Origin of the sequence: Pseudonocardia halophobica (assembly GCF_050948485.1) — a bacterium.
Taxonomy (GTDB): Bacteria; Actinomycetota; Actinomycetes; order Mycobacteriales; family Pseudonocardiaceae; genus Pseudonocardia; species Pseudonocardia halophobica.
In genome coordinates this window covers 5,561,464-5,619,134 of the sequence record NZ_CP192046.1, presented here as the reverse complement: position 1 = coordinate 5,619,134, position 57,671 = coordinate 5,561,464, and the positions used below count along the sequence as shown (strand labels likewise).

The window sequence follows — 57,671 nt, the reverse complement described above, 5'->3', positions numbered from 1 at the left end:
CCGGCACGGTGATGCCGAGGTGGGCGTGCGCGTCCTCCGGGCCCCAGACCTCGTCGATCCGGCGGCCGGAGCGCCCGCGGACCTCGATCGGCCACAGCACGCGGTGCGTGTGGAAGCCCGTCGCGAGCACGACCACGTCGGCCTCGACCTCGGTCCCGTCGGCGCCGCGGACCCCGGTCTCCGTCACCTCGGCCACGGCCTCGGTGAGCAGGGTGACGTCCTCCCGCCGCAACGCCGCGAACCAGCCGTTGTCCAGCAGCATCCGCTTGCCGAAGGGCGGGTAGTCCGGCAGCGCCTTCGCGACGAGATCGGGCCGGCCCGCCAGCTCGGCCTCCAGGTACCGGGTGAACACGCGCCGGTGGCCGTCGTTGAGGGCGTTGACCGAGCGCTCGGGGTGCTCCCACGCCGGGTCCTTCTGCAGCCCGGGGTGCACGCGGTCGTTGGTGTTCCAGGCGAGCCGGGTGCGGTACCACAGCCGGTAGAAGGGCACGTTCTCCACGAGGTACCGGGCGCCCCCGGGGACGGGGGAGAAGTAGACCTCATTGGGCGCGACCCACTGCGGCGAGCGCTGGAAGACGGTCAGGTGCGCCACCCGCTCGGCGACCGCGGGCACGACCTGCATCGCGCTCGCGCCCGTGCCGATCACCACGACCCGCTTCCCGGTCAGGTCGAGGTCGGCGGGCCACTCGGCGGTGTGGAAGAGCGGCCCGCGGAAGCGGTCCAGGCCGGGGATCGGCGGGATCTTCGGGCGGTTGAGCTGCCCGGTCGCGGTGATCACGACCTCGGCGGCGAGCTCCTCGCCGGCCGCCGTCCGGACCGTCCAGCGCCCGTCCGCCCAGGTCGCGGCCACGACCTCGGTGCCGAAGCGGATCCGGTCCCGCAGGTCGTGCCGGTCGGCGACCGCGCGCAGGTACTCCCACACCTCGTCGCGCTTGCCGAAGTGGGTGGTCCAGTCGCGCGGCGCGAAGGAGTACGAGTACAGGTGGCTGGGGGTGTCGACGCCCGCGCCGGGGTAGGCGTTCTCCAGCCAGGTGCCGCCGACGTCGGCGTTCTTCTCCAGGACGACGTGCTCGATCCCGGCCTCGGCGAGCCGGATCGACGCGAGCATGCCGGACACGCCGGCGCCGATCACGATCGCCCGTGGGGCGCCCTCCGGGGCCCGGCGCACCGCGACCGGGGCGAAGCCCATGTCCTCGGCGGTCATCTCGGCGTACTCGAGCGGCACGTCCTCGCCGACAGCCACGCTCATGATCTCGGCGAGCGTCTCGCCGGTCGGCGCGGGCACCGCGACCGGCGCCCCGTCGGCCCAGGCGCACACGGCGTCGGCCGCGGCGGCCCGGATCTCGGCCCGGATCTCCGGCGGGAAGCCGCCCGGGTCGTTGTCCTCCATCCCGCGGCTGCGGGTGGGTCGGTAGGGGTCGGCGAGCCAGCGCCGGTCGCCCGTCAGCTGGTACAGCACCGCGACCAGCGACGGGAGGTTCGCCTCCTCCAGGGCCGCGACCAGCGCGGCACGGTCGATCGGCGCGCGCTCCGGCGCGAACGGCACGAACCCCATTGGCGGACCTCCTCGTCGGCGAAAGCCTAACCGCGGTTAGGCAGATGGGGAAGATCGTCCGGCGACAAGGGCCTTGACGGGTGTCGAGGACCACTCCATGCTCCCCACCGACACCTAACCGCGGACAGGGAGACAGCGATGGAGCTGACCGAGGCGATGCGCACGACCGGCACCTGCCGGTACTTCACCCCGGACCCCGTGCCCGACGAGGTGCTCCACCGCGCGTTCGACGCCGCCCGCTTCGGGCCGCAGGGCGGCAACCGGCAGCCGCTGCGCTGGGTCGTGGTCCGCGACCCGGAGCGCAAGCGCGCGCTCGCCGACCTCTACCTGCCGCCGTGGAAGGCCTACCTGGCCGGGGTCGGGATCGGCGACGTCCGCGTCGGGGCCGTGCCCAAGGCCGTCGCCGACGCCGACCACTTCGCCGAGCACCTCGCCGACGCCCCCGCGATCGTGGTGGTCTGCGCCGAGCTCGACGGGCTGCACCCGACCGACCACGAGCTCGGCCGGCTGTCCGTGGTCGGCGGCGCGTCGATCTACCCGACCATGCAGAACTTCTGCCTGGCGCTGCGCGACCAGGGCGTCGCGTCCGCCGTCACCACCCTGCTCTGCCACTCCGAGCCCGAGGTGCGCAAGCTGCTCGACATCCCGGACGGCATCATCACCGCCGCGCACGTCGCGATCGGCTACCCGGCCAAAGGCTTCCCCCGCAAGCTCAGCCGCGGACCGGTCGAGGACACCGTCTTCGCCGACACCTACGGCTCCCCGCTGTTCGCATGAGCCTCGCCGACCAGTACACCCGCCCGCTGGCCCGCGCCACGATCGGCGACCAGCTGCGGCGGCACGCCCGCACCCGGCCCGCGGCGGTCGCCGTCGTCGGGTACACCGCGGACGGGGCCCGGTCCGAGACCACCTACGCCGAGCTGGACCGCCGGGCGAACCGGTACGCGCACCTGCTGCGCGGGCTCGGGATCGGCCGCGGGGACGTGGTCGCGTCGATGGCGCCCAACTCCGTCGACGTCGTGGCCGCGTACTACGGCGCGCTCAAGCTCGGCGCGGCGTTCACCGGGATCAACCCGCTGCACCGCGCCCCGGAGGTCGCGCACCAGCTCGGGCACGCCGAGCCCCGGGTCGTGCTGGCCGCGCCGGCGTTCGCCGAGCTGGTCGGGAGCGTGCTGCCCGCCGGGACGACTCTGGTCGGGTACGGCACCGAGCTGCCCGCGGAGGACACCGAGCCCCGGGCCGAGGTCGACGAGCACGACGTCGCGATGCTCGTCTACACCTCGGGCACCGAGGCCACGCCCAAGGGCGTGCTGATCCCGCACCGCAACTACCTGATCTCGACGGCGCCGGCGTGGAGCTGGGGCCTGCGCACCGGGCCGGACGACACCTGGCTGTTCGTGATGCCCTTCCACACGATCGCCGGGCTCGGCTCGATGACCACGCTGACGCTCATGGGCGCCACGCTGGTGCTGCCCGCGACCACCGACCCGGCCCGCTCGCTGGAGATCATCGCCCGCGAGCGCGTCACGGTGATCGCCCAGACCCCCACCTTCTACCTCGCCCTCGCCGGTCAGGCCGGGTTCGGCGCCGACGCCGTCGGTGCCGTCCGGCGGTGCATGACCTACGGCGGCCAGGTCGCGCCGCACGCGATCTCGGCGTGGGCCGCGGCCGCACCCGGCGTCGTCTGGGGGACGTACTGGGGCCAGTCCGAGCTGTCCCAGCTGGGCACCGTGGGCTGGTTCCGCACGCTCGACGACGTCCCGGACCACGACCCGACCTGGATCGGCACCCCGGTCTCGCACCTGGAGATCCGGGTCGTCGACGCCGAGGGGAACGACGCCGAGGTCGGCGAGCTGCTGTGCCGAACGCCGTCGGTCATGCTCGGCTACCACCGCGACCCCGCGCGGACCGCCGAGGTCATGGCCGACGGCTGGGTGCACACCGGCGACATGGTCCGGGTCGACGCCGCGGGCAACCTCTTCTTCCGCGACCGGCTCAAGGACGTGATCAAGTCCGGTGGGATGAACGTGTCGTCGCAGGAGGTCGAGCGGGTGCTGCACGAGCACCCCGGCGTGCTGCGGGCGGCGGTCGTCGGGAAGCCGGACGAGTACTGGTCCGAGGCCGTCACCGCGTTCCTGATCCCGCAGGAGGGCGTGGCCGTCGACCCGGACGACGTGATCGCCTTCTGCAAGGAGCGGATGGCCGGCTACAAGGTGCCCAAGGCGGTGCACGTGGTGGCCGAGCTGCCCGTCGACCCCCAGGGCAAGATCCTCAAGCGGAAGCTGCGGACGGTGCCCGTGTGAGGAGTGACGGCGTGACGCAGGAGCCGCTGGCGTTGTCCCGCACGGCGCGGACCCGGCTGCGCCGCGAGGAGATCGTGACCACCGCCGCGCGGACCTTCGCCGACCGCGGGTACGCCCACGTCGGCATGCGGGACATCGCCGACGCCGTCGGCATCCGCGGGGCCAGCCTCTACCACCACTTCGCGGCCAAGGAGGAGATCCTCTACGCGGTCTGCCTGACCGTCACGCGCGAGCCGTGCGAGGAGAACCTGCCCCTGCTCGACGCCGCGGGCACGCCCGCCCGCCGGATGGCGATGCTGGTCCGGGCGCACCTGCGGCACCTGTACCGGCGGCGGGTCGAGCACCTCGTCGGGCTGCACGAGATGGCGTCCCTGAGCCCGGAGCACCGCGCGGAGATCGACGGGCACCGCCGCTACTACCAGCGGCGGGTCCGGGACGTGATCACCGCGGGCATGCGGTCCGGCGAGTTCACGGTGCCCGACGCGCAGCTCGCCGCGTTCGGGGTGCTCGACATGCTCAACGGCTTCAGCGGCTGGTTCCGCGAAGACCGCGGCCTCTCCCTCGACGACGTCGTCGAGGGCTACGTCGAACTCGTCGTGGGGCGGATGCTCGGGGGGCGCGGGGACCTCGACTAGAACCGTGGTGGCCGGATCGACACAGCCCGCGCCGCGGCTCGGGCGCGGGCGTGGGGGTTGGCCGGGGCCCACGCGCCCGATCACGGCACCGAGCCGGTCGGCCGCTGATCGCCGCCGTGGACGCCACCTGGCCTCAGGACGAAAGATCCGAGCTGAGAAGGTACCGGCTGCTCGTGCCTCAGGCTCAGTCTTACTTCGCCAGTGTGTGAGGGCCTGGCGATGTTCACTCGCCGAAGACCTCCGCGGCGATGCCATAGCTTTCGAACGCGCGCGCAGCGCCCGCGTAGACGCTGAGCTGAATGAACGCCTCGACGATTTCCTCCTTCGTGACGCCGTTGTTCAGGGCGATGCGGAGCTGTCCACGAAGGGGCTCGCGAACCCCGAGCGTGGCCGCGATTGCGACCGAGATGAGTGCGCGGGTGCGGGTGTCGAGGTGTTCGGTGCGTGGCCATGCTGCACCAAATGTCTGTACGGTTGCGATGCGCTTGAAGTCTGCAGCGTTCGGCGGTTCAGCGTCCGTCGTGCCGAGGAAGCGTTCGAGGCGGAAGCCGAGCATTCGCTCAGCTTCGTCGGCGCGGCGGCGTACTGAGGGTCGTTCTGTTCGATGCTCATCAGACACTCCCGTCGAGCAGCTCTGGTCAAGTCAGGTTGGGATAGAGCGTTGCCACACCGCCGGCGAGGCCCGCGCGGATGGCGTTGCTCTGCTCGTCAGCGAGGATCTCGAACGCGTCGGCCTCGATCCCATCCACGGCGAGCCGCGCGATGTTCGACGGGTCCTCCTTCGGAGCGTCGGTGCTCGCCGTGAGGTCGGTGTCCATCAAGCCCACGTGAAGACCCGCCACGCGGGTGCCCTGTCCAGAGAGTTCCTGACGCAGGCCGTCGGTGAGTGACCATTGCGCGGCCTTGGACGCACTGTATCCCCCGACTGCCGGAACGTTGAACCAGGAGAAGGCGGAGAGCACGTTGAGGACGTAGCTCTCGTCGTGCTCTGCAAATTGCGGTGCGAACGCACGGGTGACGGCGAGTGTGGCGAAGAAGTTCGTCTCGAACTCGTGGCGGATGGAGTCGATATCTCCTTCGAGAAGCGTCGCGCCGGTGGCGACCCCCGCGTTGTTGACGAGGATCGAGACACCATTGATCGCGGCGGCAGCTGCCGCGATCGATGCTGGGTGCGAGGGTGCCCCTTCCACAACACCGCGGTCGAGGCGGCGGGAGCCATGGTGGACGCTGCTGCGTTCGTCGAGCGCCACAAGCGGGAACTGACTGCGAATCTGATCGCCACGGCGGACGCCGCCGGAGCCGCCCCGAGGGCCTCGGACGCCAGCTCGCTGTCCTCTTCGAGGGCGCGCGCCCTCGCTACATCTCTCAACGACGCGCAGCCGTTCGAGGATGCACGCGAACTCGCCGTGACACTGATCAACAATGCGATCGGCGCGGTGCCTTCCGGCTGACAGTTGCCCCTTGCGCGTCGCCATCCGGTAAGCGATGGGGTTTCGCCGAGGGCAGGCCAACGGTGCATCGTCGTTCGTGAGAACGAGGCGACTGCAGTTGTGGCGCTTCGGGACGAACGACGCACCGTACGTGTCGACGGCACCATGACGACCGACGACGGCGACACGGCGACACGGCGACACGGCGACACGGCGACCGACAGTGTCTCGCCGGGCATGGCCTGGTCATGCGCTCGCTTTGTCAGGTTGCGCCGCTTCTCGCCCCTGGGTTGCTCGTGCAAGTCCTTCGGGACGCCCCCACTCCTAGCCCAGAGCGGACGTCTACGCGGTCTTCCCCAAGTCGAGGTGCCTGTCCCCCGGGTCGGCGTGACGCTCGACCACCTCGCCGGCGGTTTCGCGGCGCGGCCGCCCACGGTCACGTAGCTCGCGCCCGATCTCCGCCTTCCGGTCACAGTTCCCTCTCGGTCGGCCCCTACCCTCGATGAACCGGCGGTCTGTGCCGAACGAGAACGTCCGCGTGTCGACGGCCTGTGTCACGGTCCACCCACAACGACGGCGACGCACGAGTCCCGCGGGAACGACGTGGCAAAGGAGCTCACGTGGCACTGAGATTCGGGCCGTTTGGCCGCGGATCGGCGTCCCTGATCCCGGGTGGGCTCAGTCGAGCCGGGGCAGCTCCAGGGCCTGCCGGAGCACCGCGACCCGCTCGGCGGCCTCCCGCTTCGAGATCGTGGCGTCCTCGATGAGCGACGAGCCGTGGAAGGTCCCCGGGAACAGGTGCAGCTCCACCGGGACGCCGGCCGTCTGCAGGGCCAGCGCGTAGGCGATGCCCTCGTCGCGCAGCGGGTCGAACGCCATCACCGAGACGTAGGCCGGCGGCAGGCCGCTCAGGTCGGTCGCCCGCGCCGGAGCCGCGTACGGCGGGACCGCGTCCGTGCCCCGCACGCCCTCGCCGAGGTAGGAGTCCCAGCTCACGACGGCGTTGGGCCGGTTCCAGATCGGGGTGTCGGTGAAGGCGCGCATGCTCGGCGTCTCCAGCCGGTCGTCGACCTCGGGGACGCCCAGGTACTGGAAGGCGATCGCCGGTCCGCCGCGGTCCCGGGCCAGCATCGCGAGCGCGGCGCACAGCCCGCCGCCCGCGCTGATCCCGTGGAGCGCGATCCGGTCGGGGTCGACGCCGAACTCCTCGGCGTGCTCGGCGAACCAGACCAGCCCGGCGTAGCAGTCCTCGAGGCCGGCCGGGAAGGGGTGCTCGGGCGCGAGCCGGTAGTCCACGGTGACCAGCACCGCGCCGACGTCCCGGGCGATCGCGATGTTGCTGGCGTGGCTGCCCTCGAGGTCGCCCATGATGAAGCCGCCGCCGTGCACGTCGAAGATGCCCGCCGGCCCCGCGGGCTCGTCGGGCCGGTAGATCCGCAGCGGCACGTCGGGCGCACCCTCGGGTCCCGCAACCAGGATCTCGGTCACCGTCACGCCCGTCTCGTCCGGCGCGGGCAGCTGGGCGCGAAGACCGGTCAGCACGGCACGTGCGGCCGGCAGGTCGCTGACGTCGAGGACCGGCAGCACCGGGATGGCGGCGGCGAGCTCGGGGTCGAAGTCGTACTCGACGGTCGTCACGGTCGGGCCTCCCACGGCATCGGAGTCGGTGACCCGATCATCGTCGCTGATGCGGTCGCCTGCATCCGCCGGAAGCCTGAACGATCGCTCGTGCGGGTACGGCCGGGAGGACCCGGCGCGTGGTCGTGGGCGCCTCTCAGGCCCGGAGGCGCAGGCCCTTCGGGGTGACGCGGAAGCCGGCCTCGGTGAGCACCTCGGCGAGCTCGGAGCCCAGGGCCCCGCCGCCGTCGGCGCGCTCGACCGCGAGTGTGCCGAGCCATCCCTCGTGCACCGCGCCGGCCAGCGCGTGCGCGGCCGCCGACAGCTCGTCGTACTCAGTCGTGAAGGACAGCAGGGACTTGCCGCCGCGCTCGACGTACAGCGCCGGCGCCCCCTCCACCAGCACCACCAGCGCGCCCGCCTTGCGCCCGGGCCGGTGTTTCGAGTCGCCGACGGTCGCCGGCCACGACAGCGCCGCGCCGTACGGCTGGGCCGGGTCGGCCGCCGCCAGCACCACCCGTGACAACCCCGAGCCGCCGCCTGCGTCGTGGGGTGCGCGGCCCGCGCCGGCGAAGTGCCGCCCGTCGGGGTGGGGGCCGCCGCCCTCCTCCGGGAAGCCCTCGGAGCCGTCCGCGGAGAAGTCCTCGAGTCCGCTCGACCGCCCGTCCGCACCGGGCGCGGAGCCGACCGCTGCGGTGCCCGCCGCCGATCCGCTCGCCGCGGGGCTCCCGTCCGGGCTGGACAGGGCCCGGATCCGGTCGATCGCCCCCGGCACGGCGAACTGCGCCGCCCCCAGACCCTCGACGACGTACCCGCGCCGCACCCGCCCGGAGTCCTCCATCGCCCGCAGCACCTTGTAGACCGCGGCGAAGCCGCCGGTGACCCGCTCGGTGCCCAGTGCACCCCGGGTCAGCACGCCGTGCCGTTCGAGGAACGCCTCGGCCCGGGCGTGCGCCCGACGCGTGGGATCCGGCTCGCGGTCCACCGCGAGCGCCCACCGGCCGCCCACCGAGGGCGGCCCCGTGCGGCTCGGCATCTGCGGGCGGCCCGCGCGCAGCTGGGCATACCGCCCGCGGGAGGCGCTGCGCCGGGTCCGGTGCGCGGGCCCGCCGCGGCCGCCGGAGCCCCGCCCGCCACCGCCCAGCCGGGCCCGCAGCGGGCCCAGCGTGTCGTTGGTGAGCAGCCCCGCCCAGACGAGGTCCCAGATCGCGGTGACCGTGGCGTCGTCGGTCGGAGCCTCCTCGCCCTCCGCCACGAGCGTGCGGCCGGCCTGGTCGGCGAGCTGGCGGAAGAACAGAGCGCCGCCGCCCACCGCCGGCTCGCCGAGCTCGGGCAGCCCGAGGGCGGCGAGCAGCGCCCGGTGCAGCGGCGTGCCGGCGACCTCGAGTTCGGGCTCGGGCAGCAGCAGGTCCGCGACGTCGGCCGGGGCCACCGCCAGCCAGCCGTCGCTGCCGGCCAACGGCCCGCACCCGGTCCAGGTGACCTCGCCGGCCGCGGTGAGCTCGTCGAGCAGGGCGGGGGTGTAGCCCGGCAGCCGGGCGGGCAGGATCAGCGACTCCAGTGCGCTCGCCGGCAGCGGTGCCCCGGCCAGCTGCTCGACCACGCCGAGCACGTCCTCCGCGCCGGGGGCACGGCGCATGCGGCCGCGCCGCTCGCCACCGGCGTGGGTACGCACGCCCTGCCACACGGGCAGGAAACGACCCAGCGCGCGCTGCTCCACGGGCTCGACCTCGGCCCGCAGCCGCGCCAGCGAGGCGCGGCGCAGCCGGCGCAGGACCTCGGCGTCGCAGTACTCGACCGAGCCCTCGCCGCCGCCCGCGGCCTGCGGGCGCAGCTCGCCGCGGACCAGCCGTCCGACGCCGGTCAGCCTGTCGAGCACCCCGGCCACCACAGCGACGCCGAGCCCGAACCGGGTCGCGCACTCCGCGGCCGTGAACGGGCCGTGCGTCCGCGCGTACCGCAGCACGAGGTCGCCGAGCGGGTCCGGGACCGGCTCGGTGAAGGTCTCCGGCACGCCGACGGGCAGCGGCGCGCCCAGCGCGTCCCGGATGCGGCCCGCGTCCTCGATCGCGACGAACCGCTCCTCGCCGGCGATCCGCACCCGGATCGCCCGACGCTGCGCCTCCAGCTCGGCGAACCAGGCGGGCTCGACACCGCGGGCCCGACCGTCCGCCTCGGACAGGTCGCCGACGAAGCGCAGCAGGTCGGCCGCGCCCTCCGCGTCGCGCGCGTGCCGGTCCGCCGTCGTGCGCTGCAGCGACGCCTCGACCTCGGCGAGCACCTCGGGATCGAGGAGCTCGCGGATCGCCTCGGATCCCAGCAGCTCGGCGAGCAGTGTGGAGTCCAGCGAGAGGGCGGCGGCGCGGCGCTCGGCCAGCGGTGCGTCCATCTCGTACAGGAACATGCCGATGTAGCCGAACAGCAGGCTGCGCGCGAAGGGCGAGGGCTGCGGGGTGGCCACCTCGACCACCTTGACCTTCCGCGACTCCACGTCGGACATCAGCTCGCGCAGGCCCGGCAGGTCGTAGACGTCCTGCACGCACTCGCGCATCGCCTCGAGCGTGATCGGGAACTGCTCGAACCTGCCCGCGACGGCCAGCAGCTGCGCCGAACGCTGCCGCTGCTGCCACAGCGGGCTGCGCCGCTTCGGGTCGCGGCGGGGGAGCAGCAGCGCCCGGGCCGCGCACTCGCGGAACCGCGAGGCGAACAGCGACGAGTTGCCCAGCTCGGCCACCACGATCTGCTCGACCTCGCCGGGCTCGAGCAGCACGTCCTCGGCGGTGGGCACGACCTCGCCGCCGCTGTCGTCGAGCGCGTCGGGCAGGCGCAGCACGATCCCGTCGTCCGCCCCGGCCGCGTGCACCTCGACCCCGCGCTTCTCCCGCATCCGGGCCGCGATGGCGAGCGCCCACGGCCCGTTGACCTGCGAACCGAAGGGGGAGTGGACCACGAGCCGCCAGTCGCCCAGCTCGTCCCGGAACCGCTCGACCAGGATCGTGCGGTCGCTCGGCACGTGCCGCGTGGCCTCGCGCTGCTCGTGCAGGTAGGAGAGCAGGTTGTCGGTGGCCCACTCGTCCAGCCCGGCCGCGGCCGCCCGGGTGCGGGCCTCCTCGTCCGCCAGCCCGGCCATCTCGCGGACGAACTTCCCGACCGCCCGGCCCAGCTCCAGCGGCCGCCCGATCGACTCGCCCTTCCAGAAGGGCATGCGCGCCGGCTCGCCGGGCGCGGGCGTGACGATCACGCGGTCGTGCGTGATGTCCTCGACCCGCCAGCTCGACGTGCCGAGCAGGAACGTGTCGCCCACCCGGGACTCGTAGACCATCTCCTCGTCGAGCTCGCCGACGCGCGATCCCGCGCCGTCGGCCCCGCCCGGGGTCATGACGGTGAACAGGCCGCGGTCGGGGATCGTGCCGCCGGAGGTGACCGCCAGGCGTTGCGCGCCGGGCCGGCCGCGCAGCTCGTCGGTGACCCGGTCCCAGGTGATCCGGGCCCGCAGCTCGCCGAACTCCTCGGAGGGGTAGCGCCCGGCCAGCATGTCCAGGACCGAGTGCAGCGCCGAGTCCGGCAGGGCGGCGAAGGGCGCGGCCCGGCGGACGACGGCGGCCAGCTCGTCGAGCTTCCAGGGGTCCATCGCGACCATGGCGACGACCTGCTGGGCCAGCACGTCGAGCGGGTTGCGCGGGTAGCGCATGGACTCGATCGCCCCGCCGGTCATCCGCTCGGCGACGACCGCGCACGAGACGAGGTCCCCGCGGAACTTCGGGAACACCACGCCCTGCGACACCGCGCCGACCTGGTGCCCGGCACGGCCGACGCGCTGCAGCCCGGACGCCACGCTCGGCGGCGCCTCCACCTGCACCACGAGGTCGACCGCGCCCATGTCGATGCCCAGCTCGAGGCTCGAGGTCGCGACCACGCACGGCAGCCGCCCGCTCTTGAGCTCCTCCTCCACGAGCGTGCGCTGCTCGCGGGACATCGACCCGTGGTGCGCCTTGGCCACCACCGGCGGTGCGCCGCCGCCCACCCCGGACTCGCCGATCGCCTCGGCGGGGAAGCGGTCGAGCTCGACGGCCTCCCCGGCCTCCTCGACGGCCAGCTCGTTGAGCTTCGCCGTGAGCCGCTCTGCCAGCCGCCGCGAGTTGGCGAACACGATGGTCGAGCGGTGCTCGCGCACCAGGTCGAGCAGCCGCTTCTCGACCGCGGGCCAGATCGAGGGCCGCTGGGCGCCGCCGGCCGCGGACCCGATGACCTCCTCGTCCGCGCTGCCCGGGGCCGGCCGCTCGTCGAGCGCGGCGAGGTCCGGCACCGGGACCTCGACCCGGACCTCGATCGTCTTCGGGGTCTTCGGCTGGACCACCTCGACCGGCCGGGCGCCGGACAGGAAGGTCGACACCTCGTCGAGCGGGCGCACGGTGGCGGACAGGCCGATCCGCTGGGCGGGCTTCTCGAGCAGCTCGTCGAGCCGCTCGAGGGACAGGGCCAGGTGCGCGCCGCGTTTGGTCGCCGCCACCGCGTGCACCTCGTCGAGGATCACGGTCTCCACCCCGCGCAGCGACTCGCGCGCCGCCGAGGTGAGCAGCAGGAACAACGACTCGGGGGTGGTGACCAGCACGTCCGGCGGGGTGCGGGCGAACTGGCGCCGCTCGTCCGCCGGGGTGTCCCCGGTGCGCATGCCGACCGTGATGTCCGGGACGGGGTCCCCGCGCCGCTGGGCCTCCTGCCGCATGCCGGTGAGCGGCGCGCGCAGGTTGCGCTGCACGTCGACCGCCAGGGCCTTCAGCGGGGACACGTACAGCACCCGGCACCGCCGGGTGCGCTCCTCGGGCACCAGCTCCGACGCCAGCCGGTCCAGCGCCCAGAGGAACGCGGCGAGCGTCTTACCCGACCCGGTCGGCGCCACGACCAGCGCGTTGCGCCCCGCCTGGGCAGCGCTCCACGCGCCCTCCTGGGCGGCCGTGGGCGCGGCGAAGGCGCCCCGGAACCAGTCCCGGGTGGCGGGGGAGAAACCGTCCAGCGAGCTCACGGTCCCCATCATGCGCCCGGGCACCGACAGTTTCGCGTCGGCCGAGCACGAGCCGGACCCCGACGGCGCACAGCGCGATGCCGGGGACGGCGAGCAGGACCGGGACCTCGCCGAACATCAGGAAGGTCCAGAGCATCGTCGTCGGTGGGGTCAGGTAGAGCAGCGCGGACACCCGGGTCGCCCCGCTGCGGCGCAGGACCACCAGGTAGGTGCCGTAGCCGCCGAAGGAGGACAGCACCACCACCCACGCCACCGCGCCCCAGAAGCCCGGTTCGGCGGGCGGCTGCAGATGCCCGGCCAGGCCGGCGACGGCGGTGAACAGGACCGCGCCCGTGGTCGACTGCAGCGCCATCGCGGTGAGCGGGCTCTCCGGCGGCCGCATCCGGCGGTCCAGCACCGTCCCGGCCGACAGCGCCAGCATCCCGCCGACCGGGAGCAGGAAGGCCCAGGCCGGGGCGGTGCCCGGGCCCAGGTCGCCCGCCACCACCAGCGCGACCCCGGCCAGCCCGGCCGCCAGCCCGACCCGTTGCCGGGCGGTCGTGCGCTCGCCGAGGAACCGGCCGGCCGCCGTCGCGACGACCAACGGCTGCAGCGCCGCCATCAGCGCCGCGGTCCCCGCCGGCACCCCGAGCCCCACGCCCGTCACCACGCCGCCGAGGTAGAGGACCTGGGTGAGGGTCCCGAGCAGGACCTGGCGGGCGGGCGCCCCGCGCGGGACCCGGCTGCGGCGTACGGCGACGACCAGCCACAACACCGCCGCCGCGATCACGTACCGCCACGCCAGCAACGTGTCCGCCCCGGTGTAGCCGGTCCCCAGCTCGGCCCCGACGAACCCCGAGCTCCAGAACAGCACGAACGCTGCGCCCGCAACCGCGTCTCGTCTCATGGTTTCGAAGTAACCACACCGGTCGGTATACTCGCAGTGTATGAGCACCCCTGCGGGCGAGAAGCTGATCGCGGCGGCCTCCGCGCTGTTCTACCGGCACGGCATCCGGGCCGTGGGCGTCGACCTCATCGCCGAGACCGCCGGCACCACGAAGAAGACGCTCTACGACCGCTTCGGCTCGAAGGACGCGCTGGTCGCGCTCTACCTCGAGCGGCGCACCGGGGTGTGGCAGGAGTTCCTGCACGAGCACATGCGCGGGCGGCCGGTGGAGGACGTGTTCGACGTCCTGGCCCTCTGGCTGCGCGAGCAGGACCGCGGCTGCGCCTTCGTCAACGCCTACGCGGAGATCGGCGGAACCGGGCACCCGGCCGAGCCGGTGATCCGCGCGGAGAAGGAGTGGATGCGGGCGTACCTGGTCGACCGCGCGCGGGAGGAGGGGCACCCGGAGGAAGTCGGCGCCGCGCTGCACCTGCTCTACGAGGGGGCCACGGTGCTCGCGACGGCGGGCGGCGACCCCGACGCGCCGGCCCGGGCCAGGGCGTCAGCGCTTGCGGTTCTGTACCCACCAGCGGATCAGGAGGGTGAGCGCGGCCAGGAGCATCAGCACGACCACAGCCTGGCCGACCGGTGACGACAGGCCGGTGGGATCGGACATACCGGTCAGGGTAGCCACGCCGGCCGCGCGCCGCCGTAGTCCGCCGGTGAGGGCCAGTGCAGCGGCTCGCCGTCGACGGTGCCCGGGGGCGAGGCGAGCGTGAACGGGCCGAGCTCCTCCAGGTAGGGCGCGGGGTCGACCTCCTCGGCACCCGGTTCGGTGCGGGGCAGGGCCTGCAGGAACGCCGCCGTGCCGGCGAGCGCGAGCCGGACGTGGTGGGTCCCGCCGGACCGACGCTGGGTGGCGAGCGCCAGCAGGGCCCCGGCCGCGCCGAGGTAGCCCGTGGCGTGGTCGAGGACCTGGGCGGGCAGGGCGCCCGGAGCGGTGGGGCTGCCCTCGGTGACGCCGATGCCGCAGGCGGACTGCACGAGGCTGTCGAACCCCCGTCGACCTGCCCACGGGCCCGTGTGCCCCCACGCCGACAAGGTGACGACGACGAGCCCGGGATGCCGCGCGGCCAGCTCCTCGGGGGCCAGCCCGAAGCGGTCCAGCGATCCCGGCCGGTACCCCGTCACGACGACGTCGGCGCCGGCGAGCAGGTCCTCCGCAGGCAGCTCGGCGATCGCCGACCGCTTGCCGGACAGCGTGTCCCAGGCCTGCGCGGGCATTTCCGGGCGGTGGGGCGGGTCGAGGCGCAGCACGTCCGCACCGTGCGCGGCGAGGACGCGCGTGGCGACCGGGCCCGCGATCACGCGTGTCAGGTCGAGCACCCGGACCCGGCGGGCCGGTCGTGGCGGCGCCTCGCCCAGCACGCGTCGCTCCACCAGGGGCAGCGCCCGGGCGGCCCGCCCGGCGTCGGTGGCGGCCCACTCCTCCTCGGTCCGGGTGGCCGCGGCGACCCCGCCCGCCTCGTGCAGCGCGGTCTCCAGCTCGACCTTGCGCCAGCCGGCGATCGCGGCCCGCATCTCCTCGAGACCGGCGTCGGGGGTCAGGTCCAGGACCCGCCGGGCCGCGGCCGCGTGCCAGGCGTAGTTCGCGTGCAGCCGCAGCCAGCCGTCGGCGGTCGGGTGGAAGGCGGAGAGGGGGTCGAACGGGTTGCCCGGACTCGCCCCGTTCCGCCGCAGGTACCGCTCGCTGCGCAGCACGACGCCGGCCTGCCGGGTGTCGATCCCGACGGGCCGGGCCGTGTCGGCCGTGGCCGCGAGCAGGGCCGCCCCGATCGTCGCCGTGCCGAACTCGGTCACGGGGAACCGGCTGCTCAGCGTGGGTACGGGCCCGGTCGTGGTGAGCCGGGGGAGCTCCGCGGGGTCGCCGCCGAGCGCGGCCCAGACCTGCTCGATCACGACGTCATCCTGCCCGGCTCCCGATCAGCCGTGCGACGCCGTCGAGGATCCGGTCCAGCCCGAACCGGAACTGGGCGTCGCGGTCCCCGGCCGGGTCCGGGCCCTCCGCGAAGGCGCCCTTCGCGAACGCCTCGAGCAGGGCGGGGAAGCGCGCGGGGTCGAGGAACCGGGTGAAGAGCGTCTCGTAGGCCGCCTCCGGGGTGTCCGCCGTCTCGGCCTCGTGGAAGGTCAGGTCGCCGAAGGTGTGCGCGTTGAGCATCAGGATCACGTAGAGCTTCTCCGGTTCGGCGAGCGGCGTGGGACGCAGCGCGCGCAGCCCGTACTCCAGCCAGGTCAGCTGGTTCGGCGTGGCCGGCGGGCCCAGCATCGGCACGGTCTGCAGGATCCACGGGTGGGTGCGCATGCGGTGCACCGTCGCCCAGGCCCAGCGCTCCACGCACTCCCGCCAGCCCGCGTCCGGGGCGGGGGCGAGCTCCGCGGGCGGCGGCCCGACGGCGCCGTCCTGCATGTGCAGGAGCAGCTCCTCCTTGCTGCCCACGTGCCGGTAGAGGGACATCGGCGTGAAGCCGAGGGTCTTCGCGACGCGGCTCATCGACACGGCGTCGAGACCCTCGGCGTCGGCGATCTCGATCGCCGCGGCCACGATCCGGGCGAGCGAGAGCCCCTCCCGGCCCGCGGTGCCGGGCCCGGCCTTCCAGACCGCCTCCAGCGGCGACAGCGCGTCCATCGGGCTTGATCCTAAACGATGTTTACAGCATAAACTTAGTGTATGACATACACAGTCGAGGTCGAGGGCCTCCGGAGGTCCTTCGGGACGAAGTCGGTGCTGGACGGGATCGACCTGCACGTGGCGCGGGGGAGCGTCGCCGCGCTGCTCGGTCCGAACGGCGCCGGCAAGACCACCACCGTGAAGATCCTGGCCACGCTGCTGCGCCCCGACGCCGGACGCGTGCGGGTCGCCGGGCGGGACGTGCGGACCGACCCCGTGGCGGTCCGGCGGGCGATCAGCCTCACCGGCCAGCACGCCACGGTCGACGAGGTGCTCACCGGGCGCGAGAACCTCGTGATGATGGGCCGGCTGCGGCACCTCACGAAGGGGGCCGCGCGCGAGCGGGCGACCGCCCTGCTCGAGCGGTTCGACCTGGTGGAGGCGGCCGACCGGCGCGTGTCCACCTACTCCGGCGGCATGGCCCGGCGGCTCGACATCGCCCTCGGGCTGGTCGACGAGCCGGAGGTGCTGTTCCTCGACGAGCCGACGACCGGGCTCGACCCGCGCAGCCGCCGGGACGTCTGGGACTCGGTCGCCGAGCTGGCGGCGTCGGGCGTCACCGTGCTGCTGACCACGCAGTACCTCGAGGAGGCGGACCGGCTGGCCGACCGGGTCGCGGTGCTCGCCGGCGGCCGGATCGCCGCCGAGGGCACGGCCGACGAGCTCAAGTCGCTGATCGGCGGGGAGACCGTCCAGCTCGTGCTGCCGGACGCGGCCGCGCTCGACAGCGCGATGACCGTCGCCGACCTGCGGGGATACGCCGCCCGGGCGGACGCCGAGGCCCTGTCGGTGCACGTCCCGACGGACGGCACGGCCGCCGGCGTGCGGGAGCTGCTGGAGGCGATGGCGGGCGTCCCGGTCGTGCGGGTGGCCGTGCACCGGCCGACGCTCGACGACGTCTTCCTCACCCTCACCGAGACGACCCCCGGGACGGTGCCGGCATGACCGCCTGCTCCGCCGTCCCCGGCCCGCTGCTCGACGTCGGCACCTTCCTCGGCCGCTCGCTGCGGCACTCGGTCCGCAGCATCGACGCGATGATCGTCGCGGTGGTGCTGCCGGTGCTGATCCTGCTGGTGTTCGTGTACGTGTTCGGCGGCGCGATGTCCACCGGCGCGAGCGGCACGGACTACCTGACCTACGTGGTGCCGGGTGTGATCGTGCTCTGCGCGGCACACGGCTCGGCGCAGACGGCCGTCGGGGTCAACCAGGACATGGCGACGGGCGTGGTCGACCGGGTCCGCTCGCTGCCGGTCCTCGGATCCGCCGTCCTGGTGGGGCACGTCCTCGCGAGCGTGGCCCGCAACCTGGTGTCGACGGCGGTGGTCGTCGGTGTGGCGCTGCTGCTCGGCTTCCGGCCGGCCGCGTCGCCGCTCGACTGGCTGGTCGTCGCGGGGCTGCTGGCGCTGCTGATGGCCGGGGTGTCGGCGCTGTCGGCGGCGTTCGGGCTGCTGGTCGCGAGCGCGGAGGCTGCGGGTGCGTTGTCCTTCGTCCTGCTGTTCCTGCCGTACGTCTCGAGCGGCTTCGTGCCGCCGGAGACCATGCCCGCGGTGCTGCGCGGGTTCGCCGAGCACCAGCCGGTCACGCCGCTGATCGACGCGGTCCGCGGGCTGCTGCTGGACGCGCCGGTGGGGACGTCCCCACTGCTGGCGGTGGCCTGGTGGGGCGGGCTGGGCCTGCTCGGGGTGCTGGCGTGCGGTGCGCTGTTCCGCCGTCGCGCGGGCGCGTGATGCGCCGTCGCGCGGGCGCGTGACTACCCTCGGCGGGGTGCGACTGAGCCAGTTCCGGACCCTGATGCACGACGAGTTCGGCGAGATGCGGGCGGGCTCGGTGGCGCGCGACCACGTGTTCGCCGAGCTCGGTGGCCGCAGCGCCGAGCAGGCCATCGAGGCCGGGATCGACCCCAAGCGGGTGTGGCAGGTGATCTGTGAGGCCTACGACGTGCCGGAGGACCGCAGGCTGGGCCGGGACGACTGACCGACCCCCGCGCGCCCTCGTGCCGGGTCGGGGCGGGGGCGCGCCGCTCGGCGCGGCAGGGTAGCCGATCGGCGTGTCGGTCTCGGCCTCGAACACGTGTTCGTATACCGTGGCGTCCACACCCGGCCCCGGTTGTCCACAGCAGGGGCGCGAGTACCGGAACTGTCGGTGGGACCCAATACGGTTCTCCCCGTGGCTCCCCGGAAGTCGTCGAACACAGCGAACACAGGCCCGTCCCGCACCGAGCGAGGTAGTCAGATGAGCACTCCCGACCGCGAGAAGGCGCTCCAGCTCGCCCTCGCCCAGATCGAGAAGAACCACGGCAAGGGTTCGGTGATGCGCCTGGGGGACGACACGCGTCCGCCGATCGGCGTGATCCCCACCGGGTCGATCGCGCTCGACGTGGCGCTCGGCGTCGGCGGCCTCCCGCGCGGCCGGGTCGTGGAGATCTACGGCCCGGAGTCCAGCGGTAAGACCACCGTCGCGCTGCACGCGGTGGCCAACGCGCAGGCCGCCGGGGGCACCGCCGCGTTCATCGACGCGGAGCACGCGCTCGACCCGGAGTACGCCAAGGCGCTCGGCGTGAACACGGACGAGCTGCTGGTCTCGCAGCCGGACACCGGTGAGCAGGCGCTGGAGATCGCGGACATGCTGATCCGCTCCGGCGCGCTGGACGTCATCGTCATCGACTCGGTGGCCGCGCTCGTGCCGCGCGCCGAGATCGAGGGCGAGATGGGTGACAGCCACGTCGGCCTGCAGGCCCGCCTCATGAGCCAGGCGCTGCGCAAGATCACCGGTGCGCTGAGCACGTCCGGCACCACCGCGATCTTCATCAACCAGCTGCGCGAGAAGATCGGCGTGATGTTCGGGTCCCCCGAGACCACGACCGGTGGCAAGGCGCTCAAGTTCTACGCCTCCGTCCGCCTGGACATCCGGCGCATCGAGACCCTGAAGGACGGCACCGACATGGTCGGCAGCCGGACCCGGGTCAAGGTCGTGAAGAACAAGGTGGCGCCGCCGTTCAAGCAGGCGGAGTTCGACGTGCTGTACGGCGTCGGCATCAGCCGCGAGGGCTCGCTGATCGACGTGGGCGTCGAGCAGGGGATCATCCGCAAGTCCGGCGCCTGGTACACGTACGAGGGCGACCAGATGGGGCAGGGCAAGGAGAACGCCCGCAAGTTCCTCAAGGAGAACCCCGACATCGCCGCGGAGATCGAGAAGCGGATCAAGGAGAAGCTCGGGATCGGCGCGGTGCTCGACGCCGACGCCGAGCAGGTCGAGCCGCTGCCCGCGCCCGTCGACTTCTGACCGTGGCGACCTCCGGCGAGGACGGGGGTCGGCCGCTCCGTCCCCTGCGGCCGGCCCGCCGCCGGATGTCGTCCGACGAGCTCGAGCCGGCCTCGCGGGAGGCGGTCCCGGTCGTCTCGTTCGACGATCTCGACCCCGCGGAATTCCGGAGCCCGGCGGCCGAGGACCGGCTGACGGCCGCGGACCTCGTGGCCGGTCCGGGCGATGCCGAGCCGAGTGCCTCTGAGCCGAGTGGCCCAGGGTCGGGCGAGGCTGGGCCGCACGACCGTGGGCCGCAGGACTCCGGGCTGGCCGATCCTCCCCGGACCGATGTCGGTGCCGTCCGACCTGCCGAGGCGCGTGACGGCACCGCCGGACCCTACCCCGATCGGGAACGGCGGATCGGGCTCGTCGACCTCGACGCCCTCGAACCCGGCGCGCCCGTGGCACACGAGGCCGCGGACCTGGGCGAGCTCGATGCGCCGGCGGAGCAGGCCACGGTCCTCTCCCTCGAAGACCTCCGGATCCGGCGGGCCCGGCGCGCGGGCGGTACCGGTCCCGCCGAGGGAGGACGCGGATCCGCGCGGTCGACCGATCGCGAGCCGCGCCGGCGCAGCGACGGGGCGCGTGGGGCCCGGCGGTCGCGGGGCGGCACGACCGCCGACAGCGGGCGCCCCGACGCCAGCCACTCCGACGGCAGCCACCCCTCCGACCGCGGCCCGTCCGGCAGTGACCGGTTCGGCAGCGGTCCCTTCGAGAGCGGCCTGTCCGACGAGGGCCTGTTCGACGAGGGTGCCGGCGAGCGCCGCACGCGTCGCTCGCGCCGCGCCCAGGGCGATTCCGACGCGGGACGCCGGGGACGCCGCCGCGGCTCCACACGCGGAGCCGAGGGCGAGCCGGCCGAGGACACGCGGTCCCCGGAGGAGCAGGAGGCCGCGGCCAAGGAGATCTGCCTGCGCCTGCTCACCGACCGCGCCCGCTCCAAGCACGAGCTCGCCACGAAGCTGCGCCAGAAGGGCGTCGCCGACGAGGTCACGGAGAAGGTCCTCGAGCGGTTCGACGAGGTCGGCCTCATCGACGACCAGGCCTTCGCCGACGCGTGGGTCCGCTCGCGGCACCGTGCGCGCGGCCTCGGGCGGCGGGCGATCGCGCAGGAGCTGCGCCGCAAGGGCGTCGCCAAGGAGGTCGCCGACGAGGCGCTGACCGAGGTCGACGACGCCGCCGAGGAGCAGCGCGCCCGCGAGCTCGTCGACAAGCGGCTGCGGACCCTCACCGTGACCGGTCCCGAGGACCGCCAGAAGGCCGGCCGCCGGCTGCTCGGCATGCTCGCCCGCAAGGGCTACCCGCCGCCGATCGCCTACCGGGTCGTCCGCACCGCCCTCGCCGAGCACGGGGCCGAGGAGGACGAGCTCGGCCCCGCCGACCTCGACTGAGCGCCGCCCAGCAGCCGACGCCCAGCCCAGCAGCCCTCAGCCCAGCAGCCGCATGAGGTCGTCGAGCACCAGGTTCGCGCCGGTGGGGCCCAGCCCGAGGAACCACACGCTGTCGTCGACCTCCTGGGCCCGGCCGCCCTGCACCGCGGGGATGCGGGACCACAGGTCACCGTTGACCACGGCGTCCTTTCCGGTGGTCTGCGGGTCGCCGTAGCTGGAGTAGAAGATCCGGTCGCCCGCGGCCTGGTCGATCCGCTCCTCCGAGATCTCCGTGGCCAGCTCGTCGATGTCCTGCACCGGCGGCCGGGGGAGGCCGACGTCGTGCAGGATCACGCCGATGAAGGACAGGTTCCCGTAGAGCCGGAGCCGGCCGGGCATGAAGCGGACCAGCGAGATCGTCGGCGGGTCGCCGGCCAGCGCGGCGCGCACCTCGTCGGCCCGGCCCTGGTAGGCGTTGAGCAGGTCGACGGCCTTCTGCTCCTCGCCGAGGGCGGCCGCGGCCAGGCGCAGGTTCTCCTTCCACGGGAAGCCGGGCCGGATGCTCAGCACCGTGGGCGCGATGGCCGTGAGCCGGTCGTAGAGCTGGTCCACCCGCAGCTGGCTGCCCAGGATCAGGTCCGGCTTCAACGCCGCGACCGCCTCGAGATTGAGCGGGTCGAGCGTGCCGAGCCGGGTGGCGCCGCCGACCTTCGGCTCCAGGTAGGGCGGGACCTTCCCGTCCGGACTGGCCAGGCCGACGGGGGTCACGCCGAGGGCGAGGACGTCGTCGAGCTCACCGGTGTCCAGCACGACCACGCGGGTCGGCCGGGCCTCGAGCCGGGTGATCCCGCGGGCGTGCGTGACCGTGCGGGGGAACACGCCGGGACCGACGTCGGCGCCCAGGGCGGCGGTGGCGGCGTCGGCGGTGGAGAACCGGGCGCCGCCGGTGGCGACCTCGGTGTTGCCGGAACCGGTCGGCGAGGGCGCGGGCTGCGCGCACGCCGCGACGAGCCCGAGCAGGAGCACCGGCAGCAGCGTGCGGCGCAGGGTGATGCGGGACATGGGACCTCTCCGGGTGCGGGGGAGGTGGTGGGTGGTGGTGTCAGCCGGGAGGCCGGGGGTGTCGGGGGTGTCGAGGGGGGCCGTGCGGTCGGGTCAGCCGGCGCCCAGCCTCGCGGCGAGGAACCGCTGGACGGCCGGCTGGACCTCGAGACCGCGGTGCCCGATGCCGGGCAGCAGCACGAGGTCGACGCCGATCCCGTGCCGTTCGAAGTTGGCCCGCAGGCTCCGCAGGCGGTCGATCCGGGTCGCGCCGCCGGCGTCGATCCCCGGCTCGGCGATCTCGGTGGTGTCGAGGTCGCGGTCGCCGACGACCATCTGCACGGGCACCGTCCGCAGTGTCGGCAGGTCGAGCCGGCGCCCGAAGCGCTCCTCGACGTCCGCGGTGCCGAGCCACCACGGCGTGCCGGGGTCGATCCGCGTGATCCGCCCCGGCGCGCCGACGGACACCGAGGCCAGCCGCTCCGGGTGCAGCAGGGCGAAGCGGTGCGCGAACTGCCCGCCCCCGGAGAAGCCGTGCAGGTGGAAGCGGTCGGTGCGGACGGGGTACCGCAGCGCGATCTCGTCGAGCATTGCGAGCAGGACCAGGTCGTAGCGGGTGCCGCGGAACTCCAGGCGCTTGTAGCCGGAGAGGTCGCCGGGCTCGTCCGCCCCCGCGGGGAACAGCGGCGCCACGACCAGACAGCCGTGCTCCTCGGCGAACCCGCGGTAGGCGTCGCGGTACCGCTCGGCCATCCGCTGGGTCCCGTGCACGACCACGACCAGGGGCAACGGGCCGCGCGCGGCCGGGGCGTAGAGGCAGTACGAGAAGCGCCGGTCGGCCTGTACCGCGAAGAATGGGCTGGGCCCCTTCGCGTCGGTACCCGCCGTCGTCATGTCGTGAACACTACAGTGAGGCTGTCCAAAGATGTAGTGAGCGCTACAGAAGGTGGTGCGATGCCGGACTCGCTCGAGGCCCGGGTGCGGGCGGTGCGGCTCACCGAGGCCGAGCAGCGCGTCGTCGACTACCTGCTCGCACACCCGCGGCAGGCGATCCTCGCGTCCGCCGGTCAGATCGCGGAGGGCGCCGGCACGAGCGACGCCACGGTGGTCCGGACCGCCCGGACCCTCGGCTTCGCGGGCCTGCCGGAGCTGCGGCAGAGCCTCACCGACCGGGTCGTCGGGGCGACGGGGCCGGCGGCGCAGGTCCGGCGGGTCGCCGCGGACTCCTCGGCGGGACTGCTCGAGCGGGTCTTCGAGGAGGCCGCGGAGCGGCTGGCGCGCACGGCCGCAGCCGTCGACGGGGCGGCGTTCGACGCGGCGGTGGCGTTGCTCGCGGAGGCGGGTGAGGTCGTCGGTTACGGGCTCGGCCCGTCGGAACTGGTCGCGCGGGCGCTCGCGCTGCGGCTGACCCGCATCGGCCGGCGGGCCCGGGCCACCGGCGCGGTCGGCTTCCGGCTGGCCGACGACCTGGTGGGTCTCGGACCGGACGCGGTGGTGGTGCTCTATCTCCCGGCCCGCCGCACGGTCGACGCGGAAGTGGTGCTCGACCACGTGCGTGCCGTCGGGGCCCGGTCGGTGCTGGTCACCGACGCGCTGGGCGGAGCCTTCGGGGACCGCGCCGACGTCGTGCTCGACGCCGTGCACGGCCTCGGCGACGTGACGGGGGAGGGGTTGACCGCGGCGGTCCTCACGGACGCGTTGTGCCTGGCGGTCGCCGCCCGGGACGAGCGCTCCGTGGTCGCGGCCGACGAGACCCTGACCCGGCTGCGCGCCGACCTGAGCCGGGACGCCCCGCGCCGGCGGTGAGCGCGGCCGGCCCTACTCCTCCGGCCGGTGCAGCACCTGGACGTCGGCCGAGAGCCCGCCCGTCGCGGCGACCGAGCCGATGTAGGTGAGCAGGGTGTCGATGAAGGCCTGGGCGGCGTGGGTGGGTGCGATGTCGGTGCGGCGGGCCAGCGCGACCGTGCGGTAGAGCGGCGGGGTCAGCACGGTGCGCCGCAGCCGCGGGCGCCCGGCGAACACCAGATCCGGCACCACCGCGACGCCGGTCCCGGCCTCGACCAGTCGGAGCACGGCGTCCATCTCGCCGCCCTCGACGGCGAACTTGGGCGTGACGCCCGCGGCGCGGTAGGCGTCGAGCGTGACCTCGCGCAGGTCATAACCCTGCCGCACCATGACCAGCGAGCGCCGGGACAGCTCGGCGACCGTCATCGACCCGCGGGACGAGGGCGGCCGGCCGGACCGCGGCGAGGCGACCGACAGTCGTTCGCGCAGGAGGGGCAGCGTGTGCAGCGCCGGGTCGACGCCGGAGGGCGGCACGATGACCAGCGCGACGTCGAGGGCGCCGCGGGCGAGGTCGCGCACCAGCGACTGCGACCCGTTCTCGGCCAGCTCCAGGTGGATCTCCGGGTGCCGCTCGTGGAAGAGCCGCAGCACGTCGGCGAGCAGGCCGATGCACATGGACGGCGTGGCGCCGACCCGCACCCGGCCCGTCCGCAGCCCGACGAGCTCGGCGACGGAGGTACGCGCGAGGTCCATGTCGGCGAGCATCCGGCGGGCGAGCGGAAGCACCGCCTCGCCCGCGGGGGTGAGCGTGACGACCTTCCCGCGGTTCACCAGCGGGGCCCCGAGATCGTCCTCCAGGGCCCTGAGCTGCCGCGACAGTGTGGGCTGGGCAACACCGACGACGTCGGCCGCCCGAGTGAAGCTGCGCACGTCGGCGACCGCCACGAAGTACGCAAGCTGCTGAAGTGTCACGTGTATAGCCTACGTGCATAGATCATGCCGACTCCATGCATTGGACGACCCGACGCCTGAGTAGTGCACTGACGACGTGGCGACACAGGTGTCTAACAGGGGCTCGGCGAAGGCCCCCGCAAGTTCCGCGGCGGCGCCCGCCCGGCCCAAGCGGCCGCGCATCCCCGCCGTCCTGCTCAAGTTCGTGATCGCGGTCAGCTCCGTGTTCCTGGTGCTGTACCTCGTGGTGCACATGATCGGCAACCTGCAGATCTTCTGGGGCCAGACGTCGATCAACGAGTACGCGATCTGGCTCCGTACCCTGCTCCAGCCGGTCCTCGGCTGGGAGGGCTTCGTCTGGGTCGTCCGCATCGTGCTGGCGTTCGCGGTGATCGGCCACATCTGGGCGGCGACCCTGCTCGCGCTGCGGGCGAAGCGCGCCCGGCCGGTGAAGTACGCGGCCGGCAACAAGGTGAAGGGCAACTACACGACCCGCACCATGCGCTGGGGCGGCGTGATCGTGCTGCTCTTCATCGTCTACCACATCCTCGACCTGACGGTCGGCACGCTGAACCCCAACGGCGAGCACCTGGCCGTCTACGAGAACGTGACCGCGGACTTCGCCCCGAGCCGCTGGTACGTGACCATCTGGTACGTGATCGCGCTGCTGGCGATCTTCTTCCACCTGCGCCACGGGTTGTGGAGCGCCGTCCAGACCTTCGGCTGGAACAGCAACAAGCGCGAGCCGATCCTGAAGGCGATCGCCACGGGCTTCTCGGGCCTGCTGGTCCTGGGCTTCCTGATCGTCCCGATCTCCGTCACCTTCGGATGGATCTGATATGAGCTACTCCGACTTCTCGGTCGGTGCCCCCGTCGTCGACAAGGCCGCCCCCGACGGTCCGATCGAGACCCGCTGGGAGCGCCGCAAGTTCGGCGTCAAGCTGGTCAACCCGGCCAACAAGCGCAAGGTCAAGATCATCGTCGTGGGCACCGGCCTGGCCGGCGGCGCCGCGGCGGCGACCCTGGGCGAGGCCGGCTACCAGGTCACCTCGTTCTGCTACCAGGACAGCCCGCGGCGGGCGCACTCGATCGCCGCGCAGGGCGGCATCAACGCGGCGAAGAACTACCGCAACGACGGCGACAGCGTCTACCGGCTCTTCTACGACACCGTGAAGGGCGGCGACTTCCGGGCCCGGGAGTCGAACGTCCACCGGCTCGCCGAGATCAGCCGCCAGATCATCGACCAGTGCGTGGCACAGGGCGTGCCGTTCGCCCGCGAGTACGGCGGCCTGCTCGACACCCGCTCGTTCGGCGGCGTCCAGGTCTCCCGCACCTTCTACGCCCGCGGCCAGACGGGCCAGCAGCTCCTGCTGGGCGCCTACCAGGCGCTCGAGCGGCAGGTCAACGCCGGCACCGTGACCATGTACCCGCGGCACGAGATGCTCGAGCTGGTCGTGGTCGAGGGCCGGGCGCGCGGCGTCGTGGTCCGGGACATGGTCACCGGCGAGATCGAGACGCACCTCGCGGACGCGGTGGTGCTCGCGACGGGCGGCTACGGCAACGTCTTCTACCTGTCGACGAACGCCAAGGGCTGCAACGTCACCGCCGCGTGGCGGGCGCACCGCAAGGGCGCGCTGTTCGCCAACCCGTGCTTCACGCAGATCCACCCGACCTGCATCCCGGTCTCCGGCGACCACCAGTCGAAGCTGACCCTGATGTCGGAGTCGCTGCGCAACGACGGCCGGGTGTGGGTGCCGAAGCAGATCGGCGACACCCGCGGCCCGAAGGAGATCCCGCACGAGGAGCGCGACTACTTCCTCGAGCGCAAGTACCCGAGCTTCGGCAACCTGGTCCCGCGCGACATCGCGTCCCGCGCGGCCAAGGAGGTCTGCGACGAGAAGCGCGGGGTCGGCCCGTCGGGCCTGGGTGTCTACCTGGACTTCGACGACGCCATCCAGCGCCTGGGCCGCAAGGCCGTCGAGGCCAAGTACGGCAACCTCTTCGAGATGTACGAGCGGATCACGGGGGAGAACCCCTACGAGGTCCCGATGCGCATCTTCCCGGCCGTGCACTACACGATGGGCGGGCTGTGGGTCGACTACGACCTGCAGAGCACGATCCCGGGCCTGTACGTGGCGGGCGAGGCGAACTTCTCCGACCACGGCGCCAACCGGCTCGGTGCGTCCGCGCTGATGCAGGGCCTGTCCGACGGCTACTTCGTCCTCCCGGTCACGATCGGCGACTACCTGGCGTCGAACAAGCTGCCGGAGGTCGCCCCCGACGCCCCCGAGGTCGTCGAGGCCGAGAAGGCGGTCCAGGACCGGATCGAGACGCTGCTGGCGATCAACGGCACCCGCACCGTCGACTCGTTCCACCGCGAGCTGGGCCACATCATGTGGGACTACTGCGGCATGGAGCGCACCGAGGACGGCCTGCGCAAGGCCCTCGAGCTGATCCCCGAGCTGCGCCGCGAGTTCTGGAACAACGTGAAGATCCCCGGTACCGGGGCGGAGCTCAACCAGAGCCTGGAGAAGGCCGGCCGCGTGGCCGACTTCCTCGAGCTCGGCGAGCTCATGTGCCTGGACGCCCTGCACCGCAGGGAGTCCTGCGGCGGGCACTTCCGCGGCGAGAGCCAGACCGAGGACGGCGAGGCCCAGCGCGACGACGAGAACTTCTCGTACGCCGCCGCCTGGGAGTACACGGGGCGCGGCTCGGCCCCGGTGCTGCACAAGGAAGAGCTCCTGTTCGAGTACGTCCACCCGACCCAGCGGAGCTACAAGTGAAGGTCAACCTGCGCGTCTGGCGGCAGAAGGACGCCGTCGACAAGGGCCGCATGGTCTCCTACGTCGTCGAGGACGCGAGCGAGGACATGTCGTTCCTCGAGCTGCTCGACGTGCTGAACGAGAAGCTGATCCTGTCGGGCGAGGAGCCCGTCGCGTTCGACCACGACTGCCGCGAGGGCATCTGCGGCACGTGCAGCATGGTCGTCGACGGCCACCCGCACGGCCCGGAGAAGGCGACCACCGTCTGCCAGCTGCACATGCGGAAGTTCGCCGACGGCTCCACGATCACCGTCGAGCCCTTCCGGGCAGGCGCGTTCCCGGTGATCAAGGACCTGGTCGTCGACCGCGGCGCGTTCGACAAGATCATCCAGGCCGGCGGCTACATCTCCGCCAACACCGGCTCGGCCCCGGAGGCGCACTCCACCCCGGTGCCGAAGGCCAACGCGGACCGCTCGTTCGCCGCGGCGAACTGCATCGGCTGCGGCGCCTGCGTGGCGGCGTGCCCGAACGGCTCGGCCTCCCTGTTCCTCGGCGCCAAGCTGACGCACCTCGGCGAGATGCCGCAGGGCCAGCCGGAGCGCTGGGAGCGCGTGGTCAACATGGTCGAGACGCACGACGACGCCGGCTTCGGCGGCTGCACCAACACCGGTGCGTGCGCCACGGCCTGCCCCAAGGAGATCCCGCTCGACGTGATCTCCCAGCTGAACCACGACTACCTCAAGGCGACGGTCGGCGGGCGGCGCAAGAAGGCCTGATCCCGGGCCGACAACTCCACACGCACGAGCCCGATTCCCCAGGTGGGGGTCGGGCTCGTCGTGCTGCGTGACGGACCGGGCACGTAGTGTGACGTCCGTCTCCCGTACCCATTTGTTCCCCACCTGACACCCGTCGGCTGTGACCCGCGTCGTAGGCTCCCTGTGATCCGCACTACAGGCAAAGACGCCGGAGAAGACGGGGACAACGACGACGTGTCATCCACCACTGACATCGCCGATCAGCGGGCCGCGGGCCGGGCCCGGATCGCGGCACGGACGCTCCGCACCGACCGCTGGTGGCTCCCACCGTTGCTCAACCTGGTCGGGCTGGGCGCGTGGGTCATCTACGCGACCGTCCGGGCCTTCATGCAGGAGTGGTACTTCGTCGCGGAGTACAACTACCTGACGCCGTTCTACTCACCCTGCGTGTCCTACGGCTGCGTCGAGCAGGCGGCGCACTTCGGCCGGTTCGTGCCGGACGTGCCGTGGCTGCCGTACGCGTTGATCTCGCTGCCGTTCCTGCTGCTGTTCCGGCTGACCTGCTACTACTACCGCAAGGCCTACTACCGGGCCTTCTGGGGCAGCCCGCCCGCCTGTGCGGTGGCGGAGCCGCACGGCAAGTACACCGGCGAGACCCGCTTCCCGCTGATCCTGCAGAACCTGCACCGGTACTTCTTCTACATCGCGGCGCTGATCTCGATCATCAACACCTACGACGCGATCATGGCGTTCATCAAGGCGGACGGGAGCTTCGGCCTCGGGCTGGGCAACATCATCCTGGTCGCCAACGTGGTGCTGCTCTGGGCCTACACGGTGTCCTGCCACTCCTGCCGCAGCATCGTCGGCGGCCGGCTGAACCACTTCTCCCGGCACCCGTTGCGCTACAAGGCCTGGACCTTCGTCACGAAGCTCAACGGCAAGCACATGCAACTGGCGTGGACCACGCTGGCCAGCCTCGCGATCACGGACGCCTACATCATGTGCGTCTCCGCGGGCTGGTTCTCCGACCTGCGGATCGTGGGGTGAACAGGATGACCGACCAGACCGACCGGACCGTCGAGCAGCACACCTACGACGTCGTCGTCATCGGCGCGGGGGGCGCGGGCCTGCGCGCGGCGATCGAGGCGAGACTGCAGGGCAAGCGGGTCGCGATCATCTCGAAGTCGCTGTTCGGCAAGGCGCACACCGTGATGGCCGAGGGCGGCTGCGCGGCGGCGATGGGCAACGCGAACCCCAACGACAACTGGCAGGTCCACTACCGCGACACCATGCGCGGCGGGAAGTTCCTCAACAACTGGCGGATGGCCGAGCTGCACGCCAAGGAGGCGCCCGAGCGCGTCTGGGAGCTGGAGACCTACGGCGCGCTGTTCGACCGCACCAAGGACGGCAAGATCAGCCAGCGCAACTTCGGCGGGCACACCTACCCGCGGCTGGCGCACGTCGGCGACCGCACCGGCCTCGAGCTGATCCGCACGCTGCAGCAGAAGATCGTGTCGCTGCAGCAGGACGACCACAAGGTCACCGGGGACTACCAGTCCCACCTGCGCGTCTTCCACGAGTGCACGATCACCGAGCTGTTCACCACGGACGGCCGGATCGCCGGCTGCTTCGGCTACTTCCGCAACGACGGCCGGTTCGTCCGGTTCGACGCCCCGGCGATCGTCATGGCGACGGGCGGGGTCGGGAAGAGCTACCAGGTCACGTCCAACTCCTGGGAGTACACCGGCGACGGCCACGCCCTGGCCCTGCGCGCCGGCGCGACGCTGATCAACATGGAGTTCCTGCAGTTCCACCCGACGGGCATGGTCTGGCCGCCGTCGGTGAAGGGCATCCTCGTCACCGAGTCGGTCCGCGGCGACGGCGGCGTGCTCCGGAACTCCGAGGGCAAGCGGTTCATGTTCGAGTACGTCCCGGACGTGTTCAAGGAGCAGTACGCCACCACCGAGGAGGAGGCGGACCGCTGGTACACCGACCCGGACAACAACCGCCGCCCGCCGGAGCTCCTCCCGCGTGACGAGGTCGCGCGGGCGATCAACTCCGAGGTGAAGGCCGGCCGGGGCAGCCCGCACGGCGGGGTGTTCCTGGACATCGCCTCGCGGCTCAAGCCCGAGGAGATCCTCAAGCGGCTGCCGTCGATGCACCACCAGTTCAAGGAGCTGGCGGACGTCGACATCACCAAGGAGCCCATGGAGGTCGGCCCGACCTGCCACTACGTCATGGGCGGGATCGAGGTCGACCCGGACACCGGGATGAGCTCGGTGCCGGGCCTGTTCGCCGCGGGCGAGTGCTCGGGCGGCATGCACGGGTCGAACCGGCTGGGCGGCAACTCGCTCTCCGACCTGCTCGTCTTCGGCCGCCGGTGCGGGCTGGGCGCGGCGGAGTACGCCGACGGCCTCGGCGCGCTGCCGGAGGTCCGGTCCGGGGACGTCGAGGCGGCCATCGAGCGGGCCCTGCTGCCCTTCTCGAGCGCCACGGACGGCGGCGAGAACCCGTTCGTCGTGCAGCTGGAGCTGCAGAAGACCATGCACGAGCTCGTCGGGATCATCCGCAAGGCCGACGAGATGGAGATGGCGCTCAAGAAGCTCGAGGACATCGCGGCCCGCACCCGGACCGTCAGCGTGGAGGGGCACCGGGAGTTCAACCCGGGCTGGCACCTCGCCCTGGACCTGCGCAACATGCTGCTGGTCTCGCTGTGCGTGGGGAAGGCGGCGCTCGAGCGGCAGGAGAGCCGCGGCGGCCACACGCGGGACGACTTCCCGGTCATGGACTCCGACTGGCGGCACGTGCTGCTGGTCTGCCGGGGCCTCGGCGAGGACGACGTGGAGCTGACCCGCAAGGAGCAGATACCGATGCGGCCCGAGCTGTTCGACCTGTTCGAGCTCGACGAACTGAAGAAGTACTACACCGGCGAGGAGCTCGGCGGGCACCGGGCCGGCCAGGGGGAGCGCGCATGAGCCACTGGCACCACTTCAGGGTCTGGCGGGGCGACGCCGACGGCGGCGAGCTCGTCGACTACCCGGTGGAGGTCAACGAGGGCGAGGTCGTCCTCGACATCATCCACCGGCTCCAGCAGACCGAGGCCGGCGATCTCGCCGTGCGGTGGAACTGCAAGGCGGGCAAGTGCGGCTCGTGCTCGGCGGAGATCAACGGCCGCCCGCGGCTGATGTGCATGACGCGCATGTCGACCTTCGCCGACGACGAGGTCGTTACCGTGACCCCGCTGCGGACCTTCCCGGTGATCCGGGACCTGGTCACGGACGTCGAGTACAACTACGTCAAGGCCCGCGAGGTGCCCGCGTTCGCCCCGCCGGCCGGCGTGGCGCCCGGCGAGTACCGGATGCAGCAGGTCGACGTGGAGCGGAGCCAGGAGTTCCGCAAGTGCATCGAGTGCTACCTGTGCCAGAACACCTGCCACGCGGTCCGCGACCACGAGGAGAACAAGGCCGCGTTCTCCGGGCCGCGCTACCTCATGCGGATCGCCGAGCTGGACATGCACCCGCTCGACGCCGCCGACCGCCGCGACCTCGCGCAGGAGGACCACGGCCTCGGCTACTGCAACATCACCAAGTGCTGCACCGAGGTCTGCCCCGAGCACATCAAGATCACCGACAACGCGATCATCCCGCTGAAGGAGCGGGTGGTGGACCGCAAGTACGACCCGATCGTGTGGCTGGGCAACAAGCTGTTCCGCCGCTGACCCCGTGAGTGGCAGGTGCCCCTGGAGGCACTTGCCACTCACGACCGGGGATGCGCTGGGGAACACGTCCCGCCGACGATCGTCGGCTGCGTGTTCTTGTGGCGCCGCGCGGCCTCCGGTGCACTCGAACGGCGATCGTCGGAGACAAGATCGGCGGCTCGGTGCGGTGGCGGCGTGCTGCGCTGCCGTGGGCGCACGCTGAGGATCACGACGAGCCGCACTGCCGATGGAGCGCGGTCCCACACCCGCGACTCACGACTGCTGTGCCGGAACGGGTGTGGAGGCGCCACGATCGCGAGGCGGGGTCGTCGGACCGTCCGTGCACTCGACCGATGATCACCGGCGGCAAGATCGGCAGCCTGGTGCACTGTGGGCGGACTGACCTGCCGTGAGTGCACGTAGACGCTGATCACGACGAGCGCACGGAGTCGCGCCTTCCGGTGTGCGGTACGGGACGGTGTGGAGCCGTCGCGATCGCCCGGCCGGGTCGCTCCACCGCCCGTGCAGTCGACCGGTGATCACCTGCCGGCATGGTCGACGGTCCGGTGCAGTGTCGGCGGACCGAGCCGCCGTGGGCGCACGCGATCGCCGATCACGACGAGTCGCACTGCCGATGGGGCGCGGTCAGACACCTCGCGACTCGTGCCGGCGGGTGTGCCGTGCGGAACGGCCTGGAGCCGCCGCGGCCGCCCGGCCGGGTCGCTCCACCGCCCGTGCAGTCGACCGGTGATCACCTGCCGGCATGGTCGACGGTCCGGTGCAGTGTCGGCGGACCGAGCCGCCGTGGGCGCACGCGATCGCCGATCACGACGAGTCGCACTGCCGGGCATCGGGTCGACCGGAGCGTGTACTGGCTCTGTACGACTCGTGCGCATCTCGCCGTACACCCGTCGGGACGCGGCACACCCTGTCGACGACCTGTGCCGCCGACCTCCTGGGTGTGAGCTTGGTGCCCAGCGGGTGCGTCGCGTCGAAACAGGTGTGGGGGCTGGCGCGATCGCCTGGCCGGTCGCCCGAACCGCCAGCACGCACGGCCGTCAGCACGCACGGCCGTCAGCGCACCCGGCCGGCAGCACGCACGGCCGTCAGCGCACCCGGCCGTCGGCGCACCCGACCGCCGGCGCACCCGACCGCCAGCACAGTCGACCCTCAGCACAGTCGACTTCGGGCGCGCTCGCGCGTCGGCGCCAGTGACCACCGGCGCAGCCCACCGCCAGTGCATTGAACTGGTGATCATCGGCGAGAAGATCGCGGTCCGGGTGCACTGCCGGCGGTCCGAGCTGCCGTGGAGGCACTCGGTTGGTGATCAAGGAGGCGCTGCGGGGCTACAGGCCCATGGAGCGGCGGATCTCCTCGAGGCGGTCCTTGGCCTTCTGCTCGCGCTCGGCGAACTTCTCCTCGACGTCCCGGCCGGCCTCGGTGTCGCCCGTGAGCTTCTGCCAGCCGGCAGCCGTTGCGGCGCGGCCTTCGATCTTGTCCCGGACGTAGTCGAGCGTGGGCACGCCCTCGTCGGTGTAGCCCGTGGCGGTCGGGGTGCCGGGTGCAGGCGGGGCGACGGGCACCGGCGACGTTCCCGCCGTCTCCGTCTCGACGATCTCGGCGTCGATCGGCTCGGACTCGGCGCCCGCGGGCTCGGCGGCCGGGTCGGCGGTGACGTCGGCGGTGGGGTCGGCGGGGCGTGGGTCGTCGGGCCGGCTCATGTCGGTGCCTCCTGTCCGCGCGGTCGTCCCCACGCTACGCGGCCCGGCACCTCCCGGGATCCGGGTCGACCCCGATCCCGGGCCGGGGGCGCGGGAGGAGATCCTTCGGTGGTGACGCGTGCGGTGCGGGAGCTGGTGGTGGTCTACGACGTCGCCTGCCCGCACTGCTCCCGCATCGCGCGCGAGCTGCCCGAGTGCGTGACCGTGAAGGTGAAGGTGCGGCCCTGCACCGAGCCGCGGCTCGCCGAGATCTACCCGAACCTGCCTGCGGCGGTCTCGGGTTGCCGCACGCCCGCCGTCGGGGTCCTCCGCACCGACGGGCAGGTGCGCTGGTGGACGGGCCTGTCCGGGGCCGTCGGGGTCCTGCCCGTGCTGCGGCCCGGGGAGCTGCGCCGCGCCGTCGGGCTGCTCCGCACGGCACTCCGGACGCGCGGCCGACCACCCGCGCCCTGACGGTTCCCGTGCCCACGCCTGACCACGCCTGCGCTGTGATGGTGCCCGCGCCTTGCCGGTGCCCGTGCCCTGACACCACCCGTGCCCTGACGAGCCCGCGCGATACCCTGCCCGCGACACCCCCGTTCGTCGCGGGTGATCGCGGAGTGTCGGTGGCGGGCACTAGCGTTGCGGGCGTGACCGCGCACGCCGCTCCGTCGACCCCCGGGCACGACACCCCGCCCGCCGTGCTGCCCTTCGGCTCCTGGCCGACCCCGATCACGTCCGCGCTCGTCGTCGAGGCCTCGGTGCGGCTGGCCGGTGCGCGGACGGACGGCGACACGGTGGTCTGGGCCGAGTCGCGGCCGACCGAGGGGGGCCGCACCCAGCTGGTGCGCCGCACGCCCGACGGGGCCACCACGGACCTGCTGCCCGAGGGGTGCGACGCGCGCACCGGCGTCCACGAGTACGGCGGCGGCGCGTGGTGGGTGCGCGAAGGGGTGGTCTGGTTCGCCAACTGGACCGACCAGCGGCTGTACCGGCTCGCGCCCGGCGGCGCGCCGGAGCCGCTCACGCCGGAGCCGGCGTTCCCGCGGGCGGACCGCTACGCGGACGGGTTCGTCACGCCGGACGGCTCGGCGATCCTCGCGATCCGTGAGCGGCACGCGCCGGAGGGCGGCGCCGCGGCGGTCCGCAACGAGATCGTCCGGCTGGCGGCGGACCGGCCGTCGGAGCCCGAGGTGCTGGTCACCGGGCCGGACTTCGTGACCAGCCCGCGGCTGTCGCCCGACGGCGTGCGCCTGGTGTGGGTCCAGTGGGACCACCCGTCCATGCCGTGGGACGACACGGTGCTGATGGGCCGCAACCTCGAGACCGGGGACGAGGCGATCATCGCCGGCGGGCCGGGGGAGTCGGTCTCCGAGCCGCGCTGGCAGCCGGACGGGTCGCTCTGGTTCCTCTCCGACCGCACCGGCTGGTGGAACCTCTACCGCTGGCTGCCCGGGCGCGACATCGAGCCGGTCGTGGTGCTCGACGCGGAGATCGGCGTCCCCGGCTGGCAGCTGGGCACCTCACGCTACGCCGTGCTGCCGGGCGGCCGGGTCGTGTTCGCGCGCTGGAGCAAGGGGTACGACGGGCTGGCCGTCCGGGAGCCCGACGGCGAGTTCACCGAGCTCGACCTGCCCTTCTCGGCCGTCGCCTCGGTGGTGCCGTACGGGGTCGGCAGCGTGCTCGTCGTCGCCGGGACGCCCACCGAGGAGCCCGGCGTGCACGTCGTGAGCGTCGACGGCGACGTGGAGACCCTGCGCGCGCCCCGCGAGCTCGGCGTCGACGACGGCTACCTCTCCGTCCCCGAGTCGATCTCCTTCCCGTCGGTCGACGGCGAGGGGGCACGGCGGACCGCGCACGCGCTCTACTACCCGCCCGCCAACCCCGAGGTCGCCGCACCGGAGGGCGCCCTGCCACCGCTGCTCGTCGTGATCCACGGCGGGCCGACGGCGGCGGCCATGCCGGTGCTGTCGGTCGGGGTGCAGTACTGGACCAGCCGCGGGTTCGGGGTCGTCGACGTCAACTACGGCGGTTCCACCGGTTTCGGTCGCGCGTACCGGGAGGAGCTCAAGGGCGCCTGGGGCATCGTCGACGTCGCGGACTGCCTGGCCGCGGCGCGGTACCTGGCGGCGACGGGGCGGGTCGACAGCGAGCGCCTGGCAATCCGGGGCGGCTCGGCGGGCGGGTACACCACCCTCGCCGCGCTGGCCCGCGAGGACACCCCGTTCTCGGCGGGGGCGGACCACTTCGGCGTCGCCGACCTCGAGGCGCTGGCCGCGGACACGCACAAGTTCGAGAGTCGCTACCTCGACGGTCTGGTCGGGCCGTACCCCGCGGCCCGGGACGTGTATGTCGAGCGGTCGCCGATCCGGCACGTCGAGCTGTTCCACACCCCGCTGATCGTGCTGCAGGGCGCGGAGGACGCGATCGTCCCGCCGAACCAGTCCGAGGCGATCGTCGACGCGCTCCGGGCCCGGCATGTGCCCGTGGCCTACCTGCTGTTCCCGGGGGAGCAGCACGGCTTCCGGCGGTCGGAGAACATCCGCCGCGCCCTCGACGCCGAGCTGAGCTTCTACGCCCAGGTGTACGGCTTCGCGCTGCCCGAGGCCGAGGGGATCGAGCCGGTGTGGGTGGAGAACCTGCGCAACGGCGAGCAGGCAGGCGGCAGCTAGACAGGGGTCGGCGCCGAGACCGCGGTGGGCGATCCGCCCGACGTCCCTAGAGGGTCGCCGCGTACTCCTCCTCGCGCTCGGCCTCGTCGGCCGCCGCCGCGCCGCCCCGCGGGCTCTTCCGCAGCCGCTTCTCCAGCAGCTTGGACAGGCCCGAGAGGATCAGGCACATCGCGATGTAGATGACCGCGACCACCATCGCGACCTGCAGGATCGGGGCGCCGAGCTGGCCCTGGCTGCCGAGGAAACGCGCCTGGTAGAGCAGCTCCTGGTACAGGATGATGAAGCCGAGCGCGGTGTCCTTGAGCACCACGACGAGCTGGCTCAGGATCGTCGGCAGCATCGCGCGCAGCGCCTGCGGCAGCAGCACGTTCGTCATCACCTGCGTCTTGCGCATGCCCAGCGCGTACGCGGCCTCCGACTGCCCGCGCGGCAGCGCGCGCACGCCCGCCCGGAACACCTCGGCGAGCACGGAGCCGTTGTAGAGCATCAGGCCGAGGACCACGGCCCAGTAGGCCGAGATGTTCACGCCGAGGCCGCGCGAGACGCCGAAGAACAGGATGAAGATCAGCACCAGCAGCGGGACGGCGCGGAAGAACTCCACGATCGTCGCCGAGACCCGGCTGATCCACCGGTGGTCGGACATCCGGCCGGCGGCGAAGACCGCCCCGAACAGCAGCGACAGCACCGCGGCCGCCGCGAACGCCTTCAGCGTGTTCCCCAGCGCGCCCAGCAGCAGGTACTGGATGTTGACGTAGGTGATCCAGCTCCAGAGCCGCGCGTCGAACTGCCCGGTCACCGCGAAGCGGTAGATCACGAACCCGAGGAACCCCAGCACGACGAGGGTGCCGACGACGCCGAACAGCGTGTTGCGCACCCGGGCCCGGGGGCCGGGGATGTCGTAGAGGACGGCGGTCACGAGGCGCTCCCGGTGTGCGGCGCGGACGGGGCGGGGAGGGATCGGCGACTCATCGCGCCGAGCCGATGCGCGCTCATCGCGCCGAGCCGATGCGCGCTCATCGCGCCGAGCCGATGCGCGCTCATCGCGCGGTGCTCCAGCGCCGGTCCAGGTTGCGCTGCAGCAGCGTCAGCGGCACGACCAGGATGAGGAAGCCGACGGCGACCCACAGCAGGCCGACGAAGACGTTGGCGCCGCGCTCCGACAGCGCCTGGTAGATCCCGCCGGCCTCGGTGACCGAGAAGCCCGCGGCGATCGTGGTGTTCTTGAGCAGCGCGATCTGGATGTTGGCCAGCGGTGGGACGACGTTGCGCACCGCCTGCGGGAGCACGACCTGCGACAGCGTCTGGGTGAAGGTGAAGCCCAGGGCGCGGGAGGCCTCGGCCTGCCCGACCGGCACCGTGTTGACGCCGGACCGGATGACCTCGCAGACGAAGGCGGCCGTGTAGAGGATCAGGCCGATGCAGGCGCGGGTGAAGTAGGAGAGATCGGCGATCTCCAGCCGCGGGTATGCGAACGCGAAGAAGAAGATCACCAGCGTGAGCGGGGTGTTGCGCAGGATGTTGACGTACAGCGTGCCGAACGCCCGCAGGATCGGCACCGGGCTGACGCGCATCGCCGCCAGGAGGGCCCCGAGGATCAGCGAGCCGATCGCCGACACGACGAACAGTTCGATGGTGCCGAGGAAGCCCCGGGCGTAGAGGTCGATGTTGTCCAGCAGGACGTTCACGGCGGGCCCACCCCTCCGGCGGAGCTCTCGGACGAAAGACGCCGGCCGGGGCGGTCCTGGTGGTCAGGAGCCGCCCCGGCCGGATCGGATCAGTACCGCTGCAGCGCGGGCGGCGAGGCCGGCGAGCCGGACTTGCCGAGGGTGTTGTCGTAGATCTTCTGCCAGGTGCCGTCGTCGTACGAGGCCTGCAGAATGTCGTTGATCTTGTTGCGCAGCGCGGCGTCGTCGTGGTTCAGGCCGATGCCGTACGGCTCGGTCGAGAAGGTCTCGCCCACGACCTTGAGCTTGTCGGGCTGCTGCGCGGCGTAGCCCTTGAGGATCGCGTCGTCCGTGGTGACGGCGTCGACCTGCTTGGACAGCAGCTGGTCCACGCACTGCGTGTAGGTCTGGAACTCGACGATGTTCTCCGGCTCGGTCAGGCCCTGGTCCCGGACCCGCTGGATCGGCGTCGAGCCGGTCACCGAGCAGACCTTCTTGCCCTTGAGGGTGTCCTTGCCGGTGATCGCGGTCTCGTCGGAGCGGACGAGCAGGCCCTGGCCGGCGACGAAGTACGGGCCGGCGAACGACACGCGCTGCTTGCGGTTGTCGTTGATCGTGTAGGTGCCGACGTAGTAGTCGACCTCGCCGCGGGAGATCGCGTCCTCGCGGGCCGCGGACGGGACCGTCTTGTAGTCGATCTTGTCCGTGCCGTAGCCGAGCTTCGCGGCGACGAGCCGGGCGATCTCGATGTCGAAGCCGGAGTACTCGCCCGTGGTGGCGTCCTTGAAGCCCAGGCCGGGCTGGTCGTCCTTGACGCCGATGACGACGCGGCCGCGCTGCTGCATGGCGGCGAAGGTCGTCGAGTCGGGGACCTGGACGCCGGCCGCCGGGGCCTCGGAGACCACGGGACCGCCGGAGGAGCCGCCGGGGCTCCCCGACTGGCCGCAGGCGGTCAGGGTGAGGGCGGCCGCGGCCAGCCCCACCACGAGGGCACGCAACTTCATCGGATCTCCTGTCGGTTCGAGGGGAGCGGCGTCAGTGGGTAAGGATCTTCCCGAGGAAGTCCTTGGCGCGGTCGCTCGACGGGTTGGTGAAGAAGTCGTCCGGAGTGGAGTCCTCGACGATCTCGCCGTCGGCCATGAAGACCACCCGGTGCGCCGCGCGGCGGGCGAAGCCCATCTCGTGGGTGACCACGAGCATCGTCATGCCGTCCTTGGCGAGGCCGGTCATGACGTCGAGCACCTCCTGGACCATCTCGGGGTCCAGCGCGGAGGTCGGCTCGTCGAACAGCATGACCTTCGGGTCCATCGCCAGCGCCCGGGCGATCGCCACGCGCTGCTGCTGGCCGCCGGAGAGCTGTGCCGGGTACTTGTCCTTCTGGTTCGCGATCCCGACCCGCTCGAGCAGCCGCACGGCGTTCTTCTCGGCGGCCGCCTTGTCCTGCCTGCGCACCTTGAGCGGCGCGAGCATGACGTTCTCGACCACGGTCTTGTGCGCGAACAGGTTGAAGCTCTGGAACACCATCCCGACGTCGGCCCGCAGGCCGGCCAGCGCCTTGCCCTCGGCGGGGAGCGCGCGGCCGTCGACCTCGATGGTCCCGGAGTCGACCGGCTCCAGCCGGTTGATCGTGCGGCACAGGGTGGACTTGCCGGAGCCCGAGGGACCCAGCACGACCACCACCTGACCGCGCTCGACCTCCAGGTTGATGTCCTTGAGCACGTGCAGCTCGCCGAAGTGCTTGTCCACCGCGGCCATGCGGATCATGGGGGTGTCGGTCACGGTCGGCCTCCAGGCATGGCGGGACGCTAGGACGATTCGGACAGGCGAGTCCACCACCTTGGGCAACCTTTAGGGTCTCTATCCAATAACGACCTCGGAGGGGAACCGCGTGCACATTCTGCTCGTGGAGGACGATGATCGCGTGGCGGCGGCGCTGCGCCCCGCCCTGCACCGGCACGGAATGACCACCACGCGGCTCGAACGCGGCCGCGGCGCGGTCGACCACCTCACGGGCGTGGACGTCGTCCTCCTCGATCTCGGCCTGCCCGACGCGGACGGGGTCGACGTCTGCCGGGCGATCCGGCAGGCCAGTGACGTCCCGGTCATCGTGGTCACCGCCCGCGGGGACGTCGAGGACCGGATCGTGGGCCTGCACTCCGGCGCCGACGACTACGTGGTCAAGCCCTACGACGTCGGCGAGCTGGTTGCGCGCATCCACGCGGTGCAGCGCCGCCGCGGCCCGAGCGAGGGCGAGCCGGCCGACCGGGTGGTGACGACGGACGACGGCGTGGCGATCGACCTCGGCAGGCACACCGTGACCGTCGACGGCGCCGAGGTCACGCTGACGCGTAAGGAGTTCCAGGTCCTGGCGCTGCTCGCGGCCGCGCGCGGCACGGTGTGCACGCGCACCCGGATCGTCGCCGAGGTGTGGGGGCGCAGCTGGCCGGGCGCGAACCGGACGCTCGACGTGCACGTGGCCACCCTGCGCACCAAGCTCGGCCGGCCCGAGCTGGTCCAGACGGTGCGCGGCGTCGGGTACCGGCTCGGCGGCTGAGCGGGCCGAGGCGTGCGCACCCGGCTGCTCGTCATCGTCTGCGTGCTGGTCGGGCTGCTGGCGCTGGGCCTCGGCGTGCCGCTGGCGGTGTCGAACTCGCGTGCGGCGCAGCAGGAGCTGTTCATCGACCGGCTCACCGACACCATCTACTTCGCCTCGCGCGCGCAGCGGCCGATCACCGAGGACAGCGCGGCCGGGCTGGCCGAGGAGCTGGCCCGCTACGACGAGGTCTACGGCGTGGCGGTCACCGTCGTCGACCGGGCCGGGCGGGTCGTCGCGGCCTCGCGCGCGGCGCCGCCCGCCCTCGACGCCGGCGGCCGGGAACGCCTGCAGGTCGCCCTGGCCAGCCGCCGGTCGGCCGCGCCGCCGCTGATCATGCCGTGGGACACCAGTCCGCTGGTGCTCGCCGAACCGGTCTTGGTCGACGGCGAGGTGCGCGGCGCGGCCATCACCGTGTCCCCGACCGACGCGCTGCGGGCGGCCGAGATCCGCGTCTGGTCGCTGGTCGCGGCCCTGGTGCTGGCGGCGCTCGCGCTCGGCGTGCTGGTCGCGGTGCCGGTCACCCGGTGGATCCTGCGACCGGTGCGCCGCCTCGACGAGGGCACCGGCCGCGTGACGCGCGCCGTGCTGGCCGGGCGGCCCGCCGAGCCGGTGTCCGACGGGTCCGGCCCGCCCGAGCTGCGCCGGCTCACCCTGTCCTTCGACCGCATGGCGGAGTCGGTCGGCCAGGCGCCGTCGACCCAGCGGGCCTTCGTCGCCGACGCGAGCCACCAGCTGCGCAACCCGCTCACCGCGCTGCGCCTGCGGCTGTCCAACCTCGACGGGCACGTCGAGGGCGGCGCCGCGGAGGAGCACGTCGCCGCGCTGGAGGAGGCCGAGCGGCTCTCCGGTGTGCTCGACGGGCTGCTGGCGCTGGCCCGCGCCGAGCGCGACGCCGGCGTGGACCGGGAGGTCGACACGGCGGTCGACCCGGCCGTCGACGACCGCCTCGACGCCTGGCGCCCGCTCGCCGAGCACACCGGCCTGCGGCTGCTGCGCGGCGGCGTGCGCGGGCTGCGGGTGCGGATGGCGCCCGGGGGCATCGAGACCGTCCTCGACGCCCTCCTCGACAACGCCGTGAAGTTCACCCCGCCCGGCGGCAGCGTGACCGTCACGGTCCGGCCGGTGCGCGGCGCGGACCCGCCCCTGGTCGACGTGGCGGTGCTGGACACCGGGCCCGGGATCCCGCCGGAGGAGCTCGAACGGGCCACCGACCGGTTCTGGCGCTCGCCCGGGCAGAACAACGTCGACGGCTCCGGGCTGGGCCTCGCGATCGCCGCCCGCACCGTCGAGCTGGCGGGCGGGTCGCTGGTACTGGAGCTGCCGCCGAGCGGCGGGCTCAGGGCGGCGGCGCGGCTGCGGCGGGCCCTCCCGCCGGCGCTGTGACGAGGTCCGTCCGTCCGGTGTATTGCCAAGGCCAGGCTCACCACATCTGATGGAAGTATGACCGAAACGCCGGGGTTCGCCGGTGCCCTCGCGCGCCACGGCGGGCGCCCGGCCCTGCTGGTGCCCGGCGGGGAGTGCCTGAGCTATCGGGAACTGGCGGCGCGGGCCGACGCACGGGCTGCCGAGCTCGGGACCGGACGGCGGCTCGTCGCGGTGGTGGCCGGCCCCGGCGTCGAGCCCGTGGTCACCTACCTGGCGGCGCTGCGGGCCGGTCACGTCGCGCTGCTGGTCGGCGACGACCCGGCGCGCGCCGAACCGCTGCTCGCGGCCCACGACCCCGCCGTCGTCGTGCGGCCGGAGGGCGACGGTGTGCGGATCGAGAAGCGCGGGCCGGGCCCGGAGCTGCACCCGGACCTCGCCCTGCTGCTGCCCACCTCGGGCACGACCGGCTCGCCGAAGCTCGTCCGGCTCTCCGCGCGCAACCTCGCGGCCAACGCCGAATCGATCGCCGGGTACCTGCCGATCCGGCCGGGAGACCGGGCACCGCTCACCCTGCCGCTGCAGTACTGCTACGGCCTCTCCGTCGTGAACAGCAACCTCGCGCGCGGCGCGACCGTGGTGCTGCCGAGCCGGTCGGTCGCCGAGCCCGCCTTCTGGACCGAGTTCGCGGAGCTCGGCCTGACCAGCCTGCACGGCGTCCCGTACACGTTCGACCTGCTCGACGCGACGGGCTTCGCCGACCGCGCGCTCCCGTCGCTGCGCTACGTCACGCAGGCGGGCGGGCGGTGGGAGCCGGCCGCGGTCGAGCGGTACGCGGCGCTCGGGGCGGAGCGCGGGTGGGCGCTCTACGTCATGTACGGCCAGACCGAGGCCACGGCCCGGATGGCCTACCTGCCGCCGGAGCGGGCGGCGACGGCGCCGTCGGCGGTCGGGGTGGCCGTGCCCGGCGGCACCTTCAGCATCGAGCGACCGGACCCGGACGGCGTGGGCGACCTGGTCTACCGCGGCGAGAACGTCATGCTCGGCTACGCGCGCAGCGGCGCCGATCTCGCCCTCGGCCGGACCGTCGACCGGCTCGAGACGGGCGACCGTGCCAGGCTGCGGCCCGACGGCCTGCTCGAGATCACCGGACGCGCGGCGCGGTTCGTCAAGCCGTTCGGGCTGCGGGTGGACCTCGACGAGGTCGAGCGGATCCTCGCGGCGGCGGGCGTGGTGGCCGCGGCGACGGGCGACGACACCGGCCTGGCCGTCGCCGTGGTACGCGGCGGCGACGCGACCGCGGTGGCCGACCTGCTCGCGGAGGGGCTCGGGCTGCCGCCGACCGCCGTCCGGGTCGCCGAGGTCGACGCGATCCCGCGCCTGCCCACCGGCAAGGTCGACCTCGCCGCGGTCGCCGCCTCGGCCGCCCCGCAGCAGCCGCCCGCGGGCCCGGATCCGGTGCGCCGGGCCTTCGCGGCGGTGTTCCCGGGCCGCACGATCACCGACGCGGACACCTTCGTGGGGCTCGGTGGCGACTCGCTGCGGTACGTTCAGACGGCGCTGCGGCTGCAACGCGCGGTCGGTGCGCTGCCGCCGGACTGGCCCGAACGCACGGTGGCGGAGCTCGTCGCGCTCGCCGGGCCCGGTCGCGCGCCGCGGCGGTGGCTGCCGGTGGAGACCCCGGTCGTCCTGCGGGTCGCGGCGATCGTGCTGATCGTGGGCTCGCACGTGGGGCTGTTCCGGCTGCTGGGCGGCTCCCACGTGCTGCTGGCCGCGGCGGGCTGGGCGTTCGCGCGGTTCGCCCTGGCCCCACCCCGGCCGTCGCGGACGATCCTGCGCACCGCCGCCCGGATCGCCGTGCCGAGCGCGCTGTGGGTGGCCTGGCGCGCGACCGTCGCCGACGACGTCGACTGGTACAACGCGCTGCTGCTCAACTACGTGATCGACCCGGAGGCGTGGGGGTACTGGTTCGTCGAGACGCTGCCGCAGATCCTGCTGCTGATGGCGCTGCTGTTCGCGGTCCCCGCGGTGCGGGCGCTCGACCGGAGCCTGCCGTTCGCCCTGCCCGCGGCCGTGTACCTCGCCGGGTTGCTCGGCCAGTTCGTCGACGACGGCGCCAACGCCTTCTCCCTGCGCCAGATGAGCGTGCACACCGTGATCTGGCTGTTCGCGCTGGGCTGGGCCGCGCAGCGCGCCGCGACCGCGTGGCAGCGCGCCGCGGTGCTCGCCGGACTCGCCGTCGCCGTGCCGATGATGTTCGCCCACGAGCCGCACCGGGCGGCCGTGGTCGCCGTCGGCACGGCGCTGCTGCTGGTGCCCACGCTGCCGGTGCCGCGGCCGCTCGTGCGGCTGTGCGGGCTGCTCGCGGGGGCGTCGCTGGCGATCTACCTGACCCACTACGCGGTCATGTCGGCGCTGACCGGGCTGCCCACGGCCGTCGTCGTGCTCGCTTGCCTGGTCGTCGGCGTCGCCGTGCAGGAGGTCCTCGGCCGGGCGGCCGCGTCAGTCCGGGTAGAAGCGCACCGGTCCGCGGACCTGCAGGCTCACCTCGCTGCCCGGCTCCGGGGTCTCCGGTTCGGCCGTGCGGCAGCGCAGCGTGGTACCGCCGAGCTCGACGAGCACGGTCGCGTCGTGCCCGTGGAAGATCACCTCCCGGACGCGCGCCGGCCCGCCGGGGCGTAGCCTCAGCTGCTCGGGCCGGACCAGGAGCCGGCCGGGGCCGTCCGCGGCCGCCACCGGGAGCGCGCCCAGCACGGTCTCCGCACAGCCGCCGCGGGCGACCGCCGGCAGGACCACCGCTTCGCCCAGGAACGTGCCCACGCCGACGTCGGCCGGCGTGCCGTAGATCTCCCGCGGCGGAGCGACCTGGACGATCCGGCCGTCGCGCAGCAGCGCGACGAGGTCGGCGACGCCGAGCGCCTCCTGCTGGTCGTGTGTGACCAGGACCGCGGTGGTGCCGGCCGCCCGCAGCGCGGCGCGGACCTGCTCGCGGACCTCGGCCCGCAGCCCGGCGTCGAGGGCGCTGAAGGGCTCGTCGAGCAGCACCAGGGCGGGGTCCGGGGCGAGTGCCCGGGCCAGCGCGACCCGCTGCTGCTGGCCGCCGGAGAGCTCCTGCGGCATGCGGTCGGCGAGGTCGGCGAGCCCGACCAGGTCCAGCAGCTCGCGCACCCGGGGGCCGCGGCGGGCGGCCCGGTCGAGCCCGAACCCGACGTTCGCGGCCACCGACAGGTGCGCGAACAGCGAGCCGTCCTGGGGGACCAGGCCGACCCGACGGCGCTCCGGCGGGACCTCGACGCCCGGCCCGGCGACGACGCGGTCCCCGAGCCGGATCTCGCCGGCATCGAGCGGGTGGAAGCCGGCCACGCAGCGCAGCAGCGTCGTCTTGCCGCTGCCGGAGCCGCCGAGCACCGCCACCAGCGCGCCCGCGGGCACCGTCAGATCCACCCCGTGCAGGACGGGAACGCCGGGATGGCCCGCGCGCACGCCCGCGACCGCGAGCCCGGCGCTCACCGGTGCACCGCCCGGTCGAGCAGCGCGGCCGGGACGGCCGAGACCAGCACGAGCACCACGGCATACGGGGCCGCGGCCGCGAACGCGCCCGCCCCGGTGTGGCTCCACAGCTGCACCGCGAGGGTGTCCGTCCCGGTCGGCCGCAGCATCAGGGTCACCGGCAGCTCCTTGACCACGGTGAGGAACACGAGCGCCGCGCCGGCGACCGTGCCGGGCAGCGCCCGGGGGAGGGTGACGCGCGCGAACGCCGCCGCCCGGCCGCAGCCGAGCGAGCGGGCGACCTCCTCGTGACCCACGGGCGCGGCCGCGACCGCGGTGCGGACGGCCCCGACCGCCAGCGGAAGGAACAGCACGGCGTACCCGACGACCAGTAGCGGCAGCTCCTGGTAGATCCCCGGGACCAGCCGGATCCCGACGAAGACCAGGGCGAGCCCGATCGTCACGCCGGGCAGCGCGTGCCCGGCGTAGGCCGCGGTCTCGACGGCGGTGACCACGCGGCCACGGTGCCGGGCGGCGAGGATCGCCACCGGCAGCGCGAGCAGGGTGGTCAGGGCCGCGCCGAGCCCGGCGACCTGCAGGGTCGCGACCGCGGCGCTCCCGAGCGCGGGCCAGTCGACCCCGGCCGACGTGCCCGCCACGGTCCAGCGCACCAGGCTCACCGCGGGCACCCCGAGGGCGGCGGCGGCGACGGCCACCACCGCCAGCAGCGCGACCGGCCGCCAGGCCCCCAGCCGCACCGGCACCGGCGGGCGCGGGGTGCCGCGGCCGACCCATCCGGCGGCGCGCCCGCGGGCGCGGTACTCGCCCCAGGTCAGCAGCGCCGCGAGAACCACGAGGACGCAGCCGAGCACCGCCGCCGGCGTGCGGTCGAAGGTGGCCCGGTAGCTCGTGTAGATGCCGAGCGTGAAGGTCTCGTAGCGCATCAGCGAGACCGCGCCGAAGTCGCTGAGCACGTAGAGCGCGACGAGCAGGCCCGCGGCCGCCGCCGTCGGGCGGACCCGGCGCAGCGTGACCGACAGCAGGACCCGGCCCGGGCCGCGGCCGAGTGAGCGGGCGACCTCCTCCAGCCCGCCGTCGGACACCAGCAGCGCGGCGGCGACCGGCAGCAGCACGTACGGGTAGCTGACCAGGGTCAGCACCAGGAACGCGCCCGGGAAGCCCGCCAGCCCAGGCCACTCGGCGATCCAGGTGAACCCGGCGACGTACGACGGGACGGCCAGCGGCAGCGCCAGGACCGCGGCCCACACCCGGCGGCCGGGCAGGTCGGTGCGGGCCACCAGCCAGGCCAGCCCGCAGCCGAGGACGAGGCAGGCCGCCGTGACCGAGCCCGCGAGCAGGACGCTGCGGGTCAGCAGCTCGCCGGTCCGCGGCCGGGCCAGGATCCCGGCGACCGTGCCGGGACCCGCCTCCAGGACGCGGACGCCCAGGTAGAGCAGCGGGACGCAGGCCAGCGCGCCGGTGACCGCGGCGGCGGCGAGCAGGGCCCGGGGCGCGGCCCCCGCCCGGGCGGGGGACCGCGTCGACGGGGGCGCGGTCACGCCAGACCGGTCTCCTGCAGCAGCGTGAGCGACTGCTGCAGCGACGCGAGGTCGGACAGGTCGATGTCCGGCGGCTGCAGCTGGTCGAGCGGCCGCAGCGGGTGCCGGGTGGACGTGACCCCCGCGCGGACCGGGTACTCGGCCGTCTCGTCGGCGAAGTACTGCTGGGCCTCGGGGGAGACCAGGAACTCGACGGCGCGGCGGGCCATCTCCTGCTGCGCGGTCCCGGCGACCACCCCGGCACCGGCCACGTTGACCAGGCCGAGCGGGTCGCCGCCCGGGACGTAGTGGACGCGGGCCGGGACGGCCTGCTCGCCCACCTCGGCCACGCGCTCGTACCAGTAGTAGTGGTTGGACAGGCCGAGGGCGATCTGCCCGGCGTTCACGGCGTCGAGGATCTGGATGTTGTTGTCGAACCTGACCGGCTGGTTCGCCGCGAAGGCCTGCAGCCAGGCACGGGCGCCCTCCTCGCCGCGCAGCACCCGGACCCCGGTCACGAACGCCTGCCAGGAGGCGTTGGTCGGCGCGTAGCCGATCTTCCCGCGCCACCGCGGGTCGGTCACGGCGTCGAGCGTGGCGGGGAGGTCCGCCTCGGAGACCTGCCGCGGGTCGTAGAACAGCACGCGGGAGCGGGCCGAGGTCGCGACCCAGCTGCCGTCGTCCGCGCGGTAGGCCGCCGGGACGGCGTCGAGGGCCGCCGGCGGCAGCGGCTCCAGGCGGTTCGCGTCGTCGAGCGCGCCGAGGGCGCCCGCGTCCTGGGAGAAGAACACGTCCGCCTCGGTGCCGGCGCCCTCCTCCAGCAGCTGGGCGGCGAGCTCGGCGCTCCCGCCGTAGCGCACCTCGACGGTCCCGCCGACCCGCTCCTCCAGCTTCTCGAGCAGCCCGCCCACGAGCTGCTCGTTGCGGCCCGAGTAGATCGTCAGGTCCGGGGAGCTCCCGCAGGCGGTCAGCGGGGCGGCGACGGCGACCGCGGCGAGCGCGGCGACGGCGACTCGGACGCAGCGGGGAACGCGGGGGCGCGGCACGGGCGGCTCCTCTGTCGGCGGGCGGTGCCGCCCGGGTGAAGAGAGCATAGCCTTGTTTGGGACGAACTTTGCCTGCCCTTTACAGGCTGGTCGCCGACGTCACGCGCCCTTGGCCTCGCGGTAGAAGCGCTCCGCCCCGGGATGCAGCGGCACCGGCTGGGTGCCGATGGCGGCGCGGGCGTCGATGGTCAGCGCGGCCGGGCTGGTGGCGGCCAGCCGGGGTTGCTCGGCGAAGATCGTGCCCACGAGGGCGCCGGCCAGGTCGTCGTCGAGCGCGGCGGGGACCAGCAGCAGGTTCCGCACGAGCAGGGTGGCCACCGGTTCGCCGATGTCGTAGGCGGAGGCCGGCACGGTGCCCGACGAGTACACGGGGTAGCGCGCCCGGACGGCCTCGAGCACGTCGGTCAGGTTCAGCAACCGGATCGGTGTGGTCGACGCGAGGTCGGAGACGCCCGCGGTCGGCACGCCCCCGAACCAGAAGAAGGCCTCGATCGTCCCGTCGCGCAGCGCCGCGGTGGAGTCCGACAGGCCGAGCTGGCGGGCCTCGACGTCGCGGTCCGGGTCCACGCCCGCGCTCTCCAGCAGCCGGCGGGACGCGGCGTAGTAGCCCGAGGTCGGCGGCCCGATCGACACGGCGCGTCCGCGCAGGTCCGCGACCCGCCGGGCCGGCGAGTCGCGCCGCACCACGACGTGCAGGGCGTCGTCGTAGATCCGGGCGAGGGCGCGCGGGGCGCGGGGATCGCCGGGCGCGAGGCCGGCGAGCCGTTCGGCCGCCGTGTCGACCTGGCTGAACGCGACGTCGACGGTGCCGCCGGCCAGCCGGTCGAGGTTGTCCACGGAACCCGCCGTCGTCAGGACGGTCGGGGCGGCGCCCAGGCCGAGGTGCTCCCGCCAGACCTCGGCGAGCGTGCCGGCGAGCCGGAAGTAGACGCCCGAGGCGACCCCCGCCGCGATCGACAGCCGCCGCCCGGAGAAGTCGGCGCCGCAGGCGGCCAGGCCGGGGAGCACGGCGAGTGCCGCCAGCACGCGCAGGGCGGAGCGGCGGTCCAGCCTCGGTCCGGGCTCCATCGCCGCATCGTGCCGGACCGGCGGCCGCCCTGTCGTCCCGGGCCGGTGCTGTCGTCCCCGGGGCCCGTGCCGTCGCCCGCGAGGCATACCCTCGTGGGGTGACCCGCAGCTACACCATCCGCACCTACGGGTGCCAGATGAACGTGCACGACTCCGAGCGGATGGCCGGTCTGCTGGAGTCCGCGGGGTATGCGCGCGCCGAGGACCCGGCGCAGGCCGACGTGGTCGTGTTCAACACCTGCGCCGTGCGCGAGAACGCGGACAACAAGCTCTACGGCAACCTCGGCCACCTGCGCCCGGCCAAGACGGCCAACCCGGACATGCAGATCGCCGTCGGCGGCTGCCTCGCGCAGAAGGACCGCGACACGATCACGAAGAGGGCCCCGTGGGTCGACGTCGTGTTCGGCACCCACAACGTCGGGTCGCTGCCCGCGCTCCTCGAGCGCGCCCGGCACAACCGCGCGGCCGAGGTGGAGATCCTCGAGTCCCTCGAGGTCTTCCCGTCGACGCTGCCCGCGCGCCGCGAGTCCGCCTACGCCGGCTGGGTCTCGATCTCGGTGGGCTGCAACAACACCTGCACCTTCTGCATCGTCCCGTCGCTGCGTGGCAAGGAGCGCGACCGCCGGCCCGGGGACATCCTCGCGGAGGTCGAGGCGCTCGCCGCGGACGGCGTGCTCGAGGTGACCCTGCTGGGCCAGAACGTCAACGCGTACGGCTCGGAGTTCGGCGACCGCGGCGCGTTCGCGAAGCTGCTGCGCTCCTGCGGCACCGTCGAGGGGCTCGAGCGTGTGCGGTTCACCTCGCCGCACCCGCGGGACTTCACGTCGGACGTCATCGCCGCCATGGCCGAGACGCCCAACGTCTGCCCGCAGCTGCACATGCCGCTGCAGTCCGGTTCGGACCGGGTGCTGCGGGCCATGAGGCGCTCGTACCGATCGGAGCGCTTCCTCGGGATCCTCGACGCGGTGCGGGCGTCGATCCCCGACGCCGCGGTGTCCACGGACATCATCGTCGGGTTCCCGGGGGAGACCGAGGAGGACTTCGCGCAGACCCTCGACGTGGTGCGCCGGGCCCGGTTCGCGCAGGCCTTCACGTTCCAGTACTCGCCGCGCCCGGGCACCCCGGCGGCCGAGCTCCCGGACCAGCTGCCCAAGGCCGTCGTCCAGGAGCGGTACGAGCGGCTGGTGGCCCTGCAGGAGCAGATCTCCTGGGAGGAGAACCGCGCGCTCGAGGGCCGCGAGGTCGAGGTGCTGGTGAGCACGGGCGAGGGCCGCAAGGACGGCGCCACCCGGCGGATGAGCGGGCGGGCCCGGGACGGCCGGCTGGTGCATTTCGCGCCCGGTCGGGACGGGATCCGGCCCGGCGACCTCGTCACCGTGCGGATCGGGTACGGCGCGCCGCACCACCTCGTCGCCGACGACGGGGTGCTGGGTCACCGCCGCACCCGCGCCGGGGACGCGCACGAGGCGGGGCAGCGGCCGGGCGGCGCGCCCACCGGGCTGGGCCTGCCGGGCTTCGGGAAGCCCGCCGCCGAGCCGGTCGCGGCCGGCTGCGGGGTGCAGGGATCGTGAGCGAGGGACGGACGGAGCGGACGATGAGCGACGAGCGCACCTCCGGCGGGGACCGGCAGGGACCGGGCGGCGACCGGGCGCCGTGGGACCGCGACCCGGACCCGACCTTGTCGGCCCTGGAGACCGAGCTCGCCGGGGTGGCCCGGCGGGTGGAGCGGAAGATCGACCCGGGCGCGGCCGCGCTGGTCGCCGCGGTCGGCACCCTGGCCGTCGTCGGGGCGCTGCTGCTGCCCTGGATCGAGGGCGCCACGGGCTGGCAGCTGCTGGTCGGTGCGCAGTCGGCCGGGCCCCTGCCCCGGCTGTTCACCTTCACCCTCACCGCGTTCGGGATCGTCACCTCCACACTCGCGCTGACCACGCGGTACTGGGCGCTGGCCTGGATCTCCGCCGTCGGCTGCGGAATCTCCGTGGTCAACGGCGTGTGGGCGGTGTGGAGCCGGCAGACCGTCGCCCCCGAGGGCGTCGAGGGCCCCGGCCCCGGTCTGATCCTCGCGGTGCTCGGGGTGGTGCTGCTGACCTTCACCTGGGCCCGCATCTCCCTCCAGCGCCGCTGACCTCTCGAAGATCCACGTCCCCCAGCCGTCGAACTCGGTCGCGAGCCGCGCCTCGGGAACGCCAGGTCCAGCGTCCAGCACCGAACGGCAGCGCCCGCACCCAGTAGGTCGCGCCGGCGCACGTGGATTCCCGGCGCCGGCGTGGGCGCCCGGCGGCGGGGCACCGTCACCGGCACGATCACGGGCGGACGGTCCAGCAGCCCCAGCCACCACACGGCTTGCGTGAAGCCGAGATCCACGGCCGGGCAGCGAAACGTCGGAAATCGATCGTCGCGCTGCCCGGACGTGGATCACGGTCCGGAGTTCAGCCGGATCAGCGGTCCTGGACGGACTGCTCCGCGGTCTCCAGCCACTCCCGCCACTGCGCGGCCTGCGACTCCGCCTGCTCGGCCCGGCGCTTGTCGCCGGCGGCGCGGGCCTTCTCGGCCTGGGCCTCGAACTGGGCGACGCGGTCGCGGAACTGGGCGACGCGGGCCTCGGCCTCGGGGTCGGTGCGGCGCCACTGCCGGTCGGCCGCCTCGCGGACGGCCTCCTCGACGGCCCGCAGCCGCTGCTCCAGCGGCCGCATGTCCTCGCGCGGGACCTTGCCGATCTCCTCCCAGCGCTCCTGGACGTGGCGCAGCGCGAGCCGGGCGGCGTCGGGATCCGAGGTGTCGATCTTCTCGGCCTCGTCGAGCAGCGAACGCTTGGCGTCGGCGTTGGCCGCGAACTCGGAGTCCCGCTCGGCGAAGACGGACGAGCGGCGCGAGAAGAAGGTGTCCTGTGCGCTGCGGAAGCGGTGCCAGAGGGCGTCGTCGGCGTCTTTCTGGGCGCGACCGGCCGCCTTCCACTCCGCCATGAGGTCGCGGTAGCGGGCGGCGGTGGGGCCCCAGTCGTCGGACTCCGAGAGGGCCTCGGCCTCGGCGACCAGCTCCTCCTTGCGCGCCTTGGCCCCGGCGCGCTGGCGGTCCAGGTCGGCGAAGTGCGAGCCACGGCGCCGGTTGAAGGCCTCGCGGGCGCGGGAGAAGCGCTTCCAGAGGGCCTCGTCCGTCTTGCGGTCGATGCCCTTGATGGTGCGCCACTCGTCGAGGATCGCCTTGTAGCGGTCGCCCGCCTGCTTCCACTGCGTGGACTCGGAGGCCATGGTCTCGGCCTCGGCGACCAGCGCCTCCTTGCGGGCGATCGCGGCGTGCCGCTGCTCGTCCCGGGCCGTGCGGGCGGCGGCGACCGCGTCCTCGGCCATCCCGACGAGCTCGTCGAGGCGCTTGTGCAGCCCGTCGAGATCACCGACCACGGCCGCCTCGTCGAGCCCCTCGCGTAGGGCCTTGGCGCTGGTCAGCGCGTGCTTCGGGTCCCCGCCGCCGGTGGCGAGCCGGGACACGAGCAGCTCGGCCTCGGCGAGCAGGTCGTCGAAGCGGCGGGCGAAGTGGGCCAGGCCCTCGTCCGGGGCGCCGGCCTGCCAGGAGCCGACGCGACGCTCGCCGTCGGCGGTGCGGACGAAGACGGCGCCCTCCTCGTCGACCCGGCCCCAGCGCGACGGGTTCTCCGACGCCGTCGCGACGGGCGAGGGCTCGACCGGCGGGGCGGCGGGCCGGGCCACGGGAGCGGGCTGGGCCGGACGGCTGTGACCTGCTCCCGGGGGCGGGCCGGGTCGCGGTCCCGGACGGGCGCCGGGCGGCGGGCCGGGCCTGGGCGGACCGGGCTTCGGGGGAGCGGGTCTGGGAGGAGCGGGCTTCGGCGCGGCGGGCTGCGCCGCGGGCGGTGCGGGCTCGTGCGCCGCCGTGGACGGTGTCGGCTCGCCCGGCGCCGTGGACGGTGTCGGCTCGTCCGGCGTCGCGGGCGGTGTGGCCTCGTCCGGCGTCGCGGCCTGCGGTGCGTCCGGCGCGGACGAGGCGGGGTCGGCCGCAGACTGTGCCGCCGGCTGCTCGGTCTTCTCGTCCGCCGGTTCCGTCGCCGCCGGGGGCGTGTCGGGGGTGTCCGGAGCGGGCGCGCTCGCGGCGGTGCCGGGCAGACCCTCCCGCTGCGTCTCGTCCGTGTGCTCGTCCGACACCGTCGTCCTCCCTCGTTCGGGCCCGCCCCGAGGGACGGGCGCCCCGCCGTGGAACGCCGGGGCCGTGCACGAACCGGCCGGTCGCGGACGCGCGACCACCGGTCGGCGGAATTCAAACAGGTCGAGCGGGCGCACGGAACCGCCGCGACCCGGACGAGACCGTGGGCGGCCGCCTAAGCGCGCCGAGTCGCCGTCGATGCGACTCTCCGGCCCCGATCGGCCACGAAGGGTGACCGGAGGGCGGCGGCGCGGTCGCCGGGGCCGCACTACTGTCGGTCGCGTGCTGTCGCTGGTCGTCGTGCTCCCGCACCCCCCGCTCCTCGTCCCGGAACTGGCCGCGGGGGCGGCGGGCGAGACCGCGGAGCTGCGCGTGGCGGTGCGCTCGGCCGCGGCCCGGCTCGCGGGAGCGGCCGTGGACTGGATCGCCGTGGGCGCCGACCGCGGCGGCCGTCGGACCGTCCCGCCTGCGACCGCCGGGACGTTCGCCGGGTTCGGCAGGGACGTCCGGGTCGCCCTCGGGCCCGGCGCCGGCGCACCGGACCCGGAGCTCCCGCTGCCGATGCTCGTCGCCGGGTGGGCCGCCGGCGGGACCGGACGGGAGCCGCGCATCCGCGGCGAGCTCGTCCCCGAGGACACCCCCACCGCCGACTGCCTCCAGCTCGGCCGCGAGCTCGCCGCCGAGGCCGACGCCGCCGACGGCCCCGTCGGGCTGCTGATCGTCGGCGACGGCGCGGCCACCCACACCGAGAAGGCCCCCGGTCACCTCGACGAGCGGGCCGGGCCCTTCGACGCCGGCGTCGCGAAGGCCCTGGAGCACGGCGACCCCGCACCCCTGGCCGCCCTCGACCCGGGGCTCGCGGCGGAGCTGTGGGCGGCCGGGCGCGCCCCCTGGCAGGTGCTCGCCGGGGCCGCCGAGGACCGGGACTGGCGCGGCGAGCTGCTGTACTCCGCCGCTCCCTACGGCGTGGCCTACCACGTGGCGGTCTGGACGCCGGTATGACGAGGCTCGTGGCCGTCGTCGGGCCGACCGCGACGGGCAAGTCCGACCTCGGGCTGGACCTGGCCGAGGCGCTGGGCGGCGAGGTCGTCAACGCCGACGCGATGCAGCTCTACCGCGGCCTCGACATCGGCACCGCCAAGCTGTCCGTGGCCGAGCGCCGCGGGATCCCGCACCACCAGCTCGACGTCCTGGACCTCACCGAGACCGCGTCGGTGGCCGTCTACCAGCGGGAGGCGCGCGCCACGATCGAGGCGCTGCTGGCCGCCGGCCGCACGCCGGTGCTGGTCGGCGGCTCGGGGCTGTACGTCCAGGCGGTGGTCGACGAGCTGGAGTTCCCGGGCACCGACCCGGCGGTCCGCGGCCGGTGGGAGGCCGAGCTGGCCGCCGTCGGGGCGCCGGCGCTGCACCGCAGGCTGGCCGAGGTCGACCCCACCGCCGCGCAGAGCGTCCTCCCGAGCAACGGCCGCCGGATCGTCCGGGCGCTGGAGGTCATCGAGCTGACCGGGCGCCCCTTCCGGGCCACGCTCCCGGGGCAGCGCACGCCCCGCTACGACGCCGTGCTGATCGGGGTCGACCGGGACACCGCGGAGCTCGACGAGCGGGTCGCCCGCCGCGTCGACCTGATGATGGCCGCCGGGCTGGTCGAGGAGACCCGGGGGCTGCTGGAGAAGGGTCTGCGGGAGGGCCGGACGGCGTCGCGGGCGCTGGGCTACCAGCAGGTCGTCGCGGCGCTGGACGGCGAGTACGACCTGGCGACGGCCGCGGAGGAGACGGTGCGCGCCACCCGCCGGTTCGTGCGCCGGCAGCGCTCGTGGTTCCGCCGCGACCCCCGCATCCACTGGCTCGACGGCGCGGATCCGGAACTGTCGGCGCTGGCTCGTAGGCTGGTCCCGTGAGCGACGGCATCCCGTTCAGCAAGGGCCACGGCACGCAGAACGACTTCGTCGTGCTGCCGGACCCCGACGGCGCCCTCGACCTCACGCCGGAGCGGGTCGCCGCGCTGTGCGACCGGCGGCGCGGGCTCGGGGCGGACGGGGTGCTGCGCGTGGTCCGCTCCGCCGCGCTGGGCGTCGACGGCCCCGAGTGGTTCATGGACTACCGCAACGCCGACGGGTCGATCGCCGAGATGTGCGGCAACGGCGTCCGCGTCTTCGCGCGCTACCTGCAGCACGCGGGCTGGTTCCGCAGCGGGGAGCTGCCGCTGGGCACGCGGGCGGGCGTCAAGGCCGTCTCGTTCGAGGGGGACTGGGTCGCCGTCGAGATGGGCCGGGCGCTGGTCGGCCCCGAGAGCGTCGCGACGGTCGGCGGCCGGGAGTTCCCGGGCGTGGCGGTCGACGTCGGGAACCCGCACCTCGCCTGCGTCACCGACACCGACCTCGCCGGGCTGGACCTGACCGTGCCGCCGGGGCGGGACGAGGCGCTGTTCCCGAACGGGGCCAACGTCGAGTTCGTCGCGCCCGCACGCGGCGACGAGCCGGTCGCGATGCGCGTGCACGAGCGCGGGGTGGGGGAGACGCGGTCCTGTGGCACCGGCACGGTGGCGGCCGTCGTGGCCTCGCTGCGCGCAGCCGGGCGCGCCGAGGGCCGGCTGCCCGTCGACACCCCCGGCGGCCGGCTGGAGGTCACGGTCCGCGAGGGCGGGGCGTCGACCGTCCTGCACGGTCCGGCGGTCCTGGTCGCGCACGGTGAACTGGATCGATCGTGGTGGGAGACCGCCGGGTGACGCGCGGGAAACGGTCCGACACGGCGACCCGAAACGTGGGACACTCGACCTCACGATGACTGAATCCCCCCTGCGCTACACGCCTGCCGACGATGCTCTCGACCCTTCGCGGGGCGAGATGGAGCTGGAGGAACGATCCTCGCTCCGGCGGGTCGCGGGTCTGTCGACCGAACTCACCGACATCACCGAGGTCGAGTACCGGCAGCTGCGGCTCGAGCGGGTGGTGCTCGTCGGGGTCTGGACCGAGGGCACTTCCGAGCAGGCCAACGCCTCGCTCGTCGAGCTGGCCCGGCTCGCCGAGACCGCCGGCTCCCAGGTCATGGACGGCCTGGTGCAGCGGCGGAGCAAGCCCGACCCCGCCACCTTCATCGGTTCCGGCAAGGTCGACGAGCTGTCCGTCGCCGTGCAGGCCGCCGGCGCCGACACCGTGATCTGCGACGGCGAGCTCTCGCCCGGCCAGCTGCGCCAGCTGGAGGACAAGCTCAAGGTCAAGGTGATCGACCGGACCGCCCTGATCCTCGACATCTTCGCCCAGCACGCCCGCTCGCGGGACGGCAAGGCGCAGGTCGAGCTGGCCCAGCTGTCCTACCTCCTGCCGCGGCTGCGCGGCTGGGGTGAGGCGCTGTCCCGGCAGGTCGGTGGCCGCGCCGCCGGCGGTGTGGGTATCGGCGGCCGCGGTCCCGGCGAGACCAAGATCGAGCTGGACCGCCGACGCATCCGCCACCGCATGTCCAAGCTGCGCCGCGAGATCGCCGCGATGAGCCGGGTGCGGGACACCCAGCGCGGCGCCCGCCGCCGCAACGACGTGCCGAGCGTCGCGATCGTCGGCTACACCAACGCCGGCAAGTCCTCGCTGCTCAACGCGCTGACGGACGCGGGTGTCCTGGTCGAGGACGCGCTGTTCGCCACCCTGGACCCCACGACCCGCCGCGCGGAGACGCCGGACGGGCGCACCTACACGCTCACCGACACCGTCGGGTTCGTGCGGCACCTGCCGCACCAGCTCGTCGAGGCGTTCCGCTCCACCCTGGAGGAGGCCGGCCAGGCCGACCTGCTGGTCCACGTGGTCGACGCCTCGGATTCGCTGCCCGAGGACCAGATCGCCGCGGTGCGCAAGGTCCTGGTGGAGATCGGCGAGGAGCAGGGCGGGACCATGCCCCCGGAGCTGCTCGTCGTCAACAAGACCGACGCCGCCGGCGACCTCGCGCTCGCCCGGCTGCGGCACCTGCTGCCCGATGCCGTGTTCGTCTCGGCCCACCGGGGCGACGGGGTGGCGCGGCTCAAGGCCTGCATCGCCGAGCGGCTCCCGCGCCCCGAGGTCGACCTCGAGCTGCTGGTGCCCTACACCGAGGGCGGGCTGGTCGCGCGGCTGCACTCGGACGGCGAGGTGCTCGCCTCCGAGCACACGCCGGAGGGCACGCGGCTGCACGTCCGGGTCGGGCCCGAACTCGCCGTCGCGGCCGTGCCGTTCGCGGTCGGGGGGACCGGGTCGGCCCCCGCCGAGGGCGACGCGGCAGGCTCGCGGGGTGCGAACGGGACCGCCCGCGAGGGCGCGCGTGCCGAGGTCGGGGCGCGCGTCGCTGCGCGCGGCTGAGCGCGCCGGGGTCCTCGGCGCCGTCCTGCTGCTCACGCTGCTGCTCGCCGTGCCGGCGAGCGCGGCGCAGGCCGGGCCCGAGGACCGCTGCCCGGTCACCGACCGGCGCCTCGTCGAGCTCTCCGGGCTGGCCGTCGCCGCCGACGGCGGCGTCTGGGCCATGAGCGACGGCGGCAGCCGGGTCGCGCTGTACCGGCTCGACCCGGACACCTGCGCGGTCGTCGAGACCCGGACCGCGGCCCTGG

47 protein-coding genes and 2 pseudogenes (2 of these 49 only partly in view) are annotated in these 57,671 nt (G+C 73.9%); 28 read left to right on the top strand and 21 right to left on the bottom strand.

The window, feature by feature from the left end; translation table 11 throughout:
- Positions 1 to 1,555: the 5' portion of a flavin-containing monooxygenase gene (locus ACQP04_RS26620; RefSeq protein WP_433503299.1), read on the bottom strand. 377 nt of this gene lie to the left of the window's left edge; the window shows 1,555 of its 1,932 coding nt (coding positions 1-1,555); it begins with the start codon at positions 1,553 to 1,555; its stop codon lies off the left edge, out of view.
- Positions 1,556 to 1,693: 138 nt separating this feature from the next.
- Between ACQP04_RS26620 and ACQP04_RS26615 the strand changes: the two genes are divergently transcribed.
- From ACQP04_RS26615 to ACQP04_RS26605, 3 genes are read left to right on the top strand one after another with little or no spacing between them, the layout of a single operon-like run.
- Positions 1,694 to 2,332 carry a nitroreductase family protein gene (locus ACQP04_RS26615; protein WP_433503298.1) on the top strand — a complete coding sequence of 213 codons (639 nt, stop codon included), beginning with the start codon at positions 1,694 to 1,696 and terminating at the stop codon, positions 2,330 to 2,332.
- Positions 2,329 to 3,858 (top strand): class I adenylate-forming enzyme family protein, encoded by a 1,530-nt coding sequence (locus ACQP04_RS26610; protein WP_433503297.1) that lies wholly within the window; start codon positions 2,329 to 2,331, stop codon positions 3,856 to 3,858. The genes ACQP04_RS26615 and ACQP04_RS26610 overlap by 4 nt, the downstream gene beginning before the upstream one ends.
- Before the next feature lie 11 nt (positions 3,859 to 3,869).
- A complete protein-coding gene (locus ACQP04_RS26605) occupies positions 3,870 to 4,493 on the top strand; it encodes a TetR/AcrR family transcriptional regulator (protein ID WP_433503296.1) in 624 nt (207 codons plus the stop codon).
- 223 nt (positions 4,494 to 4,716) lie between these two features.
- Here ACQP04_RS26605 and ACQP04_RS26600 read toward each other — a convergent pair whose 3' ends face one another.
- The 5 genes and pseudogenes from ACQP04_RS26600 to ACQP04_RS26580 form a co-directional block, all read right to left on the bottom strand.
- The gene (locus tag ACQP04_RS26600; protein ID WP_433503295.1) at positions 4,717 to 5,049 is read right to left on the bottom strand and encodes a carboxymuconolactone decarboxylase family protein; all 333 of its coding nucleotides are present in this window, start codon (positions 5,047 to 5,049) and stop codon (positions 4,717 to 4,719) included.
- An 82-nt stretch (positions 5,050 to 5,131) separates the two neighbouring features.
- Positions 5,132 to 5,743: an SDR family NAD(P)-dependent oxidoreductase gene (locus tag ACQP04_RS26595; protein ID WP_433503294.1), complete on the bottom strand. Its 612-nt coding sequence runs from the start codon at positions 5,741 to 5,743 to the stop codon at positions 5,132 to 5,134.
- Positions 5,744 to 6,601: 858 nt separating this feature from the next.
- Positions 6,602 to 7,561 carry an alpha/beta hydrolase gene (locus ACQP04_RS26590; RefSeq protein WP_433503293.1) on the bottom strand — a complete coding sequence of 320 codons (960 nt, stop codon included), beginning with the start codon at positions 7,559 to 7,561 and terminating at the stop codon, positions 6,602 to 6,604.
- A gap of 136 nt (positions 7,562 to 7,697) precedes the next feature.
- Entirely contained in the window at positions 7,698 to 12,575 is a 4,878-nt protein-coding gene (locus ACQP04_RS26585) for an ATP-dependent helicase (RefSeq protein WP_433503292.1), read from the bottom strand.
- A gap of 91 nt (positions 12,576 to 12,666) precedes the next feature.
- Positions 12,667 to 13,449 (bottom strand): annotated as a pseudogene (locus ACQP04_RS26580) (DMT family transporter); the annotation flags it as partial.
- 40 nt (positions 13,450 to 13,489) lie between these two features.
- Between ACQP04_RS26580 and ACQP04_RS26575 the strand changes: the two are divergent.
- Positions 13,490 to 14,080 carry a TetR/AcrR family transcriptional regulator gene (locus ACQP04_RS26575; protein ID WP_433503291.1) on the top strand — a complete coding sequence of 197 codons (591 nt, stop codon included), beginning with the start codon at positions 13,490 to 13,492 and terminating at the stop codon, positions 14,078 to 14,080.
- Between the two features lie 29 nt (positions 14,081 to 14,109).
- Here ACQP04_RS26575 and ACQP04_RS26570 read toward each other — a convergent pair whose 3' ends face one another.
- Together ACQP04_RS26570 and ACQP04_RS26565 are read right to left on the bottom strand one after the other, a co-directional pair.
- Entirely contained in the window at positions 14,110 to 15,387 is a 1,278-nt protein-coding gene (locus ACQP04_RS26570) for a CoA transferase (RefSeq protein WP_433503290.1), read from the bottom strand.
- Between the two features lie 4 nt (positions 15,388 to 15,391).
- Positions 15,392 to 16,114 (bottom strand): TetR/AcrR family transcriptional regulator, encoded by a 723-nt coding sequence (locus ACQP04_RS26565; RefSeq protein WP_433503289.1) that lies wholly within the window; start codon positions 16,112 to 16,114, stop codon positions 15,392 to 15,394.
- 42 nt (positions 16,115 to 16,156) lie between these two features.
- On the opposite strand from ACQP04_RS26565, the gene ACQP04_RS26560 reads away from it, so the two are divergent.
- The 5 genes from ACQP04_RS26560 (at position 16,157) to ACQP04_RS26540 (ending at position 20,850) form a co-directional block, all read left to right on the top strand.
- Positions 16,157 to 17,101, top strand: a complete 945-nt coding sequence (locus ACQP04_RS26560; RefSeq protein WP_433503288.1) for an ATP-binding cassette domain-containing protein — start codon at positions 16,157 to 16,159, stop codon at positions 17,099 to 17,101.
- Positions 17,098 to 17,883, top strand: coding sequence for an ABC transporter permease (locus ACQP04_RS26555; RefSeq protein WP_433503287.1), 786 nt, complete (start codon positions 17,098 to 17,100; stop codon positions 17,881 to 17,883). Before ACQP04_RS26560 ends, ACQP04_RS26555 begins: the two co-directional genes overlap by 4 nt.
- 37 nt (positions 17,884 to 17,920) lie before the next feature.
- Positions 17,921 to 18,130 carry a DUF3046 domain-containing protein gene (locus tag ACQP04_RS26550; RefSeq protein ID WP_433503286.1) on the top strand — a complete coding sequence of 70 codons (210 nt, stop codon included), beginning with the start codon at positions 17,921 to 17,923 and terminating at the stop codon, positions 18,128 to 18,130.
- Between the two features lie 258 nt (positions 18,131 to 18,388).
- Positions 18,389 to 19,438 (top strand): recombinase RecA, encoded by a 1,050-nt coding sequence (recA, locus tag ACQP04_RS26545; protein ID WP_232873053.1) that lies wholly within the window; start codon positions 18,389 to 18,391, stop codon positions 19,436 to 19,438.
- 2 nt (positions 19,439 to 19,440) lie between these two features.
- Entirely contained in the window at positions 19,441 to 20,850 is a 1,410-nt protein-coding gene (locus tag ACQP04_RS26540; protein WP_433503285.1) for a RecX family transcriptional regulator, read from the top strand.
- Positions 20,851 to 20,886: 36 nt separating this feature from the next.
- Here ACQP04_RS26540 and ACQP04_RS26535 read toward each other — a convergent pair whose 3' ends face one another.
- Both ACQP04_RS26535 and ACQP04_RS26530 read right to left on the bottom strand, forming a co-directional pair.
- Positions 20,887 to 21,891 (bottom strand): ABC transporter substrate-binding protein, encoded by a 1,005-nt coding sequence (locus ACQP04_RS26535; RefSeq protein ID WP_433503284.1) that lies wholly within the window; start codon positions 21,889 to 21,891, stop codon positions 20,887 to 20,889.
- A gap of 93 nt (positions 21,892 to 21,984) precedes the next feature.
- Positions 21,985 to 22,764: an alpha/beta hydrolase gene (locus ACQP04_RS26530; protein WP_433503283.1), complete on the bottom strand. Its 780-nt coding sequence runs from the start codon at positions 22,762 to 22,764 to the stop codon at positions 21,985 to 21,987.
- 60 nt (positions 22,765 to 22,824) lie between these two features.
- Between ACQP04_RS26530 and ACQP04_RS26525 the strand changes: the two genes are divergently transcribed.
- Positions 22,825 to 23,676: a MurR/RpiR family transcriptional regulator gene (locus tag ACQP04_RS26525; protein ID WP_433503282.1), complete on the top strand. Its 852-nt coding sequence runs from the start codon at positions 22,825 to 22,827 to the stop codon at positions 23,674 to 23,676.
- 12 nt (positions 23,677 to 23,688) lie between these two features.
- On the opposite strand, the gene ACQP04_RS26520 is transcribed toward ACQP04_RS26525, so the two are convergent.
- Positions 23,689 to 24,627 (bottom strand): LysR family transcriptional regulator, encoded by a 939-nt coding sequence (locus ACQP04_RS26520; protein WP_433503281.1) that lies wholly within the window; start codon positions 24,625 to 24,627, stop codon positions 23,689 to 23,691.
- A gap of 88 nt (positions 24,628 to 24,715) precedes the next feature.
- Between ACQP04_RS26520 and ACQP04_RS26515 the strand changes: the two genes are divergently transcribed.
- From ACQP04_RS26515 to ACQP04_RS26490, 6 genes are all read left to right on the top strand, one after another.
- Complete coding sequence (locus tag ACQP04_RS26515; RefSeq protein ID WP_433503280.1) at positions 24,716 to 25,444, top strand: succinate dehydrogenase cytochrome b subunit; 729 nt, start codon at positions 24,716 to 24,718, stop codon at positions 25,442 to 25,444.
- Between the two features lies 1 nt (position 25,445).
- Positions 25,446 to 27,389 carry a fumarate reductase/succinate dehydrogenase flavoprotein subunit gene (locus ACQP04_RS26510; RefSeq protein WP_433503279.1) on the top strand — a complete coding sequence of 648 codons (1,944 nt, stop codon included), beginning with the start codon at positions 25,446 to 25,448 and terminating at the stop codon, positions 27,387 to 27,389.
- On the top strand, positions 27,386 to 28,144 hold the full coding sequence (locus ACQP04_RS26505) for a succinate dehydrogenase/fumarate reductase iron-sulfur subunit (RefSeq protein ID WP_037052470.1): 759 nt from the start codon (positions 27,386 to 27,388) through the stop codon (positions 28,142 to 28,144). The genes ACQP04_RS26510 and ACQP04_RS26505 overlap by 4 nt, the downstream gene beginning before the upstream one ends.
- 213 nt (positions 28,145 to 28,357) lie before the next feature.
- Positions 28,358 to 29,170, top strand: coding sequence for a hypothetical protein (locus tag ACQP04_RS26500; protein ID WP_433503278.1), 813 nt, complete (start codon positions 28,358 to 28,360; stop codon positions 29,168 to 29,170).
- Positions 29,171 to 29,175: 5 nt separating this feature from the next.
- The gene (locus ACQP04_RS26495) at positions 29,176 to 31,098 is read left to right on the top strand and encodes a fumarate reductase/succinate dehydrogenase flavoprotein subunit (RefSeq protein WP_433503277.1); all 1,923 of its coding nucleotides are present in this window, start codon (positions 29,176 to 29,178) and stop codon (positions 31,096 to 31,098) included.
- A complete protein-coding gene (locus ACQP04_RS26490; protein WP_433503276.1) occupies positions 31,095 to 31,841 on the top strand; it encodes a succinate dehydrogenase/fumarate reductase iron-sulfur subunit in 747 nt (248 codons plus the stop codon). The genes ACQP04_RS26495 and ACQP04_RS26490 overlap by 4 nt, the downstream gene beginning before the upstream one ends.
- Before the next feature lie 1,325 nt (positions 31,842 to 33,166).
- Here ACQP04_RS26490 and ACQP04_RS26485 read toward each other — a convergent pair.
- The gene (locus ACQP04_RS26485; RefSeq protein ID WP_433503275.1) at positions 33,167 to 33,541 is read right to left on the bottom strand and encodes a hypothetical protein; all 375 of its coding nucleotides are present in this window, start codon (positions 33,539 to 33,541) and stop codon (positions 33,167 to 33,169) included.
- Positions 33,542 to 33,649: 108 nt separating this feature from the next.
- Here ACQP04_RS26485 and ACQP04_RS26480 point away from each other — a divergent pair, with 108 nt between their 5' ends.
- A complete protein-coding gene (locus ACQP04_RS26480) occupies positions 33,650 to 33,994 on the top strand; it encodes a hypothetical protein (RefSeq protein ID WP_433503274.1) in 345 nt (114 codons plus the stop codon).
- 176 nt (positions 33,995 to 34,170) lie between these two features.
- Positions 34,171 to 36,192 (top strand): prolyl oligopeptidase family serine peptidase, encoded by a 2,022-nt coding sequence (locus ACQP04_RS26475; RefSeq protein WP_433503273.1) that lies wholly within the window; start codon positions 34,171 to 34,173, stop codon positions 36,190 to 36,192.
- A gap of 46 nt (positions 36,193 to 36,238) precedes the next feature.
- Here ACQP04_RS26475 and ACQP04_RS26470 read toward each other — a convergent pair whose 3' ends face one another.
- The 4 genes from ACQP04_RS26470 to ACQP04_RS26455 form a co-directional block, all read right to left on the bottom strand.
- A complete protein-coding gene (locus ACQP04_RS26470; RefSeq protein WP_433503272.1) occupies positions 36,239 to 37,108 on the bottom strand; it encodes an amino acid ABC transporter permease in 870 nt (289 codons plus the stop codon).
- Between the two features lie 121 nt (positions 37,109 to 37,229).
- Positions 37,230 to 37,877: an amino acid ABC transporter permease gene (locus tag ACQP04_RS26465; protein WP_433503271.1), complete on the bottom strand. Its 648-nt coding sequence runs from the start codon at positions 37,875 to 37,877 to the stop codon at positions 37,230 to 37,232.
- Between the two features lie 89 nt (positions 37,878 to 37,966).
- Positions 37,967 to 38,860, bottom strand: coding sequence for a glutamate ABC transporter substrate-binding protein (locus ACQP04_RS26460; protein WP_433503270.1), 894 nt, complete (start codon positions 38,858 to 38,860; stop codon positions 37,967 to 37,969).
- Positions 38,861 to 38,891: 31 nt separating this feature from the next.
- Entirely contained in the window at positions 38,892 to 39,620 is a 729-nt protein-coding gene (locus ACQP04_RS26455; protein WP_037052569.1) for an amino acid ABC transporter ATP-binding protein, read from the bottom strand.
- 124 nt (positions 39,621 to 39,744) lie between these two features.
- On the opposite strand from ACQP04_RS26455, the gene ACQP04_RS26450 reads away from it, so the two are divergent.
- From ACQP04_RS26450 to ACQP04_RS26440, 3 genes and pseudogenes are all read left to right on the top strand, one after another.
- Positions 39,745 to 40,410, top strand: coding sequence for a response regulator transcription factor (locus ACQP04_RS26450; RefSeq protein WP_037052455.1), 666 nt, complete (start codon positions 39,745 to 39,747; stop codon positions 40,408 to 40,410).
- A 12-nt stretch (positions 40,411 to 40,422) separates the two neighbouring features.
- A complete protein-coding gene (locus tag ACQP04_RS26445; protein WP_433503269.1) occupies positions 40,423 to 41,835 on the top strand; it encodes a sensor histidine kinase in 1,413 nt (470 codons plus the stop codon).
- Between the two features lie 57 nt (positions 41,836 to 41,892).
- Positions 41,893 to 42,852 (top strand): annotated as a pseudogene (locus tag ACQP04_RS26440) (AMP-binding protein); the annotation flags it as partial.
- A 1,464-nt stretch (positions 42,853 to 44,316) separates the two neighbouring features.
- On the opposite strand, the gene ACQP04_RS26435 reads toward ACQP04_RS26440, so the two are convergent.
- The 4 genes from ACQP04_RS26435 to ACQP04_RS26420 all read right to left on the bottom strand — a co-directional run bounded on the left by ACQP04_RS26435 (position 44,317) and on the right by ACQP04_RS26420 (position 48,955).
- A complete protein-coding gene (locus tag ACQP04_RS26435) occupies positions 44,317 to 45,324 on the bottom strand; it encodes an ABC transporter ATP-binding protein (protein WP_433503268.1) in 1,008 nt (335 codons plus the stop codon).
- On the bottom strand, positions 45,321 to 46,862 hold the full coding sequence (locus ACQP04_RS26430) for an ABC transporter permease (RefSeq protein ID WP_433503267.1): 1,542 nt from the start codon (positions 46,860 to 46,862) through the stop codon (positions 45,321 to 45,323). Before ACQP04_RS26430 ends, ACQP04_RS26435 begins: the two co-directional genes overlap by 4 nt.
- Positions 46,859 to 47,887: an iron ABC transporter substrate-binding protein gene (locus ACQP04_RS26425; protein ID WP_433503266.1), complete on the bottom strand. Its 1,029-nt coding sequence runs from the start codon at positions 47,885 to 47,887 to the stop codon at positions 46,859 to 46,861. Before ACQP04_RS26425 ends, ACQP04_RS26430 begins: the two co-directional genes overlap by 4 nt.
- Before the next feature lie 99 nt (positions 47,888 to 47,986).
- A complete protein-coding gene (locus tag ACQP04_RS26420) occupies positions 47,987 to 48,955 on the bottom strand; it encodes a TAXI family TRAP transporter solute-binding subunit (protein ID WP_433503265.1) in 969 nt (322 codons plus the stop codon).
- A gap of 98 nt (positions 48,956 to 49,053) precedes the next feature.
- Between ACQP04_RS26420 and miaB the strand changes: the two genes are divergently transcribed.
- Both miaB and ACQP04_RS26410 read left to right on the top strand, forming a co-directional pair.
- A complete protein-coding gene (gene miaB, locus ACQP04_RS26415) occupies positions 49,054 to 50,526 on the top strand; it encodes a tRNA (N6-isopentenyl adenosine(37)-C2)-methylthiotransferase MiaB (RefSeq protein ID WP_433503264.1) in 1,473 nt (490 codons plus the stop codon).
- Between the two features lie 23 nt (positions 50,527 to 50,549).
- Positions 50,550 to 51,080, top strand: coding sequence for an Rv2732c family membrane protein (locus ACQP04_RS26410; RefSeq protein ID WP_433503263.1), 531 nt, complete (start codon positions 50,550 to 50,552; stop codon positions 51,078 to 51,080).
- 313 nt (positions 51,081 to 51,393) lie between these two features.
- Here the strand turns inward: ACQP04_RS26410 and ACQP04_RS26405 are convergent, their stop codons facing one another.
- On the bottom strand, positions 51,394 to 52,659 hold the full coding sequence (locus ACQP04_RS26405; RefSeq protein WP_433503262.1) for a DUF349 domain-containing protein: 1,266 nt from the start codon (positions 52,657 to 52,659) through the stop codon (positions 51,394 to 51,396).
- A gap of 730 nt (positions 52,660 to 53,389) precedes the next feature.
- Here ACQP04_RS26405 and ACQP04_RS26400 point away from each other — a divergent pair.
- The 5 genes in view from ACQP04_RS26400 to ACQP04_RS26380 are tightly spaced (at most 55 nt apart) and all read left to right on the top strand, a layout consistent with a single transcriptional unit that may run on beyond the window.
- Positions 53,390 to 54,109, top strand: a complete 720-nt coding sequence (locus ACQP04_RS26400) for a hypothetical protein (protein ID WP_433503261.1) — start codon at positions 53,390 to 53,392, stop codon at positions 54,107 to 54,109.
- Entirely contained in the window at positions 54,106 to 55,005 is a 900-nt protein-coding gene (miaA, locus tag ACQP04_RS26395; protein ID WP_433503260.1) for a tRNA (adenosine(37)-N6)-dimethylallyltransferase MiaA, read from the top strand. The genes ACQP04_RS26400 and miaA overlap by 4 nt, the downstream gene beginning before the upstream one ends.
- Positions 55,002 to 55,832, top strand: a complete 831-nt coding sequence (gene dapF / locus ACQP04_RS26390; RefSeq protein ID WP_433503259.1) for a diaminopimelate epimerase — start codon at positions 55,002 to 55,004, stop codon at positions 55,830 to 55,832. The genes miaA and dapF overlap by 4 nt, the downstream gene beginning before the upstream one ends.
- A 55-nt stretch (positions 55,833 to 55,887) precedes the next feature.
- Positions 55,888 to 57,426: a GTPase HflX gene (gene hflX, locus ACQP04_RS26385; protein WP_433503258.1), complete on the top strand. Its 1,539-nt coding sequence runs from the start codon at positions 55,888 to 55,890 to the stop codon at positions 57,424 to 57,426.
- Positions 57,389 to 57,671, top strand: partial view of a hypothetical protein gene (locus ACQP04_RS26380; RefSeq protein ID WP_433503257.1) — the 5' end (the start) only. 788 nt of this gene lie beyond the right edge of the window; 283 of the gene's 1,071 nt are visible here — the first part of the coding sequence; it begins with the start codon at positions 57,389 to 57,391; its stop codon lies beyond the right edge, outside the window. The genes hflX and ACQP04_RS26380 overlap by 38 nt, the downstream gene beginning before the upstream one ends.

What these genes read in the sequence shown, in the direction of transcription:
- ACQP04_RS26615 (WP_433503298.1), top strand. Translation starts at nt 1,694, where the DNA reads ATGGAGCTGACCGAGGCGATGCGCACGACCGGCACCTGCCGGTACTTC.
- ACQP04_RS26610 (WP_433503297.1), top strand. Translation starts at nt 2,329, where the DNA reads ATGAGCCTCGCCGACCAGTACACCCGCCCGCTGGCCCGCGCCACGATC.
- ACQP04_RS26600 (WP_433503295.1), bottom strand. Translation starts at nt 5,049, where the DNA reads ATGCTCGGCTTCCGCCTCGAACGCTTCCTCGGCACGACGGACGCTGAA.
- ACQP04_RS26585 (WP_433503292.1), bottom strand. Translation starts at nt 12,575, where the DNA reads ATGATGGGGACCGTGAGCTCGCTGGACGGTTTCTCCCCCGCCACCCGG.
- ACQP04_RS26575 (WP_433503291.1), top strand. Translation starts at nt 13,490, where the DNA reads ATGAGCACCCCTGCGGGCGAGAAGCTGATCGCGGCGGCCTCCGCGCTG.
- ACQP04_RS26565 (WP_433503289.1), bottom strand. Translation starts at nt 16,114, where the DNA reads ATGGACGCGCTGTCGCCGCTGGAGGCGGTCTGGAAGGCCGGGCCCGGC.
- ACQP04_RS26560 (WP_433503288.1), top strand. Translation starts at nt 16,157, where the DNA reads ATGACATACACAGTCGAGGTCGAGGGCCTCCGGAGGTCCTTCGGGACG.
- ACQP04_RS26555 (WP_433503287.1), top strand. Translation starts at nt 17,098, where the DNA reads ATGACCGCCTGCTCCGCCGTCCCCGGCCCGCTGCTCGACGTCGGCACC.
- recA (WP_232873053.1), top strand. Translation starts at nt 18,389, where the DNA reads ATGAGCACTCCCGACCGCGAGAAGGCGCTCCAGCTCGCCCTCGCCCAG.
- ACQP04_RS26535 (WP_433503284.1), bottom strand. Translation starts at nt 21,891, where the DNA reads ATGTCCCGCATCACCCTGCGCCGCACGCTGCTGCCGGTGCTCCTGCTC.
- ACQP04_RS26530 (WP_433503283.1), bottom strand. Translation starts at nt 22,764, where the DNA reads ATGACGACGGCGGGTACCGACGCGAAGGGGCCCAGCCCATTCTTCGCG.
- ACQP04_RS26525 (WP_433503282.1), top strand. Translation starts at nt 22,825, where the DNA reads ATGCCGGACTCGCTCGAGGCCCGGGTGCGGGCGGTGCGGCTCACCGAG.
- ACQP04_RS26510 (WP_433503279.1), top strand. Translation starts at nt 25,446, where the DNA reads ATGAGCTACTCCGACTTCTCGGTCGGTGCCCCCGTCGTCGACAAGGCC.
- ACQP04_RS26495 (WP_433503277.1), top strand. Translation starts at nt 29,176, where the DNA reads ATGACCGACCAGACCGACCGGACCGTCGAGCAGCACACCTACGACGTC.
- ACQP04_RS26490 (WP_433503276.1), top strand. Translation starts at nt 31,095, where the DNA reads ATGAGCCACTGGCACCACTTCAGGGTCTGGCGGGGCGACGCCGACGGC.
- ACQP04_RS26485 (WP_433503275.1), bottom strand. Translation starts at nt 33,541, where the DNA reads ATGAGCCGGCCCGACGACCCACGCCCCGCCGACCCCACCGCCGACGTC.
- ACQP04_RS26460 (WP_433503270.1), bottom strand. Translation starts at nt 38,860, where the DNA reads ATGAAGTTGCGTGCCCTCGTGGTGGGGCTGGCCGCGGCCGCCCTCACC.
- ACQP04_RS26455 (WP_037052569.1), bottom strand. Translation starts at nt 39,620, where the DNA reads ATGATCCGCATGGCCGCGGTGGACAAGCACTTCGGCGAGCTGCACGTG.
- ACQP04_RS26420 (WP_433503265.1), bottom strand. Translation starts at nt 48,955, where the DNA reads ATGGAGCCCGGACCGAGGCTGGACCGCCGCTCCGCCCTGCGCGTGCTG.
- ACQP04_RS26410 (WP_433503263.1), top strand. Translation starts at nt 50,550, where the DNA reads ATGAGCGACGAGCGCACCTCCGGCGGGGACCGGCAGGGACCGGGCGGC.
- miaA (WP_433503260.1), top strand. Translation starts at nt 54,106, where the DNA reads ATGACGAGGCTCGTGGCCGTCGTCGGGCCGACCGCGACGGGCAAGTCC.
- hflX (WP_433503258.1), top strand. Translation starts at nt 55,888, where the DNA reads ATGACTGAATCCCCCCTGCGCTACACGCCTGCCGACGATGCTCTCGAC.